This window comes from Streptomyces sp. NPDC060366 (assembly GCF_042725135.1).
In the GTDB taxonomy this organism is placed as follows: Bacteria; Actinomycetota; Actinomycetes; order Streptomycetales; family Streptomycetaceae; genus Streptomyces.
Genome location: NZ_JBHXDC010000007.1, coordinates 247769 through 303451 on the forward strand (window position 1 = coordinate 247769; position 55683 = coordinate 303451).

Annotated in this window: 53 protein-coding genes and 7 tRNA genes (2 of these 60 only partly in view); 40 read left to right on the top strand and 20 right to left on the bottom strand. The window is 71.1% G+C overall.

The genetic code is table 11. From position 1 onward, the window contains the following. The 8 genes from ACFWHU_RS19740 to ACFWHU_RS19775 form a co-directional block, all read left to right on the top strand. On the top strand, positions 1-318 hold the final stretch of the coding sequence (locus ACFWHU_RS19740) for a GlxA family transcriptional regulator (protein WP_387225959.1). The gene continues 696 nt to the left of window position 1, outside the view; 318 of the gene's 1014 nt are visible here — the last part of the coding sequence; its start codon lies beyond the left edge, outside the window; its stop codon occupies positions 316-318. A 311-nt stretch (positions 319-629) separates the two neighbouring features. After that, positions 630-1655: an MDR family NADP-dependent oxidoreductase gene (locus ACFWHU_RS19745; protein ID WP_387225961.1), complete on the top strand. Its 1026-nt coding sequence runs from the start codon at positions 630-632 to the stop codon at positions 1653-1655. 42 nt (positions 1656-1697) lie between these two features. Beyond that, complete coding sequence (locus ACFWHU_RS19750; protein ID WP_387226114.1) at positions 1698-2078, top strand: MerR family transcriptional regulator; 381 nt, start codon at positions 1698-1700, stop codon at positions 2076-2078. A 158-nt stretch (positions 2079-2236) separates the two neighbouring features. Then, positions 2237-3265: an N-acetyl-gamma-glutamyl-phosphate reductase gene (argC, locus tag ACFWHU_RS19755; protein WP_387225963.1), complete on the top strand. Its 1029-nt coding sequence runs from the start codon at positions 2237-2239 to the stop codon at positions 3263-3265. A 61-nt stretch (positions 3266-3326) separates the two neighbouring features. After that, positions 3327-4496 (top strand): bifunctional glutamate N-acetyltransferase/amino-acid acetyltransferase ArgJ, encoded by a 1170-nt coding sequence (gene argJ, locus ACFWHU_RS19760; RefSeq protein ID WP_385796175.1) that lies wholly within the window; start codon positions 3327-3329, stop codon positions 4494-4496. After that, on the top strand, positions 4493-5464 hold the full coding sequence (argB, locus tag ACFWHU_RS19765) for an acetylglutamate kinase (RefSeq protein ID WP_387225966.1): 972 nt from the start codon (positions 4493-4495) through the stop codon (positions 5462-5464). Before argJ ends, argB begins: the two co-directional genes overlap by 4 nt. After that, the gene (locus tag ACFWHU_RS19770; protein ID WP_387225968.1) at positions 5461-6675 is read left to right on the top strand and encodes an acetylornithine transaminase; all 1215 of its coding nucleotides are present in this window, start codon (positions 5461-5463) and stop codon (positions 6673-6675) included. The genes argB and ACFWHU_RS19770 overlap by 4 nt, the downstream gene beginning before the upstream one ends. Before the next feature lie 7 nt (positions 6676-6682). Continuing rightward, complete coding sequence (locus ACFWHU_RS19775; protein ID WP_387225970.1) at positions 6683-7303, top strand: arginine repressor; 621 nt, start codon at positions 6683-6685, stop codon at positions 7301-7303. 20 nt (positions 7304-7323) lie between these two features. On the opposite strand, the gene ACFWHU_RS19780 is transcribed toward ACFWHU_RS19775, so the two are convergent. Both ACFWHU_RS19780 and ACFWHU_RS19785 read right to left on the bottom strand, forming a co-directional pair. Beyond that, positions 7324-8037 carry a L,D-transpeptidase gene (locus tag ACFWHU_RS19780; protein WP_387225972.1) on the bottom strand — a complete coding sequence of 238 codons (714 nt, stop codon included), beginning with the start codon at positions 8035-8037 and terminating at the stop codon, positions 7324-7326. A 36-nt stretch (positions 8038-8073) separates the two neighbouring features. Further along, on the bottom strand, positions 8074-8715 hold the full coding sequence (locus tag ACFWHU_RS19785; protein ID WP_387225974.1) for a pyridoxamine 5'-phosphate oxidase family protein: 642 nt from the start codon (positions 8713-8715) through the stop codon (positions 8074-8076). Between the two features lie 75 nt (positions 8716-8790). Here ACFWHU_RS19785 and ACFWHU_RS19790 point away from each other — a divergent pair, with 75 nt between their 5' ends. The 3 genes from ACFWHU_RS19790 (at position 8791) to argH (ending at position 12032) form a co-directional block, all read left to right on the top strand. Further along, entirely contained in the window at positions 8791-9177 is a 387-nt protein-coding gene (locus tag ACFWHU_RS19790) for a DUF488 domain-containing protein (protein WP_387225976.1), read from the top strand. 103 nt (positions 9178-9280) lie between these two features. Then, positions 9281-10474 carry an argininosuccinate synthase gene (locus tag ACFWHU_RS19795; protein ID WP_147877664.1) on the top strand — a complete coding sequence of 398 codons (1194 nt, stop codon included), beginning with the start codon at positions 9281-9283 and terminating at the stop codon, positions 10472-10474. A gap of 127 nt (positions 10475-10601) precedes the next feature. Then, entirely contained in the window at positions 10602-12032 is a 1431-nt protein-coding gene (gene argH, locus ACFWHU_RS19800; RefSeq protein ID WP_385796196.1) for an argininosuccinate lyase, read from the top strand. Between the two features lie 79 nt (positions 12033-12111). On the opposite strand, the gene ACFWHU_RS19805 is transcribed toward argH, so the two are convergent. Continuing rightward, positions 12112-14331, bottom strand: coding sequence for an NADP-dependent isocitrate dehydrogenase (locus tag ACFWHU_RS19805; RefSeq protein WP_385803549.1), 2220 nt, complete (start codon positions 14329-14331; stop codon positions 12112-12114). 138 nt (positions 14332-14469) lie between these two features. Between ACFWHU_RS19805 and ACFWHU_RS19810 the strand changes: the two genes are divergently transcribed. Together ACFWHU_RS19810 and ACFWHU_RS19815 are read left to right on the top strand one after the other, a co-directional pair. After that, positions 14470-15018, top strand: coding sequence for a TetR/AcrR family transcriptional regulator (locus tag ACFWHU_RS19810; protein ID WP_385803547.1), 549 nt, complete (start codon positions 14470-14472; stop codon positions 15016-15018). Beyond that, a complete protein-coding gene (locus ACFWHU_RS19815) occupies positions 15015-16568 on the top strand; it encodes an MFS transporter (RefSeq protein ID WP_387225979.1) in 1554 nt (517 codons plus the stop codon). Before ACFWHU_RS19810 ends, ACFWHU_RS19815 begins: the two co-directional genes overlap by 4 nt. Before the next feature lie 58 nt (positions 16569-16626). On the opposite strand, the gene ACFWHU_RS19820 is transcribed toward ACFWHU_RS19815, so the two are convergent. Further along, positions 16627-17250, bottom strand: a complete 624-nt coding sequence (locus ACFWHU_RS19820) for a lysophospholipid acyltransferase family protein (protein ID WP_381800672.1) — start codon at positions 17248-17250, stop codon at positions 16627-16629. A 330-nt stretch (positions 17251-17580) separates the two neighbouring features. Here ACFWHU_RS19820 and ACFWHU_RS19825 point away from each other — a divergent pair, with 330 nt between their 5' ends. Both ACFWHU_RS19825 and ACFWHU_RS19830 read left to right on the top strand, forming a co-directional pair. Then, on the top strand, positions 17581-18750 hold the full coding sequence (locus ACFWHU_RS19825) for a glycerophosphodiester phosphodiesterase (RefSeq protein ID WP_387225981.1): 1170 nt from the start codon (positions 17581-17583) through the stop codon (positions 18748-18750). A gap of 331 nt (positions 18751-19081) precedes the next feature. Next, the gene (locus tag ACFWHU_RS19830) at positions 19082-19585 is read left to right on the top strand and encodes a GNAT family N-acetyltransferase (protein ID WP_385803542.1); all 504 of its coding nucleotides are present in this window, start codon (positions 19082-19084) and stop codon (positions 19583-19585) included. A 37-nt stretch (positions 19586-19622) separates the two neighbouring features. On the opposite strand, the gene ACFWHU_RS19835 is transcribed toward ACFWHU_RS19830, so the two are convergent. Further along, positions 19623-19958: a hypothetical protein gene (locus tag ACFWHU_RS19835; protein ID WP_385803553.1), complete on the bottom strand. Its 336-nt coding sequence runs from the start codon at positions 19956-19958 to the stop codon at positions 19623-19625. Positions 19959-20074: 116 nt separating this feature from the next. After that, the gene (locus ACFWHU_RS19840) at positions 20075-20434 is read right to left on the bottom strand and encodes a hypothetical protein (protein ID WP_385803540.1); all 360 of its coding nucleotides are present in this window, start codon (positions 20432-20434) and stop codon (positions 20075-20077) included. Positions 20435-21152: 718 nt separating this feature from the next. On the opposite strand from ACFWHU_RS19840, the gene ACFWHU_RS19845 reads away from it, so the two are divergent. The 8 genes from ACFWHU_RS19845 to ACFWHU_RS19880 all read left to right on the top strand — a co-directional run bounded on the left by ACFWHU_RS19845 (position 21153) and on the right by ACFWHU_RS19880 (position 32095). Further along, positions 21153-22265 carry a methionine ABC transporter ATP-binding protein gene (locus tag ACFWHU_RS19845; RefSeq protein ID WP_387225984.1) on the top strand — a complete coding sequence of 371 codons (1113 nt, stop codon included), beginning with the start codon at positions 21153-21155 and terminating at the stop codon, positions 22263-22265. Continuing rightward, positions 22262-22930, top strand: coding sequence for a methionine ABC transporter permease (locus tag ACFWHU_RS19850; RefSeq protein WP_385803535.1), 669 nt, complete (start codon positions 22262-22264; stop codon positions 22928-22930). The genes ACFWHU_RS19845 and ACFWHU_RS19850 overlap by 4 nt, the downstream gene beginning before the upstream one ends. An 88-nt stretch (positions 22931-23018) precedes the next feature. Continuing rightward, positions 23019-23879 carry a MetQ/NlpA family ABC transporter substrate-binding protein gene (locus ACFWHU_RS19855; RefSeq protein ID WP_385803533.1) on the top strand — a complete coding sequence of 287 codons (861 nt, stop codon included), beginning with the start codon at positions 23019-23021 and terminating at the stop codon, positions 23877-23879. Positions 23880-23997: 118 nt separating this feature from the next. Next, on the top strand, positions 23998-24636 hold the full coding sequence (locus ACFWHU_RS19860) for a GNAT family N-acetyltransferase (RefSeq protein ID WP_329032349.1): 639 nt from the start codon (positions 23998-24000) through the stop codon (positions 24634-24636). A 176-nt stretch (positions 24637-24812) separates the two neighbouring features. Beyond that, complete coding sequence (gene cbiE, locus ACFWHU_RS19865) at positions 24813-26033, top strand: precorrin-6y C5,15-methyltransferase (decarboxylating) subunit CbiE (protein ID WP_387225987.1); 1221 nt, start codon at positions 24813-24815, stop codon at positions 26031-26033. A 336-nt stretch (positions 26034-26369) separates the two neighbouring features. Beyond that, entirely contained in the window at positions 26370-29903 is a 3534-nt protein-coding gene (gene cobT, locus ACFWHU_RS19870; RefSeq protein ID WP_387225989.1) for a nicotinate-nucleotide--dimethylbenzimidazole phosphoribosyltransferase, read from the top strand. Positions 29904-30036: 133 nt separating this feature from the next. Next, positions 30037-31281 (top strand): uroporphyrinogen-III C-methyltransferase, encoded by a 1245-nt coding sequence (gene cobA / locus ACFWHU_RS19875; RefSeq protein WP_387225991.1) that lies wholly within the window; start codon positions 30037-30039, stop codon positions 31279-31281. Beyond that, positions 31274-32095 (top strand): TrmH family RNA methyltransferase, encoded by an 822-nt coding sequence (locus ACFWHU_RS19880; RefSeq protein WP_385803524.1) that lies wholly within the window; start codon positions 31274-31276, stop codon positions 32093-32095. Before cobA ends, ACFWHU_RS19880 begins: the two co-directional genes overlap by 8 nt. Before the next feature lie 7 nt (positions 32096-32102). Here the strand turns inward: ACFWHU_RS19880 and ACFWHU_RS19885 are convergent, their stop codons facing one another. Then, complete coding sequence (locus tag ACFWHU_RS19885; protein ID WP_385803551.1) at positions 32103-33362, bottom strand: protein kinase; 1260 nt, start codon at positions 33360-33362, stop codon at positions 32103-32105. Between the two features lie 205 nt (positions 33363-33567). On the opposite strand from ACFWHU_RS19885, the gene ACFWHU_RS19890 reads away from it, so the two are divergent. From ACFWHU_RS19890 to ACFWHU_RS19905, 4 genes are all read left to right on the top strand, one after another. Beyond that, the gene (locus ACFWHU_RS19890) at positions 33568-33825 is read left to right on the top strand and encodes a hypothetical protein (RefSeq protein WP_385803522.1); all 258 of its coding nucleotides are present in this window, start codon (positions 33568-33570) and stop codon (positions 33823-33825) included. A gap of 188 nt (positions 33826-34013) precedes the next feature. Continuing rightward, positions 34014-34220 carry a hypothetical protein gene (locus tag ACFWHU_RS19895; RefSeq protein ID WP_078078277.1) on the top strand — a complete coding sequence of 69 codons (207 nt, stop codon included), beginning with the start codon at positions 34014-34016 and terminating at the stop codon, positions 34218-34220. Positions 34221-34440: 220 nt separating this feature from the next. Continuing rightward, positions 34441-35445: a phosphotransferase family protein gene (locus ACFWHU_RS19900; RefSeq protein WP_387225994.1), complete on the top strand. Its 1005-nt coding sequence runs from the start codon at positions 34441-34443 to the stop codon at positions 35443-35445. 68 nt (positions 35446-35513) lie between these two features. Then, positions 35514-35831, top strand: a complete 318-nt coding sequence (locus ACFWHU_RS19905; RefSeq protein ID WP_385803518.1) for a zf-TFIIB domain-containing protein — start codon at positions 35514-35516, stop codon at positions 35829-35831. A 56-nt stretch (positions 35832-35887) separates the two neighbouring features. Here the strand turns inward: ACFWHU_RS19905 and ACFWHU_RS19910 are convergent. The 5 genes from ACFWHU_RS19910 to ACFWHU_RS19930 all read right to left on the bottom strand — a co-directional run bounded on the left by ACFWHU_RS19910 (position 35888) and on the right by ACFWHU_RS19930 (position 36332). After that, positions 35888-35959: transfer RNA gene (locus tag ACFWHU_RS19910), tRNA-Val, on the bottom strand. A gap of 25 nt (positions 35960-35984) precedes the next feature. Next, positions 35985-36056, bottom strand: a tRNA-Val gene (locus ACFWHU_RS19915). A gap of 20 nt (positions 36057-36076) precedes the next feature. After that, positions 36077-36148, bottom strand: a tRNA-Val gene (locus ACFWHU_RS19920). Between the two features lies 1 nt (position 36149). Continuing rightward, positions 36150-36223, bottom strand: a tRNA-Cys gene (locus ACFWHU_RS19925). 36 nt (positions 36224-36259) lie between these two features. Then, positions 36260-36332, bottom strand: a tRNA-Gly gene (locus ACFWHU_RS19930). 178 nt (positions 36333-36510) lie between these two features. Here ACFWHU_RS19930 and ACFWHU_RS19935 point away from each other — a divergent pair. From ACFWHU_RS19935 to ACFWHU_RS19945, 3 genes are read left to right on the top strand one after another with little or no spacing between them, the layout of a single operon-like run. Continuing rightward, on the top strand, positions 36511-37566 hold the full coding sequence (locus ACFWHU_RS19935) for a chorismate-binding protein (protein WP_387225996.1): 1056 nt from the start codon (positions 36511-36513) through the stop codon (positions 37564-37566). Continuing rightward, on the top strand, positions 37567-38388 hold the full coding sequence (locus ACFWHU_RS19940; protein ID WP_385803514.1) for an aminotransferase class IV: 822 nt from the start codon (positions 37567-37569) through the stop codon (positions 38386-38388). 42 nt (positions 38389-38430) lie between these two features. Further along, entirely contained in the window at positions 38431-39267 is an 837-nt protein-coding gene (locus ACFWHU_RS19945; protein ID WP_387225998.1) for a GNAT family N-acetyltransferase, read from the top strand. Between the two features lie 24 nt (positions 39268-39291). Here ACFWHU_RS19945 and ACFWHU_RS19950 read toward each other — a convergent pair whose 3' ends face one another. Next, positions 39292-39804: a DsbA family protein gene (locus ACFWHU_RS19950; protein ID WP_387226000.1), complete on the bottom strand. Its 513-nt coding sequence runs from the start codon at positions 39802-39804 to the stop codon at positions 39292-39294. Positions 39805-40009: 205 nt separating this feature from the next. Here ACFWHU_RS19950 and ACFWHU_RS19955 point away from each other — a divergent pair, with 205 nt between their 5' ends. Then, complete coding sequence (locus tag ACFWHU_RS19955; protein WP_385803509.1) at positions 40010-40468, top strand: hypothetical protein; 459 nt, start codon at positions 40010-40012, stop codon at positions 40466-40468. A gap of 128 nt (positions 40469-40596) precedes the next feature. Beyond that, complete coding sequence (locus ACFWHU_RS19960; protein ID WP_385803507.1) at positions 40597-40749, top strand: hypothetical protein; 153 nt, start codon at positions 40597-40599, stop codon at positions 40747-40749. A gap of 3 nt (positions 40750-40752) precedes the next feature. Here ACFWHU_RS19960 and ACFWHU_RS19965 read toward each other — a convergent pair whose 3' ends face one another. Beyond that, entirely contained in the window at positions 40753-41310 is a 558-nt protein-coding gene (locus ACFWHU_RS19965) for a CGNR zinc finger domain-containing protein (RefSeq protein ID WP_385803506.1), read from the bottom strand. 262 nt (positions 41311-41572) lie between these two features. After that, positions 41573-41986 (bottom strand): SsgA family sporulation/cell division regulator, encoded by a 414-nt coding sequence (locus ACFWHU_RS19970; protein ID WP_078078286.1) that lies wholly within the window; start codon positions 41984-41986, stop codon positions 41573-41575. A gap of 190 nt (positions 41987-42176) precedes the next feature. Here ACFWHU_RS19970 and ACFWHU_RS19975 point away from each other — a divergent pair, with 190 nt between their 5' ends. Continuing rightward, complete coding sequence (locus ACFWHU_RS19975; protein WP_385803504.1) at positions 42177-42635, top strand: TIGR02611 family protein; 459 nt, start codon at positions 42177-42179, stop codon at positions 42633-42635. A gap of 55 nt (positions 42636-42690) precedes the next feature. Further along, positions 42691-42762 (top strand) — tRNA-Val (locus ACFWHU_RS19980). An 80-nt stretch (positions 42763-42842) separates the two neighbouring features. Here ACFWHU_RS19980 and ACFWHU_RS19985 read toward each other — a convergent pair. Continuing rightward, positions 42843-45344: an SCO7613 C-terminal domain-containing membrane protein gene (locus tag ACFWHU_RS19985; RefSeq protein WP_387226005.1), complete on the bottom strand. Its 2502-nt coding sequence runs from the start codon at positions 45342-45344 to the stop codon at positions 42843-42845. A gap of 92 nt (positions 45345-45436) precedes the next feature. Between ACFWHU_RS19985 and ACFWHU_RS19990 the strand changes: the two genes are divergently transcribed. Together ACFWHU_RS19990 and ACFWHU_RS19995 are read left to right on the top strand one after the other, a co-directional pair. After that, positions 45437-45892, top strand: coding sequence for an SRPBCC family protein (locus tag ACFWHU_RS19990; protein ID WP_385803500.1), 456 nt, complete (start codon positions 45437-45439; stop codon positions 45890-45892). A 39-nt stretch (positions 45893-45931) separates the two neighbouring features. After that, positions 45932-46003, top strand: a tRNA-Val gene (locus ACFWHU_RS19995). An 86-nt stretch (positions 46004-46089) separates the two neighbouring features. Here ACFWHU_RS19995 and ACFWHU_RS20000 read toward each other — a convergent pair. Next, the gene (locus tag ACFWHU_RS20000) at positions 46090-46815 is read right to left on the bottom strand and encodes an exonuclease domain-containing protein (RefSeq protein WP_387226007.1); all 726 of its coding nucleotides are present in this window, start codon (positions 46813-46815) and stop codon (positions 46090-46092) included. Between the two features lie 192 nt (positions 46816-47007). Between ACFWHU_RS20000 and thrS the strand changes: the two genes are divergently transcribed. Further along, the gene (gene thrS, locus ACFWHU_RS20005) at positions 47008-48990 is read left to right on the top strand and encodes a threonine--tRNA ligase (RefSeq protein WP_385803496.1); all 1983 of its coding nucleotides are present in this window, start codon (positions 47008-47010) and stop codon (positions 48988-48990) included. Between the two features lie 27 nt (positions 48991-49017). Here thrS and ACFWHU_RS20010 read toward each other — a convergent pair whose 3' ends face one another. Further along, entirely contained in the window at positions 49018-49743 is a 726-nt protein-coding gene (locus ACFWHU_RS20010; RefSeq protein ID WP_385803494.1) for a potassium channel family protein, read from the bottom strand. A gap of 65 nt (positions 49744-49808) precedes the next feature. Here ACFWHU_RS20010 and ACFWHU_RS20015 point away from each other — a divergent pair, with 65 nt between their 5' ends. Then, a complete protein-coding gene (locus ACFWHU_RS20015; RefSeq protein WP_385803493.1) occupies positions 49809-50369 on the top strand; it encodes an HIT family protein in 561 nt (186 codons plus the stop codon). 197 nt (positions 50370-50566) lie between these two features. Here the strand turns inward: ACFWHU_RS20015 and ACFWHU_RS20020 are convergent, their stop codons facing one another. Both ACFWHU_RS20020 and ACFWHU_RS20025 read right to left on the bottom strand, forming a co-directional pair. Beyond that, positions 50567-52219, bottom strand: coding sequence for a hypothetical protein (locus tag ACFWHU_RS20020; protein ID WP_385803491.1), 1653 nt, complete (start codon positions 52217-52219; stop codon positions 50567-50569). Between the two features lie 166 nt (positions 52220-52385). Next, a complete protein-coding gene (locus ACFWHU_RS20025) occupies positions 52386-54599 on the bottom strand; it encodes an elongation factor G-like protein EF-G2 (RefSeq protein ID WP_387226010.1) in 2214 nt (737 codons plus the stop codon). A 258-nt stretch (positions 54600-54857) separates the two neighbouring features. Between ACFWHU_RS20025 and pgsA the strand changes: the two genes are divergently transcribed. Continuing rightward, positions 54858-55568 (top strand): phosphatidylinositol phosphate synthase, encoded by a 711-nt coding sequence (gene pgsA / locus ACFWHU_RS20030; protein WP_385803488.1) that lies wholly within the window; start codon positions 54858-54860, stop codon positions 55566-55568. After that, positions 55565-55683, top strand: the start of a protein-coding gene (locus ACFWHU_RS20035) for a phosphatidylinositol mannoside acyltransferase (protein WP_387226013.1). Its footprint extends 853 nt past the window's final position; only the first 119 of its 972 coding nucleotides appear in the window; the start codon lies at positions 55565-55567; the stop codon falls past the right edge of the window. Before pgsA ends, ACFWHU_RS20035 begins: the two co-directional genes overlap by 4 nt.

The window sequence follows — 55683 nt, forward strand, 5'->3', positions numbered from 1 at the left end:
GTGCTGGACGCCGTCGGCGCGGACCCCGCCGCTCCGCACAGCCTGGAGTCCCTGGCGGACACGGCCGGCGTCAGCGCCCGCCATCTCAGCAGGCTCTTCCGGGGCGAGACCGGTACGACACCCGGCCAGTACGTGGAGTCCGTACGGCTGGAAGCCGCCCAGGCGCTCCTCGAATCGGGTGACGACCCCGTGGAGACGGTCGCCGAGGCGGCAGGCTTCGGCTCGTCCGAGACGATGCGCCGCGTCTTCCAGCACGCCCTGGGCATCGCACCGACCGCCTACCGCGCCCGATTCCGCACGACGACGCCGGCTGTGTGATGTCAGCGGTGCCTGGCGAGCGAGTTGGGCCTAGGGCCTGTCGTTCGGATCTTGCCGGGCTCGCGGTCCCTGGCACGCACGCCCGCCGCGTTGTCGTCGGTCGCCAACGCTCCGCGTTGTCTCCCTTCTCCGCCTTGCGACCGCACGCACCAGACCCCACTCCCTGATCCGGCCTGATCCAAACGACAGGCCCTCGATCCCGGAGGCGCGCTTGACCCTGACGTGCGCGTCAGGGGTTAGCGTCCCGGCGATCCGGTGGCGAGTGTCCCGCTCAGCCGCCGGGGCCGCCTCGGACGACCAGGAGCACGGACATGACGACAGACCTGCCCGCCACCAGCCGCGAAATCCGGCTCGCAGCCGTCCCCGACGGGCTGCCGGACGCGCGGCACTTCACCGTCGTACGGACACCGCTTCCGAGCCCCGGTCCCGGCCAAGTCCTGGTCAGGAACCAGCACTTCCTCGTCTTTCCCGGTCTGAGGACCCTGATCGGCGGAGAGGTCGACGGCGTCCCGCTGCCGGCACTGAGCGCCGGTGACACGTTGTTCGGTCCGGCCGTCGGACAGGTCGTCGCGGCGCGGCCCGACAGCGCGCCGAGGCCCGGCGACACGGTCTCCCATCTGCTCGGCTGGCGCGAGTACGCCTTGGTGCCGGCCACGGAGTGCGCCCCGCTGGACGGAGCGCTGCCCGATCCGGTGGCGCACCTCGCGCAGGGCTCGTCGGGCTACGGAGCGCTGACGCGTCTGGCCGAGATCGCTCCGGGAGACACCGTCCTCGTCACCGGAGCGGCGGGGGCGGTGGGCACCCTCGCCGGACAGACCGCCCGGCTGCTGGGCGCCGGCCGGGTCATCGGGAGCACGGGCTCACCGGAGAAGGCGGAGCGGCTGGTCCGCGAACTCGGCTACGACGCGGTCCTCCTGCGGGGCGCCGCACCTTTCGCCGAGCAGCTCGCGGAGGCGGCGCCCGACGGGATCGACGTCCTGGTGGACACCGTCGGCGGCGAGCAGTTGGCCGCGGCGCTCGGCGCGGCCCGGCAGGGGGCGCGGTTCGCGCTGGTCGGCGCGCTCTCGGGCCAGCTGTCGGCGGACCGGCGTGGCGGCAGCGCGCCGGTGGAGATCGACGCCTTCCGGCTCGTCGTGAAGGGCGTCTCCCTGCGCGGATACAGCGGCGCGGACCACCCCGACGTCGAGGGGGAGTGGGTCGAGCGGTTCGCCAAGTGGCTGCGCGCGGGCGAGATCACGTTCCCCCACGACAGGATCGCGGGCATGGAGCGCGCGCCGGAGGCGTTGCGAGGTCTCATCGAGGGACGCCACTTCGGGGCGGTCGTCGTGGAAGTCTGACTGTTGAACAGGGGCCGGGCGGGACGGCGGGACGGGGTCAAGGTGCGGATCGGCGACGCGGCGGCAGCGGCGGGCACGACGCCCAGGGCCCTGCGCTTCTACGAGGAACGCGGCCTGCTGGCGCCACCCGCCCGTACGGCCTCCGGTCAACGGGACTACGGGCCCGCCGAGGTGGCGCGGCTCCGCGTCATCCGCGAACTGCTGGCCCTCGGCCTCACCGTCGAAGACCTCCGCGCCTTCGCCGACCGCCTGCACCTGCTGGCCCAGGACCCGCCACGGCGTTGCGGCTCCGCCGAGCCGGGAGCCACCACGTCGGCGGTCGTGCACCAGAGGCTGGCCGCGCTCGACGCGGAAATCGCCCGCCTGACGGAACTGCGCTCCCGCCTCGCCCGCCAGGCCGGAGCGGAAGCCGCGTCGAAGTAGGGGGGTAGACCCGGCGGGCGCCGCGGGATTGCCTGCCGGTCCGTGCACCGCGTGATGCGTCCTCAATGACCCCGCCCCCGAGCCGGCGCCCCTCGATATCGTCATTGCATAAAGCTGCGAAGCTACGTATAGTCATGCCATTGACGAGGAGGGCTTCGATGGCAGTACGTGCAGCGGTGGCGGGAGCCAGTGGATACGCCGGCGGGGAATTGCTCCGGCTGCTCCTGGGGCACTCCGGGGTCGAGATCGGCGCCCTGACCGGCAACTCTAACGCCGGTCAACGCCTCGGCGCCCTCCAACCGCACCTCGGGCCGCTGGCCGACCGGGTGCTCGAGCCCACCACCACCGACGTGCTCGCCGGGCACGACGTGGTCTTTCTCGCGTTGCCGCACGGGCAGTCCGCCGCCGTCGCCGAGCGGCTCGGTGACGATGTGCTCGTCGTCGACATGGGCGCGGACTTCCGGCTGAAGGACGCCGCCGACTGGGAGGCGTTCTACGGCTCCGCCCACGCCGGCACCTGGCCCTACGGACTTCCCGAACTGCCGGGCGCCCGCGCCGCGTTGGAGGGGTCCAGGCGCGTCGCGGTGCCCGGCTGCTATCCGACGGCCGTCTCGCTCGCGCTCTTTCCCGCGTACGGCGCGGGGCTCGTCGAGCCCGAGGCCGTCATCACCGCCGCCACCGGTACGTCCGGAGCGGGCAAGGCGGTCAAGCCGCATCTGCTCGGCTCCGAGGTCATGGGCTCGATGAGCCCGTACGGCGTCGGCGGCGGACACCGGCACACCCCCGAGATGATCCAGAACCTCAGCGCGGCGGCGGGGGAGCGCGTCGGCGTCTCCTTCACCCCCACCCTCGCCCCCATGTCACGCGGCATCCTCGCGACCTGCTCGGCGAAGGCGAGGCCGGACGTCACCGCGGCGGACGTGCGCGGCGCGTACGAGAAGGCGTTCGCCGACGAGCCGTTCGTGACTCTCCTGCCCGAGGGCCAGTGGCCGGCGACCGCGTCCGTGTACGGCTCCAACGCCGCGCAGGTCCAGGTCGTCCTCGACGAGAACGCCCGGCGCGTCATCGCGATCAGCGCCATCGACAACCTCACCAAGGGCACCGCCGGCGGCGCGGTCCAGAGCATGAACATCGCGCTCGGACTGCCCGAGGAGACCGGCCTCCCGACCACCGGAGTCGCACCGTGAGCAGCCATCCGCACGACAGCGGGACGAGCGACACCAACACCCACCCGACCAAGGAGATGCAGTGAGCGTCACGGCAGCAGGTGGATTCACGGCGGCGGGCATCACCGCCGGGATCAAGGACAGCGGCACCCCGGACCTGGCCCTCGTGGTCAACACCGGACCGCGCCGCGCCGCCGCCGGCGTCTTCACCTCCAACCGGGTCAAGGCCGCCCCCGTCCTCTGGTCGGAGCAGGTCGTCAAGGGCGGTCTGATCTCCGCCGTCGTCCTCAACTCCGGTGGCGCCAACGCCTGTACGGGCCCCAAGGGCTTCCAGGACACCCACGCCACCGCCGAGAAGGTCGCCGAGGTGCTGAACCAGGCCGCCCCCGACAGCCACAGCCCCGGCGAGATCGCCGTCGCCTCCACCGGGCTCATCGGCATCAACCTCCCGATGGACAAACTCCTGCCCGGAATCGAGAAGGCGGCGGCCGAACTCTCCGCGCACGGCGGCGAGAAGGCCGCCATCGCCATCAAGACCACCGACAGCGTGCACAAGACGGCCGTCGTGAGCGGCGACGGCTGGACCGTCGGCGGCATGGCCAAGGGCGCGGGCATGCTCGCCCCCGGCCTCGCCACCATGCTCGTCGTGCTCACCACCGACGCCGACGTCGACAGCCCCGCGCTCGACTCGGCCCTGCGCGCCGCCACCCGGACCACCTTCGACCGGGTCGACTCCGACGGCTGCATGTCCACCAACGACACCGTGCTGCTCCTCGCCTCCGGCGCCTCCCAAGTGACGCCCGGTCAGGAGGAGTTCGCGGAGGCCGTCCGCGCGGTCTGCGACGACCTGGGCCGCCAGCTCATCGGCGACGCCGAAGGTGCCAGCAAGGACATCCGTATCGAGGTGATCAACGCCGCGACCGAGGACGACGCCGTCGAGGTGGGCCGCTCCGTCGCCCGTAACAACCTCCTCAAGTGCGCACTGCACGGCGAGGACCCCAACTGGGGCCGTGTGCTGTCCGCGATCGGTACGACTTCCGCCGCCTTCGATCCCGACCGGCTCAACGTCGCCATCAACGACGTCTGGGTCTGCAAGAACGGCTCGGTCGGCGACGACCGCGACCTCGTCGACATGCGCTTCCGGGAGGTACGGATCACCGCCGACCTCGCGGCCGGTACGGAGTCGGCGGTCATCTGGACCAACGACCTCACCGCCGACTACGTCCACGAGAACAGCGCGTACAGCTCATGACCGCGCGCAAGCACACCGCCCTGCCCAAGGCGCAGATCCTCATCGAGGCGCTGCCCTGGCTCACCCGCCACAACGGCAAGATCGTCGTCATCAAGTTCGGCGGCAACGCCATGGTGGACGAGGACCTCAAGGCCGCCTTCGCCCAGGACGTCGTCTTCCTGCGGCAGGCCGGCCTCAAGCCGGTCGTCGTGCACGGCGGCGGCCCCCAGATCAGCGCGCAGCTCGACCGGCACGGGCTGGTCAGCGAGTTCAAGGCAGGGCTGCGGGTCACCACGCCCGAGGCGATGGACGTCGTACGGATGGTGCTCGCCGGCCAGGTCCAGCGTGAACTCGTCGGACTGCTCAACCAGCACGGCCCGCTCGCCGTCGGTATGACGGGCGAGGACGCGCACACCATCTCGGCGACCCGGCACCGGCCCCGTATCGACGGCGAACTCGTCGACATCGGCCGCGTCGGGGAGATCACCGCCATCGACCCCGGCGCCATCGAGGCCCTGCTCGCCGACGGCCGTATCCCCGTCATCTCCTCCATCGCGCGCAGCGCCGACGACGGACACGTCTACAACGTCAACGCCGACACGGCCGCCGCCGCGCTCGCCGCGGCGCTCGGGGCCGAGACGCTGATGGTCCTCACCGACGTCGAGGGCCTGTACGAGGACTGGCCGAACAACGACGACGTCATCAGCAGGCTCACTGCGACCGAGCTGGAGAAGCTGCTGCCCGAGCTGTCCAGCGGCATGGTGCCGAAGATGGAGGGCTGTCTGTTCGCCGTACGCAACGGGGTCAACACCGCCCGCGTGCTCGACGGCCGCGTACAGCACTCGATCCTGCTGGAGATCTTCACCGACGAAGGCATCGGCACGATGGTCGTCCCCGACGGCCAGGAGCGGATCGCACCGACAGAGACCGCACCGACAGAGATCGAACCGACGGAGATCGCACCGCTCACAGAAGGGGGAGCATCATGACCGACGACAGCAACCAGGAGCTCACGCTGCGCTGGCGGCACGTCATGGCCGACAACTACGGCACCCCGCCGCTCTCCCTCGTGCGCGGCGACGGGGCCACCGTCTGGGACGCCGACGGCACCGCGTACACCGACTTCGTCGCCGGTATCGCCGTGAACGCCCTCGGGCACGCGCACCCCGCCGTCGTCGACGCGGTCTCCCGGCAGATCGCGTCCCTCGGGCATGTGTCGAACCTGTACGTCGCCGCCCCGCCCGTCGCCCTCGCCGAACGGCTCATCGACCTCTCCGACCGCCCCGGCCGGGTCTTCTTCTGCAACTCCGGCGCCGAGGCGAACGAAGCCGCGTTCAAGATCGGCCGGCTCACCGGCCGCCGCCACATGGTCGCCACCGACGGCGGCTTCCACGGCCGCACGATGGGCGCGCTCGCGCTCACCGGGCAGCCGGGCAAGCGGGAGCCGTTCCTGCCCCTGCCCGGCGATGTCACGCACGTTCCGTACGGAGACGCCGACGCGCTCAGGGCCGCCGTCACCGAGGAGACCGCGCTGCTGATCATCGAGCCCATCCAGGGGGAGAACGGCGTCGTCGTCCCGCCCAAGGGATACCTCGAAGCGGCGCGGGAGATCACCCGCGCCACCGGCACCCTGCTCGTGCTCGACGAGGTCCAGACGGGTGTCGGACGGACCGGGCACTGGTTCGAGTACCAGGCCCACCAGAGTGTCGAGCCCGACGTCGTCACGCTCGCCAAGGGGCTCGGCGGCGGTCTGCCGCTCGGCGCGACCCTGGCGTTCGGCCCTGCGGCCGATCTGCTCAAGCCCGGCCAGCACGGGACGACCTTCGGCGGCAACCCCGTCGCGTGCGCCGCCGGACTCGCCGTGCTGGACACGCTCGGCGCCGACGGCGCGCTCGACCAGGTGAAGCGGCTGGGGGAGCGGCTGCGGGACGGGATCGAGGCGCTCGGACACCCGCTGGTCTCGCATGTCCGTGGCGCGGGGCTGCTGCTGGGTATCGTGCTCACCGGGTCCCTCGCGCCGCGGGTGCAGCAGGCGGCTCAGGATGCCGGTCTCCTGGTGAACGCGCCAGCTCCCGATGTCGTACGGCTCATGCCACCGCTGATCATCGGCGACGACGAGGTGGACACGTTCCTCCGGGCCCTGCCGGGCATCCTCGACACCGCCCTGGGGACCGACGGGGACGGACGATCCGGGGAATGAGACGACGATGACCGAGGCGCAGGCACCCGAGCACAACGGGATCGACACGAACGGCACCAACGGCAACGGCACGCACGGCGCCGAGGGTGGGAACGGCGGGAACGGCGCGGCCGAGCACACCGGCCCGTCCGTCCCGCAGACCCGCACGGCGCGGCACCGCCGGATCGTGGACATCCTCAACCGGCAGCCGGTCCGCAGCCAGAGCCAGCTCGCCAAGCTCCTCGCCGACGACGGTCTGAGCGTCACCCAGGCGACGCTCTCGCGCGATCTGGACGAGCTGGGCGCCGTGAAGATCCGCAACACCGGTGGCGAGCTGATCTACGCGGTCCCCAGCGAGGGCGGCTACCGCACCCCGCACGCCCCGCTCGGCGAGTCCGCCAAGGAGGAGCGGATGCGCCGGCTCTCCGGCGAACTGCTCATCTCCGCCGAGGCCTCCGCCAACCTCGTGGTGCTCCGTACGCCGCCGGGCGCCGCCCAGTTCCTCGCCTCGGCCATCGACCAGGCCGAACTCCGGCCCATCCTCGGCACCATCGCCGGCGACGACACGCTGCTGCTGATCAGCCGCGATCCGGCGGGCGGACAGGCGCTCGCGGACCATCTGCTGCGGCTGGCCCAGAAGGACGGCTGACCGGGCGAGCCGTCACGGGCTCAGTAGTTCGTGATCGCCGTACGCCCCGACTCCGTGCCCACCGCGATGTGCGGTGAGCGCGCGGGGTCGGCCCATGTCAGGATGCGGCTCATCGCCCCGGCGGGCACGGAGACACAACCGGCCGTCGCGCCCTTGCCGTTGACGTGCAGGAAGATCGCGGCGCCCCGGCCGCGCACGGGCCGGTCGTAGTTGAACCCGATGACCAGGGCGTGGGCGTACTGGGCGCCGTACTCGGTCAGCTTCTCGGCCTCACCGGCCCGGCAGTCGGCCGGCAGGTCCTCGACCCAGCGGTTGTAGGCGCGCGAGTCGTTGTCCTGGCACCACCAGGACCGGTCGGTCACCGGGCGGTAGGGGTAGCGGGTCCCCTTCGGCGCCGGCCGGATGCCGAAGGCGTACGGCAGGTCGTAGAGCCCGGTCGGTGTGGTCGAGGTGCCCTGCTCGCGTTCGGTGCCCCGGACCAGCCCGCCGGCGCCGAACCGCGCGTCCGCCGACCCCGCCGCCACCCAGCGGTCCCCGCGCCGGTCCCACCAGGTGACACGGCCCGTGGTCGCGCCGGTGGTGGCGGCCTCGGCGGTGATCAGCTGGCTGCCACCGCCCGTGTCGGCCATCCGCTCGGGCAGCGGCACGGAGGTGTCGGCGGGCGCGACGGGTCCCGCCGCGCCCGTGGCGACGACGGCGAGCAGGACGGAGCCGAGCGTGAGAAGGATGCGCATGCTCGGACCGTATGCCGGTCGCGGGGTGACGGCATCTCAGGTCCCCGTTCCGCCGGACAGGCCCTGGTCCGTACGGGGGCCGACGGTCTCGGAGGGGCTGTCCGTGCGTGCGGGAAGCGGTAGCGGCAGTGCGGGCAGGCCGTCCAGGCTCACTCCGATGTACTCCTTCTTCTCGCAGTACGCGGCGAACTCTTCGTCCGTCTTCCTGCCGAAGTGCTCCGCGTGCTGGGTGCGCTCCTCCCGGTAGTCCATGAAGGGGACGGCGAATCCGCAGGAATCGCTGATCCGTACCGCACTGACCAGGATGATCGCCCGCGCGCTCGGCCCGTCCGCGTCCGCGAACCGCGCGATGTAGCGGCCCCAGCGCGGATCGTCCCGGAAGACCGGCTCACCGCGCCCGTGCACCCGGAGGATCTTCGGCGGTCCGGTGAACGAGCACCACATCAGCGTGATGCGGCCGTTCTCACGCAGATGCGCGATGGTCTCGGCGCCGCTGCCGCCGAAGTCGAGATACGCGAGCGTCGACTCGTCCAGCACGACCAGGCTGCCCGAGCGGCCCTTGGGGGAGAGGTTGACGTGACCGTCGTCGGCACGTGGGGCCGTTGCGGTGAAGAAGAGGGGCTGTTCCTCGATGAAGGTACGAATGCGGCCATCGATCCGTTCGTAGTGCTTTCCCATGACATCTATTGTCGGCGCCGACTGTCGCGCGCGTCGAGACGTTTCTTAGGGACTGAACCGGACGGGATGGGACGCATGACCGAGAAGCAGCCGGCACACGGGGTACGGATCCGGCGGGTCTACGAGGCGGTGGAGCCCGACGACGGGACGCGGGTGCTCGTCGACCGCCTCTGGCCGCGCGGGCTCGCCAAGACCGACGCCGTGTTCGACGACTGGCTGAAAATGGCGGCTCCGTCCGCCGAGCTGCGGAAGTGGTACGGGCACGACCCGGGGAAGTACGCGGAATTCGCCGACCGCTACCGCGCCGAGCTGGCCGAAGCCGGTTCGGCCGCATCGGAAGCCCTCGGACGGCTCGTGGAGCTGGCCGCCGAAGGCACTCTCACGCTGCTCACGGCCACCAAGGACCTGGAACACAGCCACCCGCGGGTGCTGGCGGCGGAGATCACGGAGAGCGACGGCTGAAGCGGGGAGCGTGTTCCGGCCGACCGTCCGGGGCCGCGTTGACAAAACATACGGTGCACTGCATAGTTATACCCATCAGCGTATGCACCGTAAGGAGAAACCCGTGACCGAGCGCGTCGTACTCGCCTACTCGGGGGGCCTGGACACCTCCGTCGCCATCGGCTGGATCGCCGAGGAGACGGGCGCCGAGGTCATCGCCGTCGCCGTGGACGTCGGTCAGGGCGGCGAGGACCTGGACGTCATCCGTAAGCGCGCGCTCGCCTGCGGTGCCGTCGAGGCCGAGGTCGCCGACGCCAAGGACGAGTTCGCCGACGAGTACTGCCTCCCGGCGATCAAGGCCAACGCGCTCTACATGGACCGCTACCCCCTGGTCTCCGCGCTCTCCCGGCCGACGATCGTCAAGCACCTCGTGGCCGCCGCCAAGAAGCACGGCGCCGACACCGTCGCCCACGGCTGCACCGGCAAGGGCAACGACCAGGTCCGCTTCGAGGCCGGCATCGTCGCCCTCGCCCCCGAGCTGAAGTGCATCGCCCCGGTCCGCGACTACGCGATGACGCGTGACAAGGCGATCGCCTTCTGCGAGGAGAAGAACCTCCCGATCGCGACCACCAAGAAGTCCCCGTACTCCATCGACCAGAACGTCTTCGGACGGGCCGTCGAGACGGGCTTCCTGGAGGACATCTGGAACGGTCCGATCGAGGACATTTACGAGTACACCTCCAACCCGGCCGAGCACCGCGACGCCGACGAGGTCGTCATCTCCTTCAAGGAGGGCGTCCCGGTCGCCATCGACGGCAAGCCGGTCACGGTCCTCCAGGCGATCCAGCAGCTGAACGAGCGGGCGGGCGCCCAGGGCATCGGCCGGATCGACATGGTCGAGGACCGGCTCGTCGGCATCAAGTCCCGTGAGGTGTACGAGGCCCCGGGCGCGATCGCGCTGATCACCGCGCACCAGGAGCTGGAGAACGTCACCGTCGAGCGCGAGCTGGCCCGCTACAAGCGGCAGGTCGAGCAGCGGTGGGGCGAGATGGTCTACGACGGCCTGTGGTTCTCCCCGCTGAAGCGCGCCCTGGACGGCTTCATCAACGAGGCCAACCAGCACGTCACCGGCGACATCCGGATGACCATGCACGGCGGCCGTGCCGTCGTCACCGGCCGGCGCTCGGAGGAGTCGCTGTACGACTTCAACCTGGCGACGTACGACTCGGGCGACACCTTCGACCAGTCCAAGGCGCAGGGCTTCATCGAGCTGTTCGGCCTCTCGGCCAAGATCGCCGCCAAGCGCGACCAGGCCTGATTCGGCCCGTCCGGCGATAGAGGACCGGGGTCCGGGGCGGGGCCCCGGTTTCGGGAAGGGGCGGGGTGGGGGACAGACTCCCTCACCCCGCCCGTCAGTGTGACCGCACGCAAGGAGCGACCGAGCAGTGAGCAGCAGCAACACCGGTGATGTCCGGCTCTGGGGCGGGCGTTTCGCCGACGGCCCCGCCGAGGCCCTGGCCAGACTGTCGGCCTCCGTGCACTTCGACTGGCGCCTCGCGCCGTACGACATCGCGGGCTCCCGCGCGCACGCGCGCGTGCTCAGCAAAGCCGGCCTCCTCACCGAGGAGGAGCTGGACCGGATGCTCGCCGGGCTCGACCGTCTGGAGACGTCCGTCGCCGACGGCTCCTTCACCGGCACGATCGCCGACGAGGACGTGCACACCGCCCTGGAACGCGGCCTCCTCGAACAGCTCGGCGCGGACCTCGGCGGCAAGCTGCGCGCCGGCCGGTCCCGCAACGACCAGGTCGCCACCCTCTTCAAGATGTATCTGCGCGACCACGCGCGGATCATCGGCTCCCTGATCGCCGAGCTCCAGGACGCGCTCGTCTCACTCGCCGAGGCGCACCCGGACGTGGCCATGCCGGGCCGTACGCATCTCCAGCACGCCCAGCCGGTGCTCTTCGCCCACCATGTGCTGGCGCATGTGCAGTCCCTGTCGCGCGACGCGGAGCGGCTGCGCCAGTGGGACGAGCGGACGGCCGTCTCGCCGTACGGCTCCGGCGCGCTGGCCGGCTCGTCGCTCGGTCTCGACCCGGAGGCGGTCGCCGCCGACCTCGGCTTCGAGCACGGTTCGGCCGCCAACTCGATCGACGGCACGGCCTCGCGGGACTTCGTCGCCGAGTTCGCCTTCATCACCGCGATGATCGGCGTGAATCTGTCGCGGATCGCCGAAGAGATCATCATCTGGAACACGAAGGAGTTCTCCTTCGTCACGCTGCACGACGCGTTCTCCACGGGTTCGTCGATCATGCCGCAGAAGAAGAACCCGGACATCGCCGAGCTGGCGCGCGGCAAGTCGGGCCGGCTCATCGGCAATCTCACCGGGCTGCTGGCCACGCTCAAGGCGCTGCCGCTCGCGTACAACCGCGATCTCCAGGAGGACAAGGAGCCGGTCTTCGACTCCTGCGACCAACTGGAGGTCCTGCTCCCCGCGTTCACCGGCATGATGGCGACGCTCACGGTCAACCGCGAGCGGATGGCGGAGCTGGCCCCCGCCGGATTCTCCCTCGCCACCGACATCGCCGAGTGGCTGGTCCGGCAGGGTGTGCCGTTCCGGGTCGCGCACGAGGTCGCGGGCGAGTGCGTCAAGGTGTGCGAGAAGCAGGGGATCGAGCTCGACGAGCTGACCGACGACCAGTTCGCCGCGATCTCCGAGCATCTGACGCCCGAGGTCCGTACGGTCCTCAACGTCTCCGGCGCGCTGGCGTCCCGTGACGGGCGCGGTGGTACGGCGCCTTCGGCGGTCGCCGTCCAGCTCGCCGAGGTGAAGACCGACCTGGCGCTCCAGCACGCGTGGGCGACGGCGAAGAAGTAACCGCGGAAGCGGCCGGAAACGGAAAGCGCCGGACGGGCTCGTATCGAGCCCGTCCGGCGCTTCGCGTCACGCGGTCGGATCAACCCAGCGACGAGATCGCCTGGTTGAACGTCTTCGACGGCCGCATCACGGCCTCCGCCTTGGCCGGGTCCGGCTGGTAGTAACCGCCGATGTCGACGGGCGAGCCCTGAACGGCGAGCAGTTCGTCCACGATCGTCTGCTCCTGCTCCGCGAGCGTCCCGGCGAGAGCCGCGAACGCGCCGGCGAGCTGCTCGTCCTCGGTCTGCTTCGCCAGCTCCTGCGCCCAGTAGAGCGCCAGGTAGAAGTGGCTGCCGCGGTTGTCGATGCCGCCGACCTTGCGGCTGGGCGACTTGTTCTCGCTCAGGAACGAGCCGGTGGCGCGGTCGAGCGTGTCGGCCAGCACCTGGGCGCGCGCGTTGCCGGTGGTGGTCGCGAGGTGCTCGAAGCTGACGGCCAGCGCGAGGAACTCACCGAGGCTGTCCCAGCGCAGGTAGTCCTCCTTGACGAGCTGCTGCACGTGCTTCGGCGCCGAGCCGCCCGCGCCGGTCTCGAAGAGCCCGCCGCCGTTGATGAGCGGCACGACCGAGAGCATCTTGGCGCTCGTGCCGAGCTCCAGGATCGGGAAGAGGTCGGTCAGGTAGTCGCGCAGGACGTTGCCGGTGACCGAGATGGTGTCCTCGCCGCGACGGATGCGCTCCAGCGAGAACGCGATGGCCTCGACCGGCGTCATGATCTCGATCCGGAGCCCGTCGGTGTCGTGCTCGGGCAGGTACGCGTTCACCTTGGCGATCAGGTTGGCGTCGTGCGCGCGGCCCTCGTCCAGCCAGAACACGGCCGGGTTCCCGGTGGCGCGGGCACGGGTGACGGCGAGCTTGACCCAGTCCTGGATCGGCACGTCCTTGGTCTGGCACATACGGAAGACGTCGCCGGCGCTGACCGTCTGCTCCAGTACGGCGTTGCCCGCCGCGTCCACGACGCGCACCGTGCCGGTGGCGGGGATCTCGAAGGTCTTGTCGTGGCTGCCGTACTCCTCGGCCGCCCGCGCCATCAGACCGACGTTGGACACCGAGCCCATGGTCGACGGGTCGTAGGCGCCGTTGGCGCGGCAGTCGTCGATGACGACCTGGTAGATGCCCGCGTAGCTGCTGTCCGGGATGACCGCGAGCGTGTCGGCCTCGCCGCCGTCCGGGCCCCACATGTGGCCGGAGGTGCGGATCATGGCCGGCATGGAGGCGTCGACGATGACATCGCTCGGTACGTGCAGGTTGGTGATGCCCTTGTCGGAGTCGACCATCGCCAGCGCCGGGCCCTCGGCCAGCTCGGCCGTGAAGGACTCCGCGATGGCCGGTCCCTCGGGCAGCGACTCAAGACCCTTGAGGATGCCGCCGAGGCCGTCGTTCGGGCTCAGGCCGGCCGCCGCGAGGGTGTGGCCGTGCTCCGCGAACGTCTTGGGGAAGAAGGCGCGCACCGTGTGACCGAAGATGATCGGGTCGGAGACCTTCATCATCGTGGCCTTCAGGTGCACCGAGAACAGCACGTCCTCGGCCTTGGCGCGGGCGATCTGCGCCGTGAGGAACTCACGCAGCGCGGCCACACGCATCGCGGACGCGTCCACGACCTCGCCGGCCAGCACGGGTACCGACTCGCGCAGGACGGTGGTGTTCCCGTCGTCGCCCACCAGCTCGATCCGCAGCGTGCCGTCCTCGGTGATCACGGCGGACTTCTCGGTGGAGCGGAAGTCGTCGGCGTCCATGTGCGCGACGTTCGTCTTCGACTCGGAGGTCCAGGCGCCCATCCGGTGCGGGTGCGCCTTGGCGTAGTTCTTGACCGAGGCGGGGGCGCGGCGGTCCGAGTTGCCCTCGCGCAGCACCGGGTTCACGGCGCTGCCCTTGACCTTGTCGTAGCGGGCCCGTACGTCCTTGTCCTCGTCCGACTTCGGGTCGTCCGGGTAGTCGGGCAGCGCGTAACCCTGCTGCTGGAGCTCCGCGATCGCCGCCTTCAGCTGCGGGATCGACGCCGAGATGTTCGGCAGCTTGATGATGTTGGCCGCGGGGGTCTTGGCCAGGGCGCCGAGCTCCGCGAGCGCGTCGTCGATCCGCTGTCCCTCTTCGAGACGGTCGGCGAAACCGGCGATGATCCGCCCCGCCAGAGAGATGTCACGGCGCTCCACCGTGACCCCGGCCGTCGAGGCATAGGCCTCGACCACAGGCAGGAATGAGTACGTGGCCAAGGCCGGGGCCTCGTCGGTGTGCGTGTAAATGATGGTCGAGTCTGTCACCGGGTGCTCCGCTCAACGTCTGCAACATTGCTCGACATCAAGATATCCCTTGGAGGGCTCTCGTTCGACAGTGCCCCGTACTGAGCAACGTTCGTATTGAATGAGACATCAGTGTCTCATTTGGTCTATGGTTGTCTCATGACAGTCGATCGTGACCAGGTGCTGCGCACGGCCGCCGCTCTCCTCACCCGCAAGGCCACCGCCACCATGGACGAGGTCGCGCGGGCCTCCGGCATCGGCCGGGCCACCCTGCACCGGCACTTCGCGGGACGCGACGCACTGGTCAAGGCGCTGGAGGAGCAGGGCATCCGGGAGTTCGAAGCGGCGCTCGACGCGGCTCGGACGGACGAGGGCCCCGCGAGCGACGCGGTCCGCCGGCTGATCGCCGGGATCGAGCCCGCCGCCGGACTGCTGGCCTTCCTCGTCACCGAGAACCAGCTCTTCGAGGGCGAGGTGAACGAGGGGTGGGACCGGCTCGACGCCCGGGTCTCCGCGCTCTTCAGGCGCGGACAGGAACGGGGCGAGTTCCGGATCGACCTGCCCCCCGCCTGGCTCACCGAGGCCTTCTACGGGCTCATCGGCAGTTGCGCGTGGGCCGTCCAGGACGGACGGGTCGCCCCCAAGGACTTTCAGTACATGATCGCCGAGTTGCTGCTCGGCGGAGCACGACGGAGCGTGGAGCAATGATCATCACCGACCGGCCGGCCCCGGAGACGGACCCCCGGCGCCATCCCGGGCGCTGGCTCGCCCTGTCGGTGCTCGTCCTGGCCGTGCTGCTGGTGGCCGTCGACGCCACGGTGCTCGGCCTCGCCACACCGTTCCTCAGCGAGGACCTCAAGCCGTCCGGCACCCAACTGCTCTGGATCGGCGACATCTACTCGTTCGTCATCGCCGGCCTGCTCGTCTCCATGGGCAGCCTCGGCGACCGGATCGGCCGCAAGAAGCTGCTCCTGACCGGCGCGGTCGCCTTCGGCGCCGTCTCCGTCCTCAACGCCTACGCCACCAGCCCGGAGATGATGATCGTCGCGCGGGCGCTGCTGGGTGTCGCGGGCGCGACGCTCATGCCGTCCACGCTGGCCCTGATCCGCAACATCTTCCACGACCCGAGGGAACGCAGTCTCGCCATCGGCATCTGGGGTGCGGCGGCCTCCGCCGGTGCCGCCGTAGGCCCGGTCGTCGGCGGATTCCTGCTGGAGCACTTCTGGTGGGGCTCGGTCTTCCTGATCAACCTGCCCGTCATGGCGGTGCTCGTCGTCGTCGGCGTGAAGCTCCTGCCCGAGTCGAAGAACCCCGCGCCGGGCCCCTGGGACGTGCCCAGCGTGCTGCTGTCCCTCGTCGGGATCGTCGGTGTCGTGTACGCCATCAAGGAAGCCGCCGCGCACGGGATGCGCTGGGACATCGCCGCGGCGGCGGTGGTCGGCGTCGGCGCCCTCGTCCGGTTCGTACGGCGACAGCTCACGATCCGCTTCCCGCTGCTCGACATGCGGCTGTTCAGGAACCGGGGCTTCTCCGGGGCCGTACTGGCCGATCTGCTGACCATCCTCGGTCTGTCGGGGCTCGTCTTCTTCCTCTCGCAGTATCTGCAACTCGTGCAGGGACGCGGCCCGTTGGAGGCGGGCGTCGCCGAACTGCCCGCCGCCGTCGGTGCCGTGACGGCGGGACTGCTCGCCGGGCGGGCGGCCCGCCGGTTCTCCGTACGGCTGGTGGTGGCCGGCGGCCTCGCCGGTGTCGGCCTGGCGACCGCCATGCTCGTCCTGCTGACCGAGGACACCGGCTATCCGCTGCTCGGCGGCGTACTGCTGGTCGTCGGCGTCGGCGCGGGATTCTCCTTCACCGTGACGGCGGACGTGATCCTCTCCAGCGTTCCCAAGGAGCAGGCGGGCGCGGCGTCGGCGGTGTCGGAGACGGCGTACGAACTGGGCGCCGCGCTCGGTATCGCGCTCCTCGGCTCGATCGTCACAGGCGTCTACCGGGGCTTCCCCACCCCGGCGGGCGTACCGGCCGAGACGGCCTCGGCCGCCCACGAGTCCCTGGGCGGCGCGGTCGAGGCGGCCGGCGCCGTCCCCGGCCACCAGGCCGCGGAACTGGTCGCCGCGGCGCAGGAGGCGTTCGTCCACGGCCTGCGCATCGCGGCGGGCGCGGGCGCGGCGGTCCTGCTCGCGACGTCGGTGGTGGCGTGGTTCCTGCTGCGCGGACAGAAACTGGAGGAGGGCCTGGAGGAGGGCCTGGAGAAGTAGCTCTAGGCCGTACGGTCACCGGGGCCCGGTGACCGTGCCTTTGGAGCGGACGTTCGGGTCAGGCCGCCTTCGCCTTGGTGGCGTACATGTCCACGTACTCCTGGCCGCCGAGCCGCATGACCTCCGTCATCACGGAGTCGGTCACCGCCCGCAGCACATAGCGGTCGCGGTCCATACCGTCGTACCGGGAGAACTCCATCGGCGCGCCGAAACGGACCGTCACCTTGCTCGGCCGCGGCATCCCCGCCCCGTTCGGCTGGATCTTGTCCGTGCCGATCATCGCGAAGGGCACCACGGGCGCGCCGGTCATCAGCGTGAGCCGCGCGATTCCCGTACGGCCCCGGTACAGCCGGCCGTCGGGGGAGCGCGTGCCCTCCGGGTAGATGCCGAACATATGACCGTCCTCCAGCACCCGGCGGCCGGTCATCAGCGCGGCGACACCGCCGCGCCCGCCGTCACGGTCCACCGGGATCATGCCGCAGCCGGTGAAGAACCAGGCCATCAGCCGGCCCTTGAGCCCCTTGCCGGTGACGTACTCGTCCTTGCCGATGAAGAAGACCGGGCGGTTGCCGCAGACGAGCGGCAGGATCATCGAGTCGATGAAGGTGAGGTGATTGCCGGCGAGGATCACCGGGCCCGTCCCCGGAATGTTCTCGGCGCCCTCCACCCGTGGCCGGAACATCAGACGCAAGATCGGTCCGAGCACTGCCTTGACGAGCGCAAAGCGGGACAACGGGGTCCTCCGGTTGGTGAGCGGTCGTATCGAGCCGTTGGGGCCCGTCCCCTGGATCAGGCCGGATCAGGGAGCGTGCCCTAACTCTCTGCAGGTGAGGACGATACTCGCGGGTCGGGCCCCCGCGCACATCGGGTTCATCGATCCGATACCCAGTGTTGACACGAGTTTGGGGTGTGTTCGCGCCGGGTCTGCCCTCCGTAGGGGCTGGCTGCCTACGATCAAGCCCTCGCTTGACAGGTGCGGGACAGCACATGGACATCACATGAAGGAGCGTTCATGACACAGGGTGCGGGAAACATTCCGGGACGAAGGACCGTGCTGGGAGCGGCGGTGCTCGGCTCGGCGGCACTCGGTCTTTCCGCAGGTGCGGGCGGTACGGCGCAGGCGGCGCAGGCCGAGGAGCGCGGCGGCCGGACCCGCCCGCCGCGCGGGCGCCTGCCCGTGCCCACGATCGTCGGACACCGCGGCGCCAGTGGCTACCGGCCCGAGCACACCCTCGGGTCGTACCAGCTCGCGCTCGACCTCGGCGCGCATGTGATCGAGCAGGACCTCGTGCCGACCAAGGACGGTCATCTCGTCTGCCGTCACGAGAACGACATCACGGGGACCACGGACGTCGCCGACCACCCCGAGTTCGCGGGGCGCAGGACGACCAAGAGTGTCGACGGGGTCAGCCTCACCGGCTGGTTCACCGAGGACTTCACCCTCGCCGAGCTGAAGAAGCTCCGCGCCAAGGAGCGCATCCCGCAGAGCCGCCCCCACAGCACCCTCTACAACGGCCGCTGGGAGATCCCCACCTTCGAGGAGGTGCTGCGCTGGGCCGACGAGGAGGGCCGCCGCCGGGGTGAGCCCGTTTGGCTGTACGTCGAGACGAAGCACCCCACCTACTTCCGCGGCCTCGGCCTCGGCCTGGAGGAGCGGCTCGCGAAGCTGCTCCGCCGCTACGGCAGGGACCGTCGCGACTCCCCGCTCTTCCTCCAGTCCTTCGAGCCCACCAGCATGCAGCGCATGGCCAAGCTGGTCTCGACCCCGCGTGTCGTGCTGTTCGACGCGGCCGACACCCAGCCGTGGGACTTCAAGCAGTCGGGTGACCCGCGTTTCGTCTCCGACCTCATCAAGCCCGAGGGCCTGAAGTGGATCGCGTCGTTCGCGCAGGGCGTCGGCCCGTGGGTGGACCTGATCATCCCGAAGGACAAGGACGGCAAGCTCGGCAAGCCGACCACGCTGGTGCGTGACGCCCACGCCAAGGGCCTGATCCTGCACCCGTACACGATGCGCAACGAGAACAGCTTCCTGCCGGCCGACTTCCGGGTCGGCACGGACCCCAACGCGTACGGCGACGCCTTCGGGGCCTTCAAGGCCTACTTCGAGCAGGGCATCGACGGCATCTTCACCGACAACCCGGACACGGGCCTGCTGGCCGCCGCGGACTTCACCAAGCGCTGAGTCCGGCGAGGACATGCCCTTTCGTGCCCCGGCCGGCTCCTGTCGGCCGGGGCACAACCGGTCGCGGCGGGGGCCGAGTTGGGCGTGAAACGGCAGAACGTACACCTGGTCGCCGTCCGGCCCCACCGGCTGCGATGTTGTCGCCCGAGGGCCCCGGAACCCGCTGAATCACAGGAGAGTTGGGTATCTCACAGGGGAGATTGAGGCCGGTGCATTCCCGGTGCCTGTGATGCCTGCGCAGAATGCTCACCACAGAGGTTGCAGCTCCTGAACTCCGGGGAAAGGAGCGGTAGACAACCGGCGGCAGCAGGTGAGCGGGAGGCATGCACACATGGGCATGAGCGTGACCATCTCAGCGGCGAGTGCGCAGGACGCGGAGCACATTCTCAAGCTGCAGTACCTGTGTTACCAGAGCGAGGCCGAGCTCTACGGTGACTACACCATCGAACCGTTGACCCAGACCCTCGACGACCTCAAGGACGAGATCGCCCGCGGCCACGCGCTGGTGGCCAGGCTCGGCGGCGAAGTCGTCGCCTCCGTGCGGGGCGTCATCGACACCGAGGGCACGGCCAGGATCGGCAAGCTCATCGTCCATCCGCGGATGCGGCACCACGGTCTCGGCGGCCGGCTCCTCGACGCGATCGAGGGAAGCTTCGCCGGCGACGAGGCGGCCAAGCGCTTCCAGCTCTTCACCGGCAACCGCAGCGAGGGCAATCTGCGGCTCTACCGCAGCAAGGGGTACGCGCCGGTGGCCAGCGAGGCGGCCGGTCCCGGACTCACGCTCGTGACGCTGGAGAAGGAGGCGGCCAGCGGGGCCTTCGTCGCCAGCGCCTGACGTTCAACGGCGCGACGACCCATGCCCCGTCAGCCGCTCAACTCCGTCGGGACCTGCGCAGCCACAGCATCCCCGTGACCGGCAGCAGCACGGGAATGAAGACATACCCCCAGCCGAACCCCGACCAGACCGTCGAGTCGGGGAAGGCGGAGGGGTCCACGAGCGTCCAGGTCCCGACGGTCAGCACACCGACGAGTTCGGCCGCGCAGCACACCAGCGCCGCCTTACGGGCCGTCTCGCCGCCCCGTACGAGCGTGTACGTGATGAACACGTACACGACGGCGGCGATGCCCGACAGCGTGTACGCCAGCGGTGCGCGGTCGAACTTGGTGGAGATCTCGAAGGCGGTCCGCGACACCGCGCCGACCGACATCACCCCGTAGAGCCAGACCAGCAGCAGTCCCGGCCCCTGGACCAGCCGGGTCCGTCCGGCCGGCCGCTCGTCCCGGCCCGCCGTGTTCGCCCCGGCCCCTGTCCCGGCTTCCACCGTCAGCCTCCCCAGATGTCGTACAGACGCACTTCGAGTACGGCGAGGAGGACGGCACCCGCGGAGACCGTCACCGAACCCCACCGGGTCCGCTCGGACAGCGACAGGAATCCCGCGGCCGGTACGGCGGCGAACGCGCCGAGCAGATACGACACGAAGATCACCGAACCCTCCGCCGGCTCCCCGCCGCGCGCCAACTGCACGATTCCGACGACCAGTTGGGCCAACGCCAGCACCGTGACCACGGCCATGCCGATGAAGTGCCAGTCCTTGGTGGGCTGGTCCCGGTACGCGGCGAAACCGCACCAGGCGGCGAGGAGGAGGGCGGCCACGGAGACCGTGACCGTCAGGGCGACAAGCATGAGACCGAGAGTATTACGGCCCGAAAAGCCCGGTGCGATCGCCCCTGCGAGCCGCCTCGGCGTGGACCCGGTGCGCTGCCGTGGTCTTCGAGGGCGCCCCGGCCGGAGTGCGCTCCGGGGCGGCCGCGGGCACGAGGACCGTGGCCTTGGCCACAGCGCACGACCGCTCCGAACCGACCGCCGACGCTGCCGACGGCGATCTTGACGCCGTATCCGTGCAGGTCACAGGCGCGGAGCTGGAGATCGACGTGGCAGTCCGAGCGCGCCGCCGGACCTCGGACAAGGCCCGGAAGGCGTATCCGGTATTCGGACAACTGGCCGGAGCCCGGATACGTGTCTGCTTTACTTGCGACATGACCACGACGAGCAGCCGCACCCTTGCGACCGAGGCGATCACGACGCCCGGTGCTCGCTGTCTGTGTCGAATGTGCGCCCACTGAGGGCCCCTGCCTGAGTCTCGCGCCCCGAAGCGAGACCCGACAGAAGCGACGCGGTGTCCGTCGTGGCGTTCCGTACCTCAAGTACGTCACGCCCGGACCACGCCCGCCCGCGCACAGCGCCGCACGGTCACCCACCACAGCACATGTGACCGGCCGTGAGCCGCCGTGAGCTGACGGCCGTGTTCGCCGCGTCCTGCCGGACCCCCGCCCGCCTCTTCCGCAACTCCCCATGCCCCGGCGGCCACCGCGCCGCGCACCCGACAGTGACGGAAACCCCTGTGATCACCACTACGGGCCTGACGAAGGTCTACCGGTCCGGCCGGACCGGCCGGTCGCGCGGCCATGAGGTCACCGCTCTGGACGGCGTCGACCTGCACGTACGCGAGGGCGAGGTCTTCGGAGTCGTCGGCCGCAGCGGCGCCGGTAAGTCCTCGCTCATCCGCTGCGTCAACCTCCTCGAACGTCCCACCGCGGGCACCGTGACCGTCGACGGGACCGACCTGACCGCGCTCGCCGGGCGCGGCCGACGGGCCGGCAAGGAGCTCCGCCGCGCGCGCAGCTCCATCGGCATGGTCTTCCAGCACTTCAACCTGCTGTCCTCACGCACCGTCAAGGACAACATCGAACTGCCGCTGGAGATCCTCGGCCACTCGGGGCAGGAACGTTCCCGCCGGGCACTGGAACTGCTCGACCTCGTCGGCCTCGCCGACAAGGCCAAGGTCTACCCCGCCCAGCTCTCCGGCGGCCAGAAACAGCGCGTCGGCATCGCACGCGCCCTCGCCGGCAACCCGAAGGTGCTGCTCTCCGACGAGGCGACCAGCGCGCTCGACCCGGAGACGACCCGCTCCATCCTTGGGCTGCTGCGCGACATCAACCGGCAACTCGGCCTCACCGTCCTGCTGATCACGCACGAGATGGAGGTCGTGAAGACGATCTGCGACTCGGCCGCGCTCATGGAGAACGGCCGGATCACCGAGTCCGGCACGGTCGGCGAACTCCTCGCCATCCCCGGATCCCGGCTGGCACACGAACTGTTCCCGGTGGACGGTGCCGGAAGCGGTCCCGGCGGCACGGTCGTCGATGTCACCTTCCACGGCGACGCGGCCGCCCGGCCGGTCATCTCCCAGCTGTCGCGCACCTACAACATCGACATCTCGATCCTCGGCGCGGCCATGGACACCGTCGGAGGCCGCCAGATCGGCCGGATGCGCATCGAACTGCCCGGCCCCTTCGAGGAGAACGTCGTCCCCCTCGGCTTCCTGCGCGAACAGGGCCTCCAGATCGAGGTCGTCGACGAACCTGCCGCCGGGGCCGTGGCCGGCCCGCTGGCCGAGGACCCGGCCGGATCCACCGGGCAGCCCGCCGCGCTCACCAAGGACGGTGCCAAGTGACCTGGTCCGAAATGCAGCCGCTGCTCGGCCAGGGGACTCTCGACACCCTCTACATGGTGCTGTGGTCGGCGCTCGTCACCGTCATCGGCGGACTGCCGCTCGGCGTCCTGCTCGTCCTCACCGACAAGGGCGGCCTGCTCCAGAACACGCCCGTCAACAAGGTCGTCGGCGTGATCGTGAACATCGGCCGCTCGCTGCCCTTCATCATCCTGCTGATCGCGCTGATCCCGTTCACCACCTTCGTCGTCGGCACCTTCATCGGCCCCACCGCGATGATCGTGCCGCTCGCCATCGGCGCGATCCCGTTCTTCGCCCGGCTGGTCGAGACGGCGATACGGGAGGTCGACCACGGCCTCGTCGAAGCCGTCCAGGCCATGGGCGGCTCGATCCCCACCATCGTCCGCAAGGTGCTGCTGCCGCAGGCCCTGCCGTCGATCGTCTCCGGCACGACCACCACCGTCATCGCGCTCATCGGCTACTCGGCCATGGCAGGCGCGGTCGGCGGCGAAGGCCTTGGCTCCAAGGCCGTCACCTACGGATTCCAGCGGTTCGAGAACGGCTTCATGATCGCCACGGTCGTCGTGCTGATCCTGATCGTCACCGTCATCCAGCTGATCGGCGACCTCGCCGTACGGCTGCTGACACGCCGGACCCGTACGGCGTAGGCCACGACGGTCCAGCCCTCCAGATGTCCCACCGGGCCCGAACTCCTTGTCCGGGACCGACCACCCACACCCGAAAGAGGCACTCTTCGTGCGCACTCACCTCAAGATCGCCGCCGCCGCGGCCACCACCGCCCTCGCCATCGGCCTGAGCGGCTGCGGCACCTCGTCCGACCCCGCGGAGAAGACCGCGGACGGCGCGAAGGCCGACGAGTCCAAGCCACTGACCGTCGCCGCGTCCCCGACGCCGCACGCCGACATCCTGAACTTCATCAAGGACAAGCTGGCGGCGGACGCCGGACTCAAGCTCGACGTCAAGGAGTTCACGGACTACGTCCTGCCGAACACCGCCACCGAGAGCGGCGAGGTCGACGCCAACTACTTCCAGAACAAGCCGTATCTCGACGACTTCAACAAGAAGAACGACACGCACATCGTGCCGGTCGTCAACGTCCACCTGGAGCCGCTGGCCCTCTACTCCAAGACGGTCAAGGACCTGAGCGCTCTCAAGTCCGGCCAGACCGTGGCGATCCCCAACGACACCGTCAACGAGGGCCGCGCACTGAAGCTCCTCGCCGACAACGACGTGATCACGCTCGCGGACGGTGTGGAGGGCAACGGCACCCTCTCCGACATCAAGGACGACAAGGGCCTGAAGTTCAAGGAGCTGGAGGCAGCCACGCTGCCCCGCGCCCTGAACGACGTGGACGCCGCCGTCATCAACGGCAACTACGCCATCGAGGCCGACCTCAACCCCGCCGAGGACTCGCTGGCCCTGGAGAAGACCGAGGACAACCCGTACGCCAACTTCCTCGCCGTCAAGGAGGGCAGCGAGAAGGATCCGCGCGTGCTGAAGCTCGCGAAGCTCCTCAACTCGCCCGAGGTGGAGAAGTACATCAAGGACACCTACAAGAACGGCGCGGTCCTGCCCGCCTTCGGTCCGCCCGCGTAACCAACTCGCGTAACCCGGCCGTCAATCCGGTACGAGCCCCGCACACCCCGCCCGTGTGCGGGGCTCACCCGATGCTGCATGCTGTGCATTTACGACGGACTGAGGCATGGAGCTGCGCATGACTACCACCTTTCCGGACGTCTCCATCAGCACCGAGCGGCTGGTGCTGCGCCCGTTCGAGGCCGCGGACATCCCGGCGCACATCGAGATGATGAATGACGAACCGGTCATCGCGTGGACGTCGACGCCGCATCCGTACACCACCCGGGACGCCGAGGAATGGGTGAGCAGGCTCGCCCCGGCGGAACGCACCGAGGGGCGCGGACTGGTCCTCGCCGTCACCGAGTTCCTCACCCAGCGCCTCGTCGGTCTCGCCCGCCTCCAGAACACCAACTGGCGCACCCGCGCGACCGAGATCTCCTACATCACCGCACCCTGGGCGCGCGGTGAGGGCTACGCCACCGAGTCGGTGCTCGCCGTCGCGCAGTGGCTCTTCCGCGACCAGACCTTCGAGCGCATCGAGTTGCGCACCGCCGCCGACAACACCGCGGCCCAGCAGGTCGCGCAGAAGGCCGGCTGCATCAGCGAGGGTGTCCTGCGCAACGCGTGGATAGCGCGTACCCAGACGGAAGCCGGGGGCTGGATCGACATCCGCACCGACCTCATCGTCTGGAGCCTGCTGCCCGAGGACCTCGAAGGCGTGGCCGAGCAGATGGCGGACGCGGGCGGCTACGCGTCCTTCACCGACTGGAACTGAGCACGGGCGCCTCCGCGATCCCGCCCTGGCCCCGGACCCCCGGGCAGACGGCGCGACGGCCGGCGGGTACCCTCACACGCACCGCCCCGGTGCGGACCCCCTCAAGACACAGATGATCCGCGGCAACTCCGGCCTGCGACAACACGACCTCACGACCCCTGGGGAGACTGACGACGATGGCCGACCGCGTCACGGTGATCGGCTGGGACGGCTCGCCCCTCGCGCCCGCGGCCACCTCCGCGCTCGCCGCCGCCACACTGGTGGCCGGTGCCGCCCACCATCTCGCCCTGCCGGAAGTCCCGCCGGACGCCGAACGCATCCGCCTGGGCAGCGTCGACCTCGCCGCCCGCCGGATCGCCGGACACCGCGGCAGCGCCGTCGTACTCGCCGACGGCGACCCCGGCTTCTTCGGTGTCGTACGCACCCTGCGCGCGCCCGAGCACGGCCTCGAGGTCGAAGTCGTACCCGCCGTCTCCGCCGTGGCGACCGCCTTCGCCCGCGCCGGAATGCCCTGGGACGACGCGCAAGTCGTGGTCGCCCACCGGCGCACGCTCCGGCGCGCCGTCAACGTCTGCCGGGCGCACACCAAGGTCGCCGTCCTCACCTCGCCGGGCGCCGGGCCCGCCGAACTCGCCCTGCTGCTCCAGGGAGTTCACCGCACCTTCGTGATCTGCGAGGAGCTGGGCACCGACCGCGAACAGGTCACCGTCCTGACCTCCGACAAGGCCGCCGACCACGTCTGGCGCGACCCCAACGTGGTGATCGTCGTCGGCGGCATCGGCACCGCGCCCGTCCGGACCGGCGGCTGGATCGCCGGCCACGATCCCGAGTACCCGCCCGCCGTACGGGGGTGGGCGCTGCCCTCCGAGGAGTACGGCATCGACCTCGACGAGGGCGAGTCGACCTGGCTGCGCGCGGCCCAGCTCGCCCGGCTCGGAGCCCGTACCGGCGACCTGGTCTGGGACATCGGGTCCGGCAGCGGCGCGCTCGCCGCCGAGGCCGGGCGCTTCGGCGCCGCCGTGATCGCCGTGGACGCCGAACCGGGGGCGTGTGCGAGCACGGCCGCCGCTGCCCGTCGCGCCGGCGTACAACTGGAAGTCGTGGAAGGCCGCGCGCCCCACGTCCTGGAGAACCTGCCCGAGCCCGACGTCGTACGCATCGGCGGCGGGGGAGTGGACGTCGTCGTCGCCTGCGCCGACCGCAGGCCCGCCCGCATCGTGACGCACGCGGCGACGCGGGACGAGGCGGAGGCCGTCAGCACCGCGCTCCGCGAGGGTGGTTACGCGGTGGAATGCGTCCTGCTCCAGTCCGTCGACATGGACACCGGTGCCTGGTCGGAGCGCGAACGCTCCGTGGTTTTCCTGGTGGCCGGGAAGCGGCCGGATCGCGCCCCCTGACCCCGTTGTCAGAGGCGCGAGGTAGGCTGACCGATCGTTGTACCGCAGCCGGTCGTTCGTCGCTTCGTTCGTCAATGTCCGGAAAAGTGGGTCGTTTTGGACCCCCATGTGGTACGGCTGCACCGGGGGACGCGCAACGTGGCGCAGCCCACAGCATGCCGCCGCGGATCACCGTGTGTCGGCGCCGAAGGGCCGCGAGAATACGTGCGGGCCGCGGTTCGACTCGTGCCGCGCGGCGCCCACGCTCGTTGACACTGACGGGCGCCGGACGCGCCGCAGAATCGGGCGCCCCGGTCGAAGGGCCGAAGGAGCACAACCAATGGGCGAGGGGTACGCATGACTGACACCGGCCAGGTCCCGGGCGAGGGACAGCCGGAGAACGCAGGCATGGTGGAGCAGCCGGGCGACCCCGCTGCCGGCTCCTACGCCTACCTGGGCCCCTCCGACAGTGCTCCCGAGGACGACGACCTTCTGCTGATGCCGAGTTCACAGGGCGCCTGGGGCGATCCGCAGCCGGCGCCTCCGTCCGATCCGCTCGCGGGCTACGCCGTGCCCGAACCGGAGCCCGTCCCCGTGGGGCACGTCCCGCAGCAGATGGGACAGGCCGAGTACGCACCGCAGGCACAGTCGCTGCCGCAGTCGCAGCTGGCCACCTATTCGCAGCCCGAGTACCAGCCCCAGTACCAGTCCGACTCCTTGGGGCACGGGCAGGTGTCGTACGGGACGCCGGCCGGGTATCCGGCGCCGGACATGGCCCACATGCAGATGCAGCCCCCGCAGGCTCCGGAGCCCGCCCAACCCGTGGCGCAGCAGGCCGAGTTCGCCGTGGCGCCCGAGGCGTACGCGCCGGCGGACGCCCCTGTGGAAACCCCGATTCCGGATGCCGTGCCGCAACCGGCCCCGGAGCAGGCCCCGGAGGCCGTGCGGACGGCCCCGCAGGAAGTCACTGAGGCACCCGCGCCGGAGCCGGTTCAGGAAGCTCCCGCACCGGCGGTTCAGGAAGCGCCGGCGCCGGCTCCCGAACCGGGCGCGCACGAGGCAGGCGGCCGCGACTCGGGCTCGGTCGACCTCGGGGCCGTACGAGTCGCGACCGCCACGCCCGCACCGACTCCGCCGCCCGCGCGCCGCCCGCTGCACATGGGTCCGCCGATGCCCGACTCGACTGGTGGCGTGGTGCGTTCGCTCGCGGACCGCGGTCCCTCGAGTACGCCGCCGAACCCCGTTCGCGTACGGACCCAGGGGCCGCCCACGACCGGCCCCGAGTATCTGGACATCCCGCGCGAGGAGGCCGACGCGCTGCCGGGCCCGCAGCTCGGCGCGATTCCCGTGCACGGCGCGGACCCATGGGCCTCGCTCCCGCCGCAGTCCGAGACACCGGTGGCGGAGACCGCGGTCGCGGTCGCGGAGCCGCAGGTGGCCGCCGAGCCGCAGATGGTGGCGGAGCCTGCCGTGCCCGAGGCTCTCGAGGAAACGGTCGTCCCTGAGGGGGGACCGACGTTCGCCCCCCAGCCGGTTCAGGCACCGGAGCCGGAGCCGGAGCCCGTGCCTGTGCAGGAAGTGGCACCTGAGCCCGAACCCGCACCCGTGCCCGAGGTGGTGGCCGAAGAGGCGCCCGAGCCCGAGCCGACTTCCGAGGCGGCGCCTCAACCCGAGCCCGAGCCGACGCCCGCGCCGGTGGCCGAGGAGCCGGTCGCCGAGGAGCCGGTGGCGGAGCCCGCCCCCGCGCCGCTCCCCGTGCCCGACGCGGTGGTCGTGGACGAGGCCCCGGCCGTCGAGCCGGTCGAGCCCGCCGAACTGGTGGAGCCGGTCGAGGCCGAGGAGAAGCGCGAGCCGATAGCGCTGCCCGGCACAGACGCGGTGGCCGCCGCGCCGGCCGCGTCTGCCGAGCCGGAGTCCGTACAGCCGGACCCCGAGCCCGTACCGGAACCCGAGCCCGTACCGGTCGCGGAGGCCGAGCCAGAGGCGGAGGTCGTGGCAGAGGTCGCGGCAGAGGTCGAGGTCGCGGCCGAGGTGGAGGTGGAGGAGCCCGTACCGGCGCCCACCCCCGAGCCGGCGGCCGCCGCCGCCGTACCCGCGGCGGCCCCGACCCCGGTGCCCGACGCCGAGCCCGAGCCCCCCGCCGTCACCGACGACGCGTCACCCCCCGCCCCCGGCTACGACGACGCCGAGCGCGAGGCCGTTCTGCGCGTGATGCGCGAACGGCGCGACATCCGCAACGGCTTCCGCTCCGACCCGATCCCGCACGAGGTGCTGCTCCGCGTCCTCGAAGCCGCGCACACCGCCCCCAGCGTCGGCCACTCGCAGCCCTGGGACTTCGTCGTCATCCGTTCCGCCGAGACCCGGCAGACGATGCACGAACTGGCCCAGCGCCAGCGCGACGCCTTCGCCAAGTCCCTCCCCAAGGGCCGGGCCAAGCAGTTCAAGGAACTGAAGATCGAGGCCATCCTCGACACCCCGGTGAACATCGTCGTCACGGCCGACCCGACGCGCGGCGGCCGGCACACCCTCGGCCGCCACACACAGCCGCAGATGGCGCCCTACTCCTCCGCCCTCGCGGTCGAGAACCTGTGGCTCGCCGCCCGCGCCGAAGGGCTCGGCGTCGGCTGGGTCAGCTTCTTCGACGAGCGCGAGATGGTCCGCGCGCTCGGCCTCCCGGAACACCTGGACGTCGTGGCGTATCTGTGTGTCGGATACGTCGACGAGTTCCCGGAGGAGCCCGAGCTGGCGCAGGCGGGCTGGTCCAAGCGCCGTCCCCTGTCCTGGGTCGTCCACGAGGAGACGTACGGCCGCCGGGCCCTGCCCGGTGAGGAACCGCACGACCTCCTCAAGGAGACGATCGCCGGGATCCGCCCGCTCGACGCCAAGGCGCTCGGTGAGGCGTGGGAGCGCCAGAAGCGGATGACGAAGCCCGCCGGGGCGCTCGGCATGCTGGAGATCATCTCCGCGCAGCTCAGCGGTCTGTCCCGGATGTGCCCGCCGCCGATCCCCGAGCCCGCGGCCGTCGCGGTCTTCGCGGGCGACCACGGTGTGCACGCGCAGGGCGTCACCCACTGGCCCCAGGAGGTGACGGCCCAAATGGTCGCCAACTTCCTCGGCGGAGGCGCGGTCTGCAACGCCTTCGCGAATCAGGTCGGCGCCGAGGTCTGTGTCATCGACGTCGGTGTCGCGGGCGAACTGCCCTCCACACCCGGCCTGTTGCCCCGCAAGGTCCGCGCCGGAACGGCCGACTTCACGACCGGGCCCGCGCTGACCCGCGAAGAGGTACTGGCCGCGATCGACGTCGGCATCGAGACCGCCCGCGATCTGGTGGCGGCGGGCAACAAGGGGCTGCTCACCGGCGAGATGGGCATCGCGAACACCACGGCCTGCGCCGCGCTGATCTCGGTCTACACGGACGCCGATCCCGCCGAGGTCACCGGACGCGGCACGGGCATCAACGACGAGATGCACGCGCGCAAGATCGACGTTGTCCGCCGCGGTCTCGAACTCCACCGGCCCGACCCGGCCGACCCGATCGGCGTCCTCGCGGCCTTCGGCGGCCTGGAGCAGGCGGCGCTCGTCGGATTCCTGCTGGGCGGCGCGTCGCTGCGTACACCGGTCATCCTCGACGGCGTCAGCGCGGGAGCGGCGGCCCTCGTCGCGCGCGCCATCGCGCCCGAGGCGCTGGCCGCGTGCATCGCGGGCCACCGCAGCGCCGAACCGGGCCACGTGGCCGCGCTCAACAAGCTGGGCCTGCGGCCCCTGGTCGACCTGGACCTCCGCCTCGGCGAGGGCACCGGCGCCCTGCTGGCGCTCCCGGTGGTCCAGAGCGCGGCGCGGGCGATGCACGAGGTGGCGACGTTCGACTCGGCGGGTGTGACGGAGAAGTAGCGCGTACGGGGGCAGGCGGCGGGCAGGCGGCCACGGGCGCCCGCGCCGATGCCTGCCCCGCACCACCCCGTCTAAGCTGGTACCCGCCCCCACCAGCCACTTCGTCCCACCCGACAGAGGAGCCCGCAGCACCATGGCCGAGCATCCCGCCTACCCCGTCGGACTCCGTCTGGCCGGGCGGCGCGTCGTCGTCATCGGGGGCGGCCAGGTCGCCCAGCGCCGGCTGCCGGCCCTCATCGCGACCGGCGCCGACATCGTGCTGGTGTCGCCTTCCGCGACCCCCTCCGTCGAAGCCATGGCCGACGCCGGTGAACTCCGCTGGGAGCGCCGCCCGTTCGCCGACGGCGACCTGAGCGACGCCTGGTACGTCCTGATCGCCTCCAGCGACACCGAGGCCAACATCCGCGCGTCGGCCGAGGCCGAGCGGAACAGGACATGGTGCGTACGGAGCGACAACGCCGAGGCCGCCACCGCATGGACCCCGGCCACCGGCCGCAGCGAGGGTGTGACCGTCGCCGTCCTCACCGGACGCGACCCGCGACGCTCCGCCGGCGTGCGCGACGCCATCGTGGAGGGGCTGCGCGACGGCAGCCTCGTCGCCCCCCGGCACCGCACCAGAACCCCCGGCGTCGCCCTCGTCGGCGGCGGACCCGGTGACCCGGAGCTGATCACCGTACGCGGCAGGCGACTCCTCGCCGAGGCCGATGTCGTCATCGCCGACCGCCTCGGCCCGCGCGACCTCCTCGACGAACTCCCGCCGCACGTCGAGGTGATCGACGCGGCGAAGATCCCGTACGGCCGTTACATGGCCCAGGAGGCGATCAACAACGCGCTGATCGAGCACGCCAAGGCGGGCAAGGCCGTCGTACGGCTCAAGGGCGGCGACCCCTTCGTCTTCGGCCGCGGCATGGAAGAGGCCCAGGCGCTCGCCGAGGCGGGTATCGCCTGCACCGTCGTCCCCGGCATCTCCAGCTCCATCAGCGTGCCCGGCGCGGCGGGCATCCCCGTCACCCACCGGGGCGTGGCACACGAGTTCACCGTGGTCAGCGGCCATGTCGCGCCCGACGACCCGCGCTCCCTGGTCGACTGGCCCGCACTCGCACAGCTGCGCGGCACGCTCGTCCTGCTGATGGCCGTCGACAAGATCGGCGCCATCGCCCTGACCCTCATCGCCCACGGCAAATCGCCGTCGACCCCCGTGGCGCTGATCCAGGAAGGCACCACGGCGGCGCAGCGCCGCGTGGACGCCACACTCGAAACGGCCGCCGAAGCCGCCCGTACGGGGGACGTGCGGCCCCCGGCCGTCATCGTCATCGGCGACGTGGTCTCGGTCGGCGCCGGTCCCGGCGGCGACGGCAACGGTCCCGACCGTGGCTGAGGTCGTCACCGTCGAAGCGTCCCCCGACGGCTCCGCCGACCCCCGCCTCACCGACTACACCGACCTCACGGACGTCGAACTCCGCCGCCGGCGCGAGCCCGCCGAGGGCCTGTTCATCGCCGAGGGCGAGAAGGTCATCCGCCGTGCCGTGGCGGCCGGTTACGAGATGCGGTCCATGCTCCTGACCGCCAAGTGGACCGACGTCATGCGGGACGTCATCGACGAGACCGCCGCACCCGTCTACCAGGTGGCCCCGGACCTGGCCGAACGCGTCACCGGCTACCACGTCCACCGCGGCGCGCTCGCCTCCATGCGTCGCAAGCCCCTGCCGCCGCCCGCCGACCTCCTACGGAAGGCACGCCGCGCCGTCGTCTTCGAGGACATGGTCGACCACGCCAATCTCGGCGCCGCCTTCCGTAACGCCGCGGCGCTCGGCGTCGACGCCGTCCTCCTCACCCCGCGCTGCGCCGACCCGCTCTACCGGCGCGCCGTGAAGGTCTCGATGGGCGCCGTCCTCCAGGTCCCCTGGACACGGCTGGAGTCCTGGCCGAAGGACGCGCACCTGCTGAACGAGGCGGGATTCGTCACCGCGGCCCTGTGCCTGGACGAGAACTCGATCACCCTCGACGAACTCGCCGAGCGCCGCCACGACAGACTCGCGCTCCTCTTCGGCACCGAGGGCGACGGGCTGACCTCCGGTGCCCTTGCCGCCGCCGATTTGCGGGTGAGCATCCCGATGGACGCCGGGGTCGACTCCCTCAACGTCGCCGCCACCTCGGCCGTCGCCTTCTACATGACGCGGCCCCGAGCCTGACCGGCTCCTACAACTGCTGCGCCGCCGCGATCCCCAGCGCGACGACCAGCGTCACCACCACGAACACGATCAGCCGCTGCCGCAGCAGCCGCGGATTGGCCGGTCTGCGCCCGCCGCGGCCACCCGACGTCGTACGCGCACCGGGCCTGCTGCCCTGACGGCCACCGGTACGTGACCCCGTACGCGAGCCGTCACGGGGCCTCGGCGCACGCCCGCCACCCGTGCGCGGCGCCGAACCGCGGGGGCCCTGCGCACGGGAGTCCGGTCCGCCCCCGGTACGGCCCTGAGTGGACCGGTCCGACCGCTCGACCCGATCCGCACGCTCAGCTCGCTCCGTGCGCTCGGTCCGCTGCGGCATCCGCGCCGTACGCTCCGGGATCCGGCCCGTCGGTACGTCCTGCCGGGTCCGCTCCCGCTGCGCCGGCGGCCGTCCGTCCGGCAGCCCCTGCGCCTCCCGCGCCGCGATCTCCTTGAGCCGCATCGAGAGCTGGAGGGTGCTCGGCCGCTCCTCGGGGTCCTTGGCCAGACAGGCCCGCACCAGCGGCGCGAGCGCGTCCGGCACCCCGTACAGCTGCGCCTCCTCGTGCACCACGCGGTAGAGCATGACCTCCGAACTGCCGTGCCCGAAGGGCGAGTCGGCCGTCGCGGCATAGGCCAGCGTCGCGCCGAGCGCGAAGACGTCCGTCGACGGGCTCACGGCCGCGCCGCGCACCTGCTCGGGCGCCAGGAATCCGGGCGATCCGACAGCCGTACCGACGTGCGTGAGGGTGCTCGCCCCGGTCGCCCAGGCGATCCCGAAGTCGATGATGCGCGGACCCTTGGGGGAGAGCAGGATGTTCGAGGGCTTCAGATCGCGGTGGACGACCCCCGCCTCGTGCACCGCCAGCAGCCCCTCGGAGAGCGCGGCTCCCACGGAGGCGACCTCGGCGGCCGACAGCGGTCCGTCCTCGGCCACCTTGTCGTGCAGGGAGGGTCCCGGAACGTACTGGGTGGCGAACCACGGGCGGTCCGCGTCGAGATCGGCGGCCACCAGCCGGGCCGTACAGCCGCCACGGATCCGACGCGCCGCCGAGACCTCGCGGGCGAACCGCGAACGGAACTCCTGGTCCTCGGCGAGATCGGGTCTGATCACCTTCAGCGCGACCCGCTGGCCACGCCGGTCGGAACCCAGATACACGACGCCCATGCCGCCCTGGCCCAGCCGCCTGTGCAGCCTGAACGAACCTACGACACGCGGGTCCTCGCGCCGGAGCCGCATCATCGCCATGTCCATCCCCGCTGCCCGGTCGTCCGTGTGACGTGGCACAGCTTACGTACCCGCGCCCCGGGGCGCTCATAGGCCGCGCCCTCACGAACCGATCGATTGTCAGTGCCGGGTGAGAAACTTGAAGGGTGGTCAGAGGACCGCGGATCCAAGGTCCTCGGGCCCGTGCGAGATCTCAATGGTCGGTCGCAGAAGGGGGATTGGATCAATGAAGGGTGACCGCGTGGAGATAGTGGTGGACGCGGGCGACACGACGCGTACGTACGAAGTCGTGGCAAGTCGGGCAGGCCGCCGGGTGGAGACGGCGGTGCGTCGAGGAGTGGTGGAAGTGAGTGAAGTCACCCGCAACGGTTCGGTGGTGCGCACGGCGCGCTTCATGGCCACGCGCGTGCTCGCTCTGGTCGAACAACCGGTGCCCAGGGAGGACCTCTCGGAGCGTCCCCTCCGGGATGACCCCAAGGGCTAGGACCCGCTCTCCACCCAGGGGAGTACACGACGGGGGTACCGCTCATCCTCCGGGAGGCCCGGCAATCGGTACGCGGGCATGACGACCCGGGCCCGGTGTGTACCTAGTGTTGTTCTCAAGCGGCGGGTGCAGCACTCGTCCCCCGAGGTCAGACACTCGCCGCTGCCAGACACGACAGGAGAAGGACCATGGCCGACACGGCATCGCGAGCGATGACCCGCACGCAGGGACGCAGGGCATTCGACGCGTTCGGCGGACGGAATTCGGGTTCGCGTCACCCCTTGGTGGCCACGGCCATGGTCCTCCCTCTCGCGGCCCTGCTGGTCGTCGTATTCGGCGGCTGGGAAGCAGTGGTCACACAAGCGTCGTCCGTGGGCGTGATGCTGGGGCGCTGAGCGGCGTCCCAGGTTCGGGAGAGCGGCCCGAACCGCAGACATCCGGCCAACAACCCCGTGGGGACGGGGGTGCGGCGGACGGCAGCGTTTGGCCGGTCAGCTGGGGAGCTGACCGGCCATCGCGCTGTCCGGACCCGTTTTCCGGACCTGTTGCCGGTCTTTCGCCCACCCGTGCCGCGTAGGCTCCCGGCGGGAACACACCGCACCGGGGGACACCGCCGTGACCACATCCGCGAGCGCAGCCACGACCACGTCCGTCGTACGCGCGCTCACCCTCGCCGCCCGTCACGCCGCCCACCCGGACGCGGGCTCCCCGGCCGGGCCCGCGCCGGCCCGCCGCGCCTGCGGGTGCGAGGAGACCGTGCTGGCCGACCGGTCCGACGGCGTGGTCGTACGGCACGGGGCCGCCGTCGCCAAGGCCCACGCCCCCGACACCGACCCGGCGGGACACCTGGCCCGGCTCTCCGTCGCCGCCCATCCACTGCTCGCCGGAATCCTGCTGCCACCGCTCCCCGTGACCGCCCCGCACTCCGTGGGCCGTCCCGTCACCGCCTGGCCTCACGGCACCCCCGTCGACCCCGACCGCCCCGACGACGCGCCTTGGGAGGCGGCCGGGACCCTGCTGGCCCTGCTGCACGCCGTACCGCCCACCGCCCTCGCTCCGTTGTCCCTCCCGCCCGTGCGCGGCCCGCTCAAGGCCGCACAGGCCCTCTCCCGGATGCGGGCCGCCGGACCCCACGCGGCCGCCGCCGATGTGGAGCGCGCCTGGGCGGGGCTGCCGGCCTGGGCGAGGAACGAGGCGCCCGCACCCGTCGGCGGCTTCCTGTGCCACGGCGACCTCCACCTCGGCCAGCTCGTGCGGCACCCCGTGACGGACGGCCCCTGGCTGCTGATCGACGTGGACGACCTCGGACTCGGCGACGCCGCCTGGGACTTGGCCCGCCCGGCCGCCTGGTACGCCGCCGGACTGCTGGCCCCCGAGGAGTGGGAGCGCTTCCTCGGCGCCTACCGGACGGCGGGCGGTCCCGCCGTACCGCCGGACGGCGACCCCTGGCCCCGGCTCGACATCGCCGCCCGCGCCCTCACCGTCCAGACCGCCGCGCTCGCCGTCGCGAAATCGACCGAGCAGGGCCGTGAACCGGACGAGGTGGAGGGGACGATGATCGAGACCTGTGCCCGAATTGCCACACTCCCAACGGAGTTGGCGGCCGAGCCCTCGTCGTAAGGTGAACGGACCGTCGCCGGGAGGCATTCCGGCGATGCCGACCGACCGGCGAGGAGCTGACCCGACCAATGCAGTGCCCCAAGTGCCATGCAGCGATGCATACGTACAACCGCAACGGTGTCCAGATAGAGCAGTGCAGCGGCTGCCGCGGGATCTTCCTCGACTACGGCGAGCTGGAGTCCCTGACCCGTCTTGAGGCGCAGTGGGGACAGCAGGCCCCGCCCCCGCCCGCGGCCCCCGGCGGCTACCCCGCACAAGGGGCGGCCGGCTATCCCGCCGCAGCCGCGCCGGCTCCCGCGTGGGGCGCGCCGCACGGCGGTCACGGTGGGCACCACGGCGGTCACCACCGCCAGAAGGGCTTCGGCCGGATGCTCTTCTCGTCCTGAGCACCCCGCACACACGACGAAGCCCCCGGCCTGATCAGGCCGGGGGCTTCGGGCTGTGCGCGATACTGGGATTGAACCAGTGACCTCTTCCGTGTCAGGGAAGCGCTCTCCCGCTGAGCTAATCGCGCAGGGTTACCCTGCGTGTGTACTGCGTGCGCGATACTGGGATTGAACCAGTGACCTCTTCCGTGTCAGGGAAGCGCTCTCCCGCTGAGCTAATCGCGCGGGAATCCAGATGGATCCAGTGGACGATACTGGGATTGAACCAGTGACCTCTTCCGTGTCAGGGAAGCGCTCTCCCGCTGAGCTAATCGTCCTTGGAGGTGGAGACGGGATTTGAACCCGTGTAGACGGCTTTGCAGGCCGTTGCCTCGCCTCTCGGCCACTCCACCAGGAGTACGGGGGCCGGGAATCTATCCCCCAACTCGAGCGGACGACCAGGTTCGAACTGGCGACCTCAACCTTGGCAAGGTTGCGCTCTACCAACTGAGCTACGTCCGCGTGCCGTTTCCCGGTCCTCAACTCGCGGCCCGGCGACGTGGTGAACTCTAGCGGATTACGGGGCCAGTACAAAAACGCGTTTGTGCAGCGTGCTGCCGTGCGTTCACACTGCGGCACCTTCACGGCGCCCGCGTGACACTTCGTGGTGCGTCCCGTGAGCCGTCCTAGACTCATCATCGTGCCCGACCTCCCTCCGCTCGCCCGCTTCGGTGACCTCGTCGCCACCGATCTGCGCGATGTCACCCATGACCCGGAAGCCCTGGACTCCACCGGCTTCTGGGCTGTCGCCATGGACTTCGAGGGCCGTCTCACCTGCGCCCGGTTCGGCGACGTACGCCGCGAACCGGTGCCCCTGCCCGTGCCGGGGCAGTGGCAGGGCCCCGCGGCGGGCGACTGGACGTCGTCGCTCGACCGCGCCGCGTATCTCTCGGGTGTACGGCGCATCCGCGAACTGATCGCGGCGGGCGAGGTCTACCAGGCCAACCTCTGCCGTGTCCTGACGGCCCCGCTGCCCGACCCGGACGCGGCCGACGTCGACGCGCTGACCGCACTCCTGGCACGCGGCAACCCCGCCCCGTACGCCGGCACGATCAGACTGCCCGCCCGCGGCGTGGAGATCGCCACCGCGTCCCCGGAGCTCTATCTCCGGCGCGCCGGCCGCACCGTGGAGTCCGGGCCCATCAAGGGCACCGGGCGGACCGCCGCCGACCTGCTGGAGAAGGACCACGCCGAGAACGTGATGATCGTGGACCTCGTCCGCAACGACCTCGGCCGCGTCTGCGCCACCGGATCGGTGACCGTGCCCGCCCTCTGCGCCGTCGAGCCGCACCCCGGACTCGTCCATCTCGTCTCGACGGTGCGCGGCGAACTCGCCGAGGGCGCGGGCTGGCCCGGACTGCTGGCCGCGACCTTCCCGCCAGGATCGGTCACCGGCGCGCCGAAATCCAGCGCTCTGAAGATCATCGAGGCGCTGGAGACCGCACCCCGCGGACCGTACTGCGGCGCCGTCGGCTGGGTCGACGCCGACCGCGGCACGGCCGAACTCGCCGTCGGGATAAGGACTTTCTGGATCGAGCGGGACCCGCCGCACGGACCCGTCGTCCGGTTCGGCACCGGCGCGGGCATCACCTGGGGATCCGACCCGGAGCGGGAGTGGCGGGAGACAGAACTCAAGGCATCGCGCCTGCTGGCGGTAGCGTCGGGAGTGTACGAAGCGACGGGAAGGACCGGCTAGATGATGATCTGGGTCAACGGCGGACTGCGGGCGGCCGACGCCGCGCGGGTTTCCGTGCTCGACCACGGGCTGACCGTGGGTGACGGAATCTTCGAGACGGTGAAGACCGTCCAGGGGCGGCCCTTCGCCCTCACCCGGCATCTGGACCGGCTGACCCGCTCGGCGCGCGGTCTCGGACTACCCGACCCCGACCACGACGAGGTGCGCGCGGCCTGCGCCGCCGTCCTGGACGCCAACCCGGTGGACATGGGCCGGCTGCGGATCACGTACACCGGCGGTCTGTCGCCGCTCGGCTCCGACCGCGGCGACGCCGGCCCGACCTTGGTCGTGGCAGTCGGGGAGACGGAACGCCGCCCCGACACCACAGCGGTGATCACCGTCCCCTGGACGCGCAACGAACGCGGCGCGGTGACCGGGCTCAAGACCACCTCGTACGCCGAGAACGTCGTCGCCCTCGCCGCCGCGCGTGAACAGGGCGCCTCCGAGGCGCTGTTCGCCAACACGGTGGGGGACCTGTGCGAGGGCACGGGCTCCAACGTCTTCGTCGTACTCGACGGCCGGCTCCACACCCCGCCCGTCTCCTCGGGCTGTCTCGCCGGCATCACCCGCGCACTGACGGTGGAGTGGACCGGAGCCCACGAGACCCGTCTGCCGTTCGACGCGCTCGACCGGGCCGAAGAGATCTTCGTGACCTCGTCACTGCGCGACGTGCAGGCCGTCCACCGCATCGACGGCCGTGAGCTGCCCGGCGCCCCTGGTCCGGTCACGGCCAAGGCCATGCGTGTCTTCGAGGAGCGCGCGGCGGCAGATCTCGATCCGTAAAACCTGATGACGTGTGCCTGTCGGATGGGTAGAACTCCCCTGATGACCACGACTCTGCGGCCGACCGGGCCGCTTCAGAAGACCGACGACGGTATGGCGTCACGCGGCTACGAGGTGTGTGACAACAGCCGTCCAGTCGGCGTGATCGAACTCGGCATGGACGGCGCCTTCGGCACCCCGGCGGGTGTGCTGCGCCGACTGTGGATCGACGAGGCGGACCGGCGCCGCGGTCGCGGCACGATCGCCGTCCTGGCAGCGGAGGAGGTCCTGCGCGGCTGGGGCTGCGGCCAGGTGGTCGCGTCCGTCCCGGCCGGGGCCGAGGGCGCGCTGCGGCTGCTGGAGACCCTGGGGCACACCGAGCGCAGCAGGAACATGCTCAAGGAGCTGGACCGGGAGCCGCCCGTCCTGCCGGCCGGACTCGTGGGCAGACGGATGGAGGAGACGGAGTACGCGCTCTGGGCGGAGCTTTCGTTCGACGGCTTCCGGCAGAGTTGGGTCGACCGGGGGCTGCCGGAGGAACAGGCTCGGGCCAAGGCCGAGTCGAGCCGCCTCCAGCTCCTGCCGGACGGCCTCGCCACGCCCGGTACCTCGATCGACGTCCTGATCCGCGACGGAGAGGTGGTCGGCCATGTGTGGGTGGGTACCCGTGGGCTGAGCTCCGGCGTGGTCGTCCCGTTCGTCTACGACGTGGAGGTGCCCGAGGAGCAGCGCGGCAAGGGCTACGGCCGCGCGCTGATGCTGCACGCCGAGCGGATCGCCGGCGACACGGGGACCGCCCTGGGCCTGCACGTCTTCGCGGGCAACGCCCCGGCGATCGGTCTCTACGAATCCCTCGGGTACGTGACCACGCACCGCAACGTCTTCAAGGCGCTGCTCTGACGGGACACCGCGGGAGAGCGGGTGTCAGACCTCGGCGAGCAGCCGGTCGGCGATCTCCTCGACGCGCTCGCGCAGTCCGTCCTGGCTCTTGCCGCCGTCGAGCCGCTCGCCGCCGATGACATACGTCGGGGTGCCGGTCACACCGATCGCCTTGCCCTCGGCCTGATCGGCGTCGACGATCAGGGTGTGCCGGCCGTCGATCAAGGCGGTGTCGAACTCCTCGTCGTCCAGGCCCAGTTGGCGGGCGACGTCCAGCAGCAGCGGTTCGCCCCGGTCGGCCAGCTCCGTGTGGCGGGCCAGTACGGCCTCCGCGTACGCCCAGCCCTGGCCCTGCTCCACCGCCTCCTCGGCCGCCTGCGCGGCGGCGAAGGCGTGCCGGTGCTTGTCCAGGGGGAAGTGCCGCAGCCGTACGTCCAGCCGGTCGCCGTAGCGCGCCCGCAGTGCGCGCAGGTCGGCCAGCGCGGTGTGGCAGTCGGCGCACTGGAGCTCGCACCAGACGTCGAGGACGACGGGGCCCGCGGTGAGGGAGTCACTCATGAGGCCAGTCTTCCAGGTCCCCGGACCCCCTTCCGACCGGGACCTGGGGAGGAGACGAACCCCGGAGATCTCCCTGAGGTCCCTCCGGACCGTGGCCCCTACCCCGCCGGGAGGTGCAGGATGGAAGCGTCGACATGTCGGCCTGCACCGGCACGCGCGACGAGAAACGCCCTTACCGACGACGGCGCCAAGCCTGGAGGACCGGATGATTGCCGAGACCATTTGTTCCGCGGTGTCCGCTGCCGGGCTCGGCATCGCGGCGATCACCGCCTACCGCAAGCGCTTCCTGGCGGCAACCAGGATCGCCGCGTACTCGCTGGTGCCGGTCGCGCTCGTGATGACCGGAGTCGTCCAGTGGCTCGCCGACAAGGCGTTCAGCCCGACCGCGTGGGTGGGTGTCGGACTGCTCGGAGTCTCCTGGCTGCTCTTCATGACGACACGGATGGTGGAGCGGCGCGCGGGCGTCGGCAGCCGTAAGGAACGCAGGGCTGCGAACAAGGCGGCGCAGCGCGACGCGGTGGCGCCGGCCGCCTCCGCGCCCTCGCTCGGCTCGTCCGCGGCCCCCGCGGCGCAGCCGAAGGCGGCCAAGTCGAAGAAGCCCGCGGCCGACTCCGGCGACGATTTCAGTGATGTCGAGGCCATTCTCAAGAAGCACGGCATCTGACCGGGGAGGCTCCCGGAGCCCGGTCCGTCTCAGGGGGTGGACGTTTGCCGGGAATCTGACGAACTGGCCCCGCCGGGACGCGTGTTGGTTGTTCGGCGGACCGTGGCCTGCGTCATGATCACCCCGAGATGCTCGATACCTCACGGGGCCCAAATCCCGCACCCACCGAAGAGCCGCGCGGTTGTCTGTTCGCGCTCTCCCAGCCGCCCTTGATGATCTTCCTGGCGGTGATCGGCACCCTGCTGCTGATGGCGGCGGTCCACGATCTGTTCCTCCTGTGACGCTCAGCCGGCCGCTTCCTTGCGGCGTGCCCGGTAGGCGGCCACGTGCAGCCTGTTTCCGCAGGTCCGGCTGTCGCAGTAACGGCGGGAGCGGTTGCGCGACAGGTCGACGAAGGCGTGCCCGCAGTCCGGCGCCTCGCAGCGCCGCAGCCGTTCCTGTTCGCCCGCCACCACGATGAACGCCAGCGCCATGCCGCAGTCGGCGGCGAGGTGGTCGGCCACCGACGCGTCCGGGGCGAAGTAGTGCACGTGCCAGTCGTAGCCGTCGTGATCCGTCAGCTGCGGGGTCGTGCCGGCGGCGGCGACCAGCCGGTTGATCAGATCGGAGGCCTCACGGGGACCGGACGCGGCGAACACGTCGGCGAGGTGCGTACGTACCTCCTGTACGGCCCGCAGATCGCGGGGGCCGAGTTCTCCCACGCCGCTCACGCGGTGGGTCCGTGCGAAGCCGTACAGGGCCTCGACATCGGCGAGCCCGTCCGTGCCGTCGGGCTCGGCGATCGTGTTCACGAGACTGACGACGGTCTCAAGGGCGTTGCGGGTGTCGTGGGGGATCTGCACGATTGGCTCCCTGGCCTGCTGCGGACCGGTGCCCGCCGGGTTCCGCAGATCCTAGGGGGTGTCTCGCGGATCCTGCCGGGCTCGCGGTCCCTGGCACACGCGCTCGCCGCGTTGTCGCCGGTCGCCGACGCTCCGCGTTGTCGCACGGCGACGCCGTCGTCGCGGTGGTTCCGCGGCGACGGCGTCGCTGTCCGCCGTATGTGGTTGTCCGCACGGCGCCGTCTCCCCGAGTCGGACGACGCCGAGCAGTTCTCGGCCTGGCTCAGCTGTCGGCCAGGATGTGGGAAAGCTCTGTGTCGAGGTCGAAGTGGCGATGCTCGGTACCGGGTGGCACCGCGGCGTCGGTTCGCTTGAGGAAGGATTCCAGGGCTCGCGCCGGGGCCTCCAGCAGGGCTTCTCCCTCCGGAGAGCTGAGGGCGATGCAGACGACGCCTTGGCCCTGGCTGCGGGAGGGCCATACTCGGACGTCGCCGGTGCCGGTGGGCCTGTGCAGCCCCTCGGCCAGAAGGTCGCGGGCGAACACCCACTCGACCGTCTCCTCGGCTCCGGTGTGGAAGGTGGCGTGCACGGCATAAGGATCGGCCGTGTCATACCGCAGGCCCGCGGGTACAGGCAGTGAGGACTCGCTCGATACAACGAGGCGCAGGTGCAGCTCGCAGCTGACCGTGGTGTTCATAAGCGCCAGGGCCTTTCGCTCAGTGTGCGCTCGGGGATTCGCACGTCGGCGAAATCGACATGCCACCTACGGTGTCGTTGTAAACCCCTCTGTCTGTTTTGTGATCCTTCAGGTAGCTCGTACAGCGGTGTGTAACTTCGACTTATGCCGCCATTCCGGTGACGACTCGGCGTCGGGTAGGTTGGGTGTCATGCATGCGGAGAGTGACGAGCGGGGGGCTGTCGTCGTACCGACGGCAGAGAAATCCGCTGGAGAATTGACGGCTGAGCTGGCGGAGCGTGAGCTCGGCTCACGCGCTCCGGGCTTTATCAAGAGTTCGAAGACGCTTCATGTGAGCTGGCAGGTCGGGGTATTCGTCGTAGGGCTCGCGGTGGTTGTGGCGGGTGCGGCGATGCTGGTGCTGCCCGGTCCCGGCTGGCTGGTGATCTTCGGCGGTATGGCGATCTGGGCGACCGAATTCGTCTGGGCACAACTGGTGCTCCGGTGGACGCGACGCAAGGTCACCGAAGCGGCGCAGAAAGCGCTCGATCCCAAGGTGCGGCGGCGCAACATCATCCTCACCACGGTCGGTCTGGTGATCATCGCGGTGCTGGTCGGCATTTACCTCTGGAAGTTCGGATTGGCCATGCCGTGGAAGATCGACGAGTGACCGGGGGAGCGGTCCGGAGGGGCAACTGACATGGGGTAATGTTTGCCCCGCGTCCGGGCGATTAGCTCAGTGGGAGAGCGCTTCGTTCACACCGAAGAGGTCACTGGTTCGAACCCAGTATCGCCCACCCGGAATCGATGCCCCGGAGACTTCACCGTCTCCGGGGCATCGGTCGTTTCCGGTATGTGAATACCGGGCGCCGGCCCGTCAGCACATCCGGCCCAGGGACTCCCGGAGCCGTCTGGCGTCGTTGAGGTGCCGTTCGTAGGTCGCGCCCACCGCCAGGAGCAGCAGCCCGGCGAGCGCGGGCGGCAGCCAGCGCGGCAGGGCGCCCACGACCTGGACGATGTACGGCGCCAGCTCGTGCAGCGTGTCCAGCGCGAGCACGGTGCCACCGAGGACCAGCAGCGCCTGGAGCCGCAGCCGGGCGCCGACGAGTGTGACGGCGAGCGCGGCGATCCCGAGCGCCAGCGGGCGCAGCCAGTGAGTGTCGCCCCAGGCGGCGGCGAGGCTCGGCAGGAGCGTCGCCGCGAGGCCGGGGCCGTACGCCGTCCAGGACGACGCCTCGGGGTCGCCTCGGCGCCGCAGGACACCCACCACGAGCGCGGGGACGGTCACCGGCAGGGTGTACGCCTCCGGGGTGGCCACGTCGGACGCGTACAGCCGCACCCAGGTCGCCAGGACGAACAGCGCCGCAGCGAGATACCCGGCCGCCGGGCGGCGGTCCGGGCGCAGCGCGGTGCCCGCCGCGACGACCGCGCACAGAGCGAGTACGAGGGCGACTGTCTGCGGGCTGCCCGCGGCGAGGCCGAGGGCGAGCAGACCGGCTCCGGCCGCCGTCAGTTCCGTCGGCAGGGCCACGGGGTGGCGGCGCAGACGCGCGCCGAGCAGCGCGCCGGCGGCGGGTACGGCGAGGACGATGAGGGCGACGTGCTCGCGCGCCAGTCCGGCGGACGCGCAGAGCGCGCAGAGCAGGGCGACGGCCGTCACGACGGCGAGACAGGCCAGGACGGTCTGGAAGGACCGGGCCAGGAAGGCGGCCCGCGCCGCCGGGGTGGCTTCCGTGTCGTCGCCGGTCCCGGTGCCGGTCACGGCGGCGTTCAGGACCACCGCGGCGCCGCAGAACAGGGCGAGCAGCACCCCGAGGGTGACGAGCGTGGTCGTCTCGGTGGCCAGGGACAGCGGCGAGACACCGGCCGCGCCTGCCAATGCGCAGACCAGTGCCGTCGTCGAGACCGCCGGCAGCACCGCGGGATCGGGCCGTCGCGGTGCGCTCGGCAGGTGCGCGTACACCGCGAGGGCCAGCGTGCCCGCCGTGGTGACGAGGCCCGTCGCCACGGCCGTCGCGTACCCGAGGTCCAGCGCGGCCGGAAGGACCAGCACGGCGGCCCAGCCCAGGGCCGTGGCACCGGACAGCGCGGCGGGTCGCCAGGAGGCGGGGAGCCTGCCGTACGCGAGTGCGAGGAGCCCGGCGGCGATCAGCAGCACGAGAGGCGCCGTGGCCATCGCCGACCAACCCGGATCGGTCCCGGTCGCCTCCCGCGCGCTGCCGGGCGCCCCCGACCAGATGTCGTCCACCTGGGACACCGGACCGAGCAGCGTCACGGTCACCGAGGGCAGCGTCCACAGGACGGCCACGGTCACGACGGACCCGGCGGCGGTGCACAGCCCGCGCACCGCCGCGCGGGGCAGCGGAGCCCGTACGGCCGTCAACAGGGCCGCGCCGCACAGCAGATACCCGACGACGGCCCAGCTGAGGGGCACCGAGGGGCGCAGCACGCCGCCGGTCGCGACGGTCGCGGCCAGACCGGCCACCAGGGCGCCGGCGAACGCGACGTCGGGGACGCGGACCGCCACGAAGAGAGCGACACCGGCCCCGGCGAGCAACAGCGCGCCGGGGCGGGCGGCGTCGAGCGGGGAGCCGGCGGTCACCGAGAGCCCGCCGGCGATCAGCAGCGCCCAGCCGCCGGCCACCCAGGCGGTCACACCCGCGACGGACCGGGCCGGCTCCGGCTTGGTCCACAGCGCGACCGCGATGTCCCCGGCGGCGGTCGCCAGCAGCGCCCACGCGAACGTCACCTGGCTCGCACCGGCCGCCAGCGCCCAGAGCGGCAGCGGGAGTTGGGCGGTGAGGACGGCGGCGGGCAGGGGCGTACGGAGCCGGTCGAGGAGCAGCCCGTACGCGGCCCAGCCGGCGGCCAGGACGGCGCACACGGCGGCCGTGTAGCCGAGCGGGTCCGTGTCCGGGAGCGCGACCCGGTGCAGGGCGTAGGCGTCGAGGACCGTCAGCACCAGAGCCAGCGCGCCGACGGCCTCGGCGGTGGAGGTGAGCGCGCGGCGCAGCAGCAGGGCGGGCGCGGCGAGCGCGGCGGCGGTGACGCTGCCCAGCACGAGCGACCGGCCGCCGATGCCCATGGAGCCCCAGCTGACCACGGTGAAGGCGATCGCCGCGATGGTCAGCAGCACACCGCCCAGCGCCAGCAGGGCGTTCTGCACGCTCGGCGGGGACGTCTCGGGCGCGCGGGCGGCGGGCCATGCCGCCGGTGCGCGCGGTGGCTGCGGCGGTTGCGGTGCCACCGGCCGCTGCGGTGTCAGCAGCGCCAGCAGATAGGACCTGCGGGCGAGCAACTGCGCTCGGCGCGCGTCGATTCGGGCCAGCTCACGATCGAGGACCGCGAGCTCCTCGGCCGGACGCGGAACGTTCTCCATGGTCTCGGAGTGTGGTCCGTGCCACAGCACGGGCCATCGGCTCTCGTACTCAGATACGCGTGTGAGTACGTGCGCGGGAGCAGACTTGGGCCATGGACAGGAATCACTACCGCTTCCGCAGTGTCTGGGAACTCGACGCCGACCCGGACGTCGTGTTCGGTGTGCTGGAGCGGGCCGGTGAGTACCCCGACTGGTGGCCCCAGGTCCGGGAGGTCACCCCGGTCGACGAGCGCACCGGGACCGCGCGGTTCCGGTCGGTGATTCCGTACGACCTCCACGTCCGCGCCCGCGAGAGCAGGAACGACCCGCGCGCCCGCGTCCTGGAGATCGAGATGACCGGCGACCTCCAGGGCTGGGCGCGGTGGACCTTGAGCGCCCGGGGCGGTGGCACGAGCGCCCTGTACGAGCAGGAGGTCGACGTCAACAAGCCGCTCCTGCGGCGGCTCGCAGTGGCCGGGCGCCCCTTCTTCCTCGCCAATCACGCGCTGATGATGCGGTCCGGGCGGCGGGGGCTGCGGAAGGTGCTCGCACGGCGTCATACGGTTTGAACGAAACCCGCCGAGACCTGTATGGTTCAGTCCGTTCCCGGGCGATTAGCTCAGTGGGAGAGCGCTTCGTTCACACCGAAGAGGTCACTGGTTCGAACCCAGTATCGCCCACCGGGAAAGGCCGGTCCGTCGATGACGGACCGGCCTCGCCGTTCTCCGGGCCGAGCCGCCGCCCAAGGCCGCCGGGCGGCTGACTGTCAGGCCACCGCGGGTATTTGAGGTCGCAGCGGCCACGCCGGATCCGGCGTGGTCCGTGGGCCGCCGCGGGCGAACCACTCCTGTTGGCCGCGTGCCTGCGCCGCGTGCCAGACCGCCTGCCGCGCGTGCAACTGGGCCACGGTGAGCTGCTGTGTCGTGGTGGCGAACCGGCGCCCCACCGAGCGCACCACTTCGAGCGCCGCCACCGCGTCGGCCACCGCGTCGTGCTCGCCGTCCAGCACCACCCCGTACAGCGAACAGAGATCGACGAGTTGCCGCCGGCCCTTGCGCGCGGGATCGAGATGCCGGTCCAGCACACTCGGATCCAGCACGCACAGCGGTGCGTTCTCCAGATAACGGGCCATGGACGAGTTGCGGTGGCGCCCCATCTCACGGTCCAGGACCGTCAGACAGAACGGCGCGTTCATCACCACCAGCGGCCGGCCCGCCGCGCACTGCTCGGCCAGCGCCCGGCCGGCCTCCTCGATCACCGGCGCCGGCCAGCGGCCCGAGCGCTGCACCAACGCGTCGGTGAGACCGTGCAGTTCGGTCGCCTCGACCGGCACCGGGACACCCGGATTGACCAGCCAGCGGGTGACCCGGGCGCGGGCGCCCGAGATGTCCTGGACGACGAGGGCGGCCGACACGATCCGGTCCTCCTCGGCGTCGATGCCTGTCGTCTCGATGTCGAAGGCGGCCAGGGGGCCCTCGTACCAGTGCGTCATGCGAACTCCTCACGCACGCTCGGCAGATGGCATCAGGCCGACTGCCCGAATCGGTGATACCCGCGCCCTTTGCGCCGTACGCCGGAGATGACGGCACAATTGAACCGTTTAGCGGGTGGCCCCTCCGGCTCGGTACGATTCCCGACGCGTACGGATACGAGCCTGCGCGCCCCGCCAGTGAAGGAGAGACCGGTGTCAGATGTCCGCGTGACCATCGAACGCGATTCCGAGCGGGAAGAGCGCGTGGTGACGACGGGCACTACGGCGGCCGACCTCTTCCCCGGCGAGCGCACCGTGATCGCCGCCCGGGTGGGCGGCGAGCTGAGGGACCTCAGCCACGAGGTCGCCGACGGCGAGAGCGTCCAGCCCGTTGAGATGTCCTCCGAGGACGGCCTGAACATCCTGCGCCACTCCACCGCGCACGTCATGGCGCAGGCCGTGCAGGAGCTGTTCCCCGAGGCCAAGCTGGGTATCGGTCCGCCGATCAAGGACGGTTTCTACTACGACTTCGACGTCGCCGAGCCCTTCACCCCCGACGACATCAAGCGCGTCGAGAAGAAGATGCAGGAGATCCAGAAGCGCGGCCAGCGGTTCTCCCGGCGGGTCACCACCGACGAGGACGCGCGGATCGAGCTGGCCGACGAGCCCTACAAGATCGAGCTGATCGGGCTCAAGGGCAAGGCGGCCGACGCCGCCGAAGGCGCCTCGGCCGAGGTCGGCGGCGGTGAGCTGACCATCTACGACAACCTCGACGCCAAGACCGGCGAGCTGTGCTGGAAGGACCTGTGCCGCGGCCCGCACCTGCCCACCACCCGCAACATCCCGGCCTTCAAGCTGATGCGCTCCGCCGCCGCCTACTGGCGCGGCAGCGAGAAGAACCCCCAGCTCCAGCGGATCTACGGCACCGCCTGGCCGTCCAAGGACGAGCTGAAGGCCCACCTCGACTTCCTCGCCGAGGCCGAGCGCCGTGACCACCGCAGGCTGGGCAGCGAGCTGGACCTGTTCTCCTTCCCCGACGAGCTGGGCTCCGGTCTCGCGGTCTTCCACCCCAAGGGCGGGGTCATCCGTAAGGAGATGGAGCAGTACTCGCGCCACCGCCACGAGGTGTCCGGGTACGAGTTCGTCAACACCCCGCACATCTCCAAGAAGAAGCTCTTCGAGACCTCGGGGCACCTGCCGCACTACGCGGAGGGCATGTTCCCGCCCATGGAGTTCGACGGCCAGGACTACTACCTCAAGGCCATGAACTGCCCGATGCACAACCTGATCTTCAAGGCGCGCGGGCGGTCCTACCGCGAGCTGCCGCTGCGTCTCTTCGAGTTCGGCACGGTCTACCGCTACGAGAAGTCCGGCGTCGTGCACGGCCTCACCCGCTCGCGCGGCTTCACCCAGGACGACGCGCACATCTACTGCACCAAGGAGGAGATGGCGCAGGAGCTGGACTCCCTGCTCACCTTCGTGCTGGAACTGCTGCGGGACTACGGCCTGTCCGACTTCGAGCTGGAGCTGTCCACCCGCGACCCGGAGTCCGACAAGTTCATGGGCGAGGACGCGGAGTGGGAGGAGGCCACCGCGGCGCTCCAGGAGGCCGCCGACAAGCAGGGGCTGCCGCTGGTCCCGGACCCGGGCGGCGCCGCGTACTACGGACCCAAGATCTCCGTACAGGCCAAGGACGCCATCGGCCGGTCCTGGCAGATGTCCACCATCCAGGTCGACTTCCAGCAGCCGAAGCGGTTCGAGCTGGAGTACACCGCGCCGGACGGCTCCAAGCAGCAGCCCGTCATGATCCACCGCGCGCTGTTCGGCTCGATCGAGCGCTTCTTCGCCGTGCTCCTGGAGCACTACGCGGGCGCGTTCCCGGCCTGGCTGGCGCCCGTCCAGGCGGTCGGCATCCCGATCGGCGACGCGCACGTGCCCTACCTCCAGGAGTTCGCCGCACGGGCGAAGGCCAAGGGGCTGCGGGTCGAGGTGGACGCGTCCGCCGACCGGATGCAGAAGAAGATCCGCAACCACCAGAAGGCCAAGACACCCTTCATGATCATCGCTGGTGACGAGGACGTCGCCAACGGCGCGGTGTCCTTCCGCTACCGGGACGGCACGCAGAAGAACGGCATCCCCGCCGACGAGGCCCTGGCCGAGCTGCTGGACGTCGTGGAGCGCCGCGTACAGGTCTGAGGCGTCTCGTACGGCCCCGGAGAGGCGTCAGCCTCCCGGGGGCCGTACGTCTTCCGGCGGGGGCGGTACGTCGTCCGGAGGCGGGCTTCCCCGCTCCGCCCTGCTCGCCCGGTCCTCCCGGCCGAAGACCTGGATCAGCCACGAGGAGAACGAACCGGTCACCGCGCCGAGCAGCGCCACACCGCAGACCATCAGGAAGACCGCGAACACCCGGCCCAGCGATGTCACCGGGGTGACGTCGCCGTACCCCACCGTGGTGATCGCCGAGCAGGCCCACCACACCGAGTCCCCGAAGGTCCGGATGGTGGCCCCCGGCGCGCCGCGCTCCTGCTGGTAGACCGCGAGCGCCGCGGCGAAGCTCAGCAGGGCGGCCGTCACCGCCGCGTACGCCATCACCCGCCCGTACAGGCTCAGCCGGGGCTGGTCACGGCGGCGCTGGAGCGCCACGTACGTGTTGACGATCCGCACCGGGCGCAGCAGGGGCAGCAGCAGGACGATCGTGTCCAGCCAGTGCTTCGTGACGAAGTGCGCCCCCTGGCCGCTCAGGACCAGACGTACCGCGTAGTCCACCGCGAACAGCGCCCAGATGGTGAAGAGCACGGACAGCGCCACGTCGCGCACGACGGGGTCGCTGCTCTGGTTCAGCACGCACACCGCGTAACAGGCGAGGAAGAGCGGCGAGCCGACGAGCATCGGCAGTTCGGCGCCCCGCTCCCAGTCGTGCAGCCGCTCGGTTCGGTTCCGGACACGCATCGCGTCAGCATGGCGGGGGCGTGGGCGGGCGGGCCCGGCGACACGCTTCACCGGGCCGAAGTCATATGCTTCACAGCATGACGAGCGAGCCGGAACAGCAGATCGGAGTGGGTACCCAGGACGCGTTCCAGCGCCTGTGGACGCCCCACCGGATGGCCTACATCCAGGGCGAGAACAAGCCCACCGGTCCGAACGCGGACGACGGCTGTCCCTTCTGCTCCATCCCGCGCAAGTCCGACGAGGACGGGCTCGTCATCGCCCGCGGCGAGTCGGTCTACGCGGTGCTGAACCTTTACCCGTACAACGGCGGCCACCTCATGGTCGTACCGTTCCGGCACGTCGCCGACTACACGGAGCTGGACGCGGCCGAGACCGTCGAACTGGCCGCGTTCACCAAGCGGGCGATGACCGCGCTGCGTACGGCGTCCGGGGCGCACGGCTTCAACATCGGCATGAACCAGGGCACCGTGGCGGGGGCGGGCATCGCCGCCCATCTGCACCAGCACGTCGTGCCGCGCTGGGGCGGCGACGCCAACTTCATGCCCGTCGTCGCGCACACGAAGGTGCTGCCCCAACTGCTCGCCGACACACGGGTGATGCTGGCGGACGCCTGGCCGGTGGCGTAGCGCTCGCTGCCGCCCTAGGCCCTGTCTTCAAAGTCCCGCCTGGCCCGCGACGCCTGGCACGGCACCTCGCCGCGTTGTCGGAGTCGGCCAAGTACGGCCGGTCCATCCACAAGGCCGATCCTCCGCCTTGCGATGCACCGCACCAGCCGCCGCGGGCCCCGCCCTGCGGGCGGACGGCGCTACTTCGAAGACACGACCTACGCGTCGTACACGTCGACCTTCCTGGGTGACGGGTCCTGGACCGCGCCGCTGAGGGACGAGGAGCGGCTGCCGAAGCGCTCGGTGTCCACGCCGTTGTCGTTCAGCACCCGCAGCGCCGCCGCGTGCGCCACCCGCAGCACCGGCGTGGCCGCGCGCATCGCGTCGTCGGCCATGAAGCGGTGGCGCCAGGGCTTGTCCGCCCAGGCGTGCCGCAGGCCGAAGGGCTCGGGCAACGACAGCTTCCCGCCGAGGAAGTCGAGGATCGGCGGATACCAGGTGAAGGGGGCGCGGACCGCGAGCCTCACCGCCTCCTTCGGCTCCACCAGCGGCAGACTGTGCGTCGTGGTCTCCCAGAACCTGACCGTCTTGGGCTTGGTGACCGTCTTCGGCGACGGCTTCGAGAAGAAGAGGGGATTCACCGGCCCCAGCGCGTGACCCGTCACCTCGATACGCAGTGTTTCGTGCAGGACCGTCACCGTGATCATCATGGTGATGATCAACTGGCCGTCCCAGAGGACGAACTGCACACCCAGATAGTGCCGGTCACCGGCGCCGAACTGCTGGTGGTTGCAGATCCGCTGTATCTCGTGCGGTTTGACCTGGTACGCCTCGACGTCCTGCCCCTCCGGCCTGCTGACCGATCCGGCGTTCTCGTCGACCGGCCGTACGATCCAGTGCTTGACCTCGGGCTTGGGGAAACCACCGGAGTTGAGAGGGCCGCGCTCCAGCATCTTCAGCTGGTCGTGCATCGCCCTTATGACGTCGTAGCTGCGGAACTGGTGGATCTCCTTGCCGGCCTCCTTGGGAACCAGCTCCTCCGCGAGTGTCCAGTTGCCCCACCGGGTACCCATGCCCAATATCCCCTTGGGGCCCGCGTAGAAGACCGCGTTGGAACGCTGCTCGGCGGTCAGCTTCTCCAGCCCGCTGCGCAGCTCTTCCCGCGCCGTCTCGTCGGGATGCCCCGGCACCGCCTCGGGCACCTTGGCGCCGAGACCGCCACCCGCCAGGAGATCGGTCCAGCGGGCGCGCAGGTCCTTCGCCGTCGTCTCGCAGATCCGCTTGGCGAGCAGCCAGCCGATGACTGGCGCGATGATCACACCGCGCAGATACCAGCCGAGGAACCCCGTGAACGGCAGCGCCACCAGGAAGACCACCGCCAGCGCCGCCACGCCGAGCAGCAGGGCGCCGCCGATGGCGCCCGCCTTCTTGTCCTTCGAACCCGCCAGCGTCCTGCGCAACTGGAAGACACCGATCCACAGCAGCGTCCCCGGCAGGAACAGCAGCCCGAACAGGACGGTCACGATGGTGAGCCGGGTGTCGCGCTCCTTACGGATGCGGGACGCCGCCAGCGCGTGCTCGACCACCGTCTGCGGCTCAGTACCGAAGGACTGAATGAGCGCGGCACGGCCGCCGCCCAGCATCCGGGTCTGCACCGCGCGGGAGAACGCCTCCCCCAGATTCGGCTCGAACAGCGACACCTTGCCCTTCTTCACCTCGGACTTGTGCCACTCGCTGTTCGCCTTGAGGATCTCCTCCACCGGGCTGTCCCGGTACGCCGCCGACGCCAGGGCGTGCGTCGCCGCCGTCTGACCCGCCGACCCCTGAAGTGGAACCTGAGCCCCAGGAGAGAAATCGAATCCGTCCGACACTGTCCGCCCCCATCGCCGCGAGCATCCGCTGCTGCGCCCTTTTCCCAACTACCGTGCCCCGCACACCTGCTGAGCTGGGGCGCATCACAGCGTAACCGGGGCACACGCTCCGCGTCAGGGAGAAACCGGACCGGGCGCCGCACCGTCTTGTCGGCGTCCCACCGGCTCAGGCCCCCACGGCGGCTCCGGCGCTCTCGCGGAACCGGTCGGCCAGGTGCGGCGGCATCGCCTCGTGCCGGGCGTACGAGCGGCTGAACCCTCCCGTGCCGTGCGACACCGACCGCAGATCGATCGCGTACCGGCCGATCTCGATCTCCGGCACCTCGGCCCGTACGACCGTCCGTCCCTGCCCGGCCTGATCGGTGCCGACCACCCGGCCGCGCCGCCCCGACAGGTCGCTCATCACGGGGCCCACGTACTCGTCGGGGACCACCACCTCCACCACGGCGACCGGTTCGAGCAGTTCGATACGGGCGTCGGCGGACGCCTCGCGCAGCGCCAGCGCTCCCGCCGTCTGGAAAGCGGCGTCAGAGGAGTCCACGGAGTGCGACTTGCCGTCGACCAGCGTCACCCGCACGTCGACCAGCGGATGCCCGGCGGCGACACCGCGCGCGGCCTGCGCCCGCACGCCCTTCTCCACGGAGGCGACGAACTGCCGGGGTACCGCGCCGCCCACGACCTTGTCGACGAACTCGACGCCGGAGCCGACGGGCAGCGGATCGACCTCGATCTCGCAGATCGCGAACTGACCGTGTCCGCCGGACTGTTTGACGTGCCGGCCGCGCCCCGCCGCCCGCTCGCCGAAGGTCTCACGCAGCGACACCTTGTGCGGTACGACATCCACCTGGACGCCGTAGCGGCTGCGCAGCCGCTCCAGAGCCACCTCCATGTGCGCCTCGCCGAGACACCACAGGACGACCTGGCGGGTGGCCTGATTCTGCTCCAGCCGCATCGTCGGATCCTCGGCGGCCAGCCGCGCGAGCCCCTGCGACAGCTTGTCCTCGTCCGAGGTGCTGTGCGCCTCCACGGCGAGCGGCAGCAGCGGGTCGGGCATGGCCCAGGGCCGCATCAGCAGCGGATCTTCCTTGGCGGAGAGCGTGTCCCCGGTCTCGGCGCACGACAGCTTCGCCACACACGCCAGATCGCCCGCGATACAACTGCCCAGCGCCCGCTGCTGCTTGCCGAAGGGCGCCGACAGCGCCCCGATCCGTATCTCCACGTCGTGGTCCTCGTGGCCCCGGTCGGCGAGACCGTGCCCGGAGACGTGCACCGTCTCGTCGGGCCGCAGGGTGCCGGAGAAGACCCGGACGAGGGAGAGCCGGCCGACGTACGGGTCCGACGCCGTCTTCACCACCTCGGCGACCAGTGGACCGCGCGGGTCGCAGCGCGGGCGCGGGCGCGCCGAGCCGTGCGGGGTGGTCACCTCCGGGGCCGGGCGCTCCAGCGGGGTGGGGAAACCACCGGTGATCAGTTCGAGCAGCTCGACCGTGCCGAGGCCCTGGCGGGCCCCGTCGGCGGCGGGCGCCGCGGCGAGGACGGGATGGAAGACACCGCGGGCGACGGCCTTCTCCAGATCGTCCACGAGGGTCCGCTCGTCGACCTCGCCGCCGCCCAGATAGTGCTCCATGAGGGTCTCGTCCTCGCTCTCCGCGATGATCCCCTCGATCAGCCGGTCGCGGGCCCCGTCGATGAGCGGCAGCCGGTCGGGATCGGGCGCCAGCTCCTGGCGGGTGCCGGACGAGTAGTCGTAGATCCTCCGTGAGAGCAGCCCGGTGAGCCCGGTGACCGGCGCGTGCCCGTCGGGGCCCTCGGCGCCGTACACCGGCTGGTAGAGCGGCAGGACGGCGTCGGGGTCGTCGCCGCCGAAGATCCGGCCGCAGACCCGTGTCAGCTCGTCGAAGCCGACGCGGGCGGTCTCCAGATGCGTCACGACGATCGCGCGCGGCATGCCGACGGCGGCGCACTCCTCCCACACCGCGCGGGTGGCGCCGGCCACCGCCTCCGCCTCCTGGGCGGCCGAGACGACGAAGAGGGCCGCGTCCGCCGCGCGCAGACCGGCCCTCAGCTCCCCGACGAAGTCCGCGTAGCCGGGGGTGTCCAGCAGATTGATCTTGAACCCGTCCCACTCCAGTGGGACGAGGGACAGTTGTACGGAACGTTGCTGCCGGTGCTCGATCTCGTCGTAGTCCGAGACGGTGCCGCCGTCCTCCACACGGCCCGCCCGCGTGAGCGCCCCGGCGGTCAGCGCCAGGGCCTCCACGAGAGTCGTCTTGCCGGATCCGCTGTGGCCGACCAGCACCACGTTCCGTACGGAGGAGGGCTGGTCGACCGTCGTCGCCCTGCCGGCGGCCCCGGGATGTCCGTTCGCCTTGTCGCCCATGATCATGCCTCCCGATCGATCGCACGGTGAGGAGCAGGGCGCGGGCGACGGGAGCCGCGCGGCGGCTCCGGCGGCGCCCACGGTGGTCCTTCGAGCTTTCCACTCGCGTCGGCCCGCGTCCATACGTGGGGCGCGAGGGCGCGGGGACGGTGATCGAGGACGGGCGGGACCCGCGAGCCGCCCGACCCGGACCATGATCCCTGGGCCCGCGGTACCGGTTGGGCGCCCCGGCGGTGGCGGCAGTCGGGGCTGGCTACGATGGGCCAGCCGGTGGCCGATGGGGCGGCCGGCCCACCGACCGTCGGGAAGGCCATGCTGAACAAGTACGCGCGTGCATTCTTTACGCGTGTCCTCACCCCGTTCGCCGCGTTTCTGCTCCGCCGGGGGGTGAGTCCCGACGCTGTGACGCTCATCGGTACGGCGGGAGTGATGGCCGGCGCGCTGTTCTTCTTCCCCCGCGGAGAGTTCTTCTGGGGCACCATCGTCATCACGCTCTTCGTCTTCTCCGACCTCGTCGACGGCAACATGGCGCGGCAGGCCGGGATCTCCAGCCGGTGGGGAGCCTTCCTGGACTCCACGCTCGACCGGGTCGCCGACGGCGCGGTCTTCGGCGGATTCGCGCTCTGGTACGCGGGGACCGGCGACAACAACGTGCTGTGCGCCGTGTCGATCTTCTGCCTGGCGAGCGGCCAGGTCGTCTCGTACACGAAGGCCCGGGGCGAGTCCATCGGACTGCCCGTGGCGGTCAACGGACTCATCGAGCGCGCCGAGCGGCTGGTCATCTCGCTGGTGGCGGCGGGTCTCGCGGGGCTCCACGCGTTCGGCGTGCCCGGTATCGACATCCTCCTGCCGATCGCGCTGTGGGTGGTGGCCGTGGGCAGTCTGGTGACACTCGGACAGCGCGTCGTGACGGTGCGGCGAGAGTCCGCCGAGGCGGACGCCGCCAGCGCGAGCGAGGCCGCCTCATGAGCGGCGCGCAGGACCGGATCGCCGACGCGCTGTACGGGCTCGGCTGGAGCACCGTCAAGAAGCTCCCCGAACCGGCGGCCAACGCACTCGGCAGGACCATCGCCGACACCGTGTG

Excerpts from the sequence above, each read along its gene's own strand:
- ACFWHU_RS19885 (WP_385803551.1), bottom strand. The coding sequence starts at position 33,362 with ATGGCGATGATGCGGCTCCGGCGCGAGGACCCGCGTGTCGTAGGTTCG.
- ACFWHU_RS20025 (WP_387226010.1), bottom strand. The coding sequence starts at position 54,599 with ATGGGCGACAAGGCGAACGGACATCCCGGGGCCGCCGGCAGGGCGACG.
- ACFWHU_RS19905 (WP_385803518.1), top strand. The coding sequence starts at position 35,514 with ATGCAGTGCCCCAAGTGCCATGCAGCGATGCATACGTACAACCGCAAC.
- ACFWHU_RS20000 (WP_387226007.1), bottom strand. The coding sequence starts at position 46,815 with ATGACGCACTGGTACGAGGGCCCCCTGGCCGCCTTCGACATCGAGACG.
- cobT (WP_387225989.1), top strand. The coding sequence starts at position 26,370 with ATGACTGACACCGGCCAGGTCCCGGGCGAGGGACAGCCGGAGAACGCA.
- ACFWHU_RS19815 (WP_387225979.1), top strand. The coding sequence starts at position 15,015 with ATGATCATCACCGACCGGCCGGCCCCGGAGACGGACCCCCGGCGCCAT.
- ACFWHU_RS19895 (WP_078078277.1), top strand. The coding sequence starts at position 34,014 with ATGGCCGACACGGCATCGCGAGCGATGACCCGCACGCAGGGACGCAGG.
- cbiE (WP_387225987.1), top strand. The coding sequence starts at position 24,813 with ATGGCCGACCGCGTCACGGTGATCGGCTGGGACGGCTCGCCCCTCGCG.
- ACFWHU_RS19835 (WP_385803553.1), bottom strand. The coding sequence starts at position 19,958 with ATGTCGGTCGGCGCGGTGTCGCGGACCGCCTTCGAGATCTCCACCAAG.
- pgsA (WP_385803488.1), top strand. The coding sequence starts at position 54,858 with ATGGGCCAGCCGGTGGCCGATGGGGCGGCCGGCCCACCGACCGTCGGG.
- ACFWHU_RS19820 (WP_381800672.1), bottom strand. The coding sequence starts at position 17,250 with ATGTTCCGGCCACGGGTGGAGGGCGCCGAGAACATTCCGGGGACGGGC.
- ACFWHU_RS19940 (WP_385803514.1), top strand. The coding sequence starts at position 37,567 with ATGATGATCTGGGTCAACGGCGGACTGCGGGCGGCCGACGCCGCGCGG.
- ACFWHU_RS19860 (WP_329032349.1), top strand. The coding sequence starts at position 23,998 with ATGACTACCACCTTTCCGGACGTCTCCATCAGCACCGAGCGGCTGGTG.
- ACFWHU_RS19990 (WP_385803500.1), top strand. The coding sequence starts at position 45,437 with ATGGACAGGAATCACTACCGCTTCCGCAGTGTCTGGGAACTCGACGCC.
- ACFWHU_RS19790 (WP_387225976.1), top strand. The coding sequence starts at position 8,791 with ATGACCGAGAAGCAGCCGGCACACGGGGTACGGATCCGGCGGGTCTAC.
- ACFWHU_RS19950 (WP_387226000.1), bottom strand. The coding sequence starts at position 39,804 with ATGAGTGACTCCCTCACCGCGGGCCCCGTCGTCCTCGACGTCTGGTGC.
- ACFWHU_RS19745 (WP_387225961.1), top strand. The coding sequence starts at position 630 with ATGACGACAGACCTGCCCGCCACCAGCCGCGAAATCCGGCTCGCAGCC.
- cobA (WP_387225991.1), top strand. The coding sequence starts at position 30,037 with ATGGCCGAGCATCCCGCCTACCCCGTCGGACTCCGTCTGGCCGGGCGG.
- ACFWHU_RS20015 (WP_385803493.1), top strand. The coding sequence starts at position 49,809 with ATGCTTCACAGCATGACGAGCGAGCCGGAACAGCAGATCGGAGTGGGT.
- ACFWHU_RS19825 (WP_387225981.1), top strand. The coding sequence starts at position 17,581 with ATGACACAGGGTGCGGGAAACATTCCGGGACGAAGGACCGTGCTGGGA.
- ACFWHU_RS19810 (WP_385803547.1), top strand. The coding sequence starts at position 14,470 with ATGACAGTCGATCGTGACCAGGTGCTGCGCACGGCCGCCGCTCTCCTC.
- ACFWHU_RS19785 (WP_387225974.1), bottom strand. The coding sequence starts at position 8,715 with ATGGGAAAGCACTACGAACGGATCGATGGCCGCATTCGTACCTTCATC.
- ACFWHU_RS19780 (WP_387225972.1), bottom strand. The coding sequence starts at position 8,037 with ATGCGCATCCTTCTCACGCTCGGCTCCGTCCTGCTCGCCGTCGTCGCC.
- ACFWHU_RS19770 (WP_387225968.1), top strand. The coding sequence starts at position 5,461 with ATGACCGACGACAGCAACCAGGAGCTCACGCTGCGCTGGCGGCACGTC.
- ACFWHU_RS19985 (WP_387226005.1), bottom strand. The coding sequence starts at position 45,344 with ATGGAGAACGTTCCGCGTCCGGCCGAGGAGCTCGCGGTCCTCGATCGT.
- ACFWHU_RS19955 (WP_385803509.1), top strand. The coding sequence starts at position 40,010 with ATGATTGCCGAGACCATTTGTTCCGCGGTGTCCGCTGCCGGGCTCGGC.
- ACFWHU_RS19890 (WP_385803522.1), top strand. The coding sequence starts at position 33,568 with ATGAAGGGTGACCGCGTGGAGATAGTGGTGGACGCGGGCGACACGACG.
- argC (WP_387225963.1), top strand. The coding sequence starts at position 2,237 with ATGGCAGTACGTGCAGCGGTGGCGGGAGCCAGTGGATACGCCGGCGGG.
- ACFWHU_RS19945 (WP_387225998.1), top strand. The coding sequence starts at position 38,431 with ATGACCACGACTCTGCGGCCGACCGGGCCGCTTCAGAAGACCGACGAC.
- ACFWHU_RS19975 (WP_385803504.1), top strand. The coding sequence starts at position 42,177 with ATGCATGCGGAGAGTGACGAGCGGGGGGCTGTCGTCGTACCGACGGCA.
- ACFWHU_RS19775 (WP_387225970.1), top strand. The coding sequence starts at position 6,683 with ATGACCGAGGCGCAGGCACCCGAGCACAACGGGATCGACACGAACGGC.
- argB (WP_387225966.1), top strand. The coding sequence starts at position 4,493 with ATGACCGCGCGCAAGCACACCGCCCTGCCCAAGGCGCAGATCCTCATC.
- ACFWHU_RS20010 (WP_385803494.1), bottom strand. The coding sequence starts at position 49,743 with ATGCGTGTCCGGAACCGAACCGAGCGGCTGCACGACTGGGAGCGGGGC.
- ACFWHU_RS19960 (WP_385803507.1), top strand. The coding sequence starts at position 40,597 with ATGCTCGATACCTCACGGGGCCCAAATCCCGCACCCACCGAAGAGCCG.
- ACFWHU_RS19840 (WP_385803540.1), bottom strand. The coding sequence starts at position 20,434 with ATGCTTGTCGCCCTGACGGTCACGGTCTCCGTGGCCGCCCTCCTCCTC.
- ACFWHU_RS19970 (WP_078078286.1), bottom strand. The coding sequence starts at position 41,986 with ATGAACACCACGGTCAGCTGCGAGCTGCACCTGCGCCTCGTTGTATCG.
- ACFWHU_RS19830 (WP_385803542.1), top strand. The coding sequence starts at position 19,082 with ATGGGCATGAGCGTGACCATCTCAGCGGCGAGTGCGCAGGACGCGGAG.